Origin of the sequence: Ensifer sp. 4252 (assembly GCF_050434565.1) — a bacterium.
Taxonomy (GTDB): domain Bacteria; phylum Pseudomonadota; class Alphaproteobacteria; order Rhizobiales; family Rhizobiaceae; genus Ensifer.
In genome coordinates, this window is the sequence record NZ_JBNDIU010000018.1 from 1 (window position 1) to 57,237 (window position 57,237).

Below are 57,237 nucleotides of genomic sequence, written 5' to 3' on the forward strand. Positions count from 1 at the left end.
GCCATGGTCAGGCAACACCAACAGCCTGCCTAGAACTTCAGATAATCACACCAACCTCACCGCGCACGCCCTCCCGCGAAGCGGGTTCGTGCATGAGGGCGCAAAGCGGACGTTGCGCCAAAAAAATCGCCATCGATTGGAGACATTTTCCGGGCACTGAAAGGTGCCCGGAACCGACAATGTGACTTGCCAAACTATCTCGGCGACAGAACCAGCCAAAATGACAAAGTTTACGTCAAAAGGGCAAAGTTCATGTCATCCTACATCAAACGATGCGTGCAGGTATCAGCTGCAGCCGCTGGTGGCGCCGCAAGTGTCGCACTTCTCGCAGGTGCCGTTGCGCACCATGGTGAAGTTCTGGCACTCGGAGCACATGTTGCCGGTGTAGCCCTGCATGATCGAGCGGGCGCGGCGTTCGGCTTCGAGCTTCTTGGCGTCCGACTTGGCCGATGCCGCTTCGGCGGCCGCCTTGTCGGAGAAGAGAGCCGTCACTTCCGTGACCGTCTCGACTGTTTCCTCGGCGATCTCTTCGGCAAGTTCCGCCGCGCGCTCCTCGTAGTCGCGCTTGAAAGCGACGATTTCGGAGGTTGCGATCGACGTCGTCTGCTCCAGCTTGCGGACCGTGTTGCCGGCAATCGAAGTTACCGTTGCACCGGAAGATGCGCGGGCAGGGGCTGCCGTCGCCGAGCCCTTGGGTTCACCGCTGCGATCGGCCGTGCCGCCGACGATGGTCGGCTTGTAGCCGCGGGTCCAGCCGGTGGAGATCAGGTTGGTCTTGCCTTCCTGGATACCCTTGCCGAGCGCCGTGTTGCTGAAGTCCGATGTGTCGACATGCGCAAGATCGTGACGGCCGAGGTAGGACACGGCCAGTTCGCGGAAGACGTAGTCTAGGATCGACGTCGCGTTCTTGATCGCGTCGTTGCCCTGTACCATGCCGGCCGGCTCGAACTTGGTGAAGGTGAAGGCCTCCACATATTCTTCCAGCGGCACGCCGTATTGCAGGCCGAGCGAGATGGCGATGGCAAAGTTGTTCATCATCGCCCGGAAGGCGGCACCTTCCTTGTGCATGTCGATGAAGATCTCGCCGATGCGGCCATCACCGAATTCGCCGGTGCGCAGGTAGACCTTGTGGCCGCCGACGACAGCCTTCTGGGTGTAACCCTGGCGGCGGTTCGGCAGCTTTTCGCGGGCACGGATCACCTTCTCGATGACGCGCTCGACGATCTTTTCCGTGATGGTCACCGCCTGGGCAGCGGCCGGCGCCTGGATCAGATCCTCCAGCGCATCCTCGTCATTCTCGTCTTCGATCAGCGAGGCATTCAGCGGCTGAGACAGCTTGGAACCATCGCGATAGAGCGCGTTGGCCTTCAGCGCCAGCTTCCAGGACAGCATGTAGGCGTTCTTGCAATCCTCGACGGTCGCCTCGTTCGGCATGTTGATCGTCTTGGAGATCGCGCCCGAGATGAACGGCTGGGCGGCAGCCATCATGCGGATGTGGCTTTCGACCGAGAGATAGCGCTTGCCGATCTTGCCGCACGGGTTGGCGCAATCGAAGACGGGCAGGTGTTCGTTCTTGAGGAACGGTGCGCCTTCAAGCGTCATCGCACCGCAAACGTGGATGTTGGCCGCTTCGATGTCCTTCTTCGAGAAGCCCATGTGCTCCAGGAGGTTGAAGTCCATCTGGGCGAGCTGCTCGTCGGTGACCTTCAGAGCGCCCTTCAGGAAGTCCGCACCGAGCGTCCACTGGTTGAAAACGAACTTGATATCGAAGGCCGACTTCAAGGCAGCGTTGACGGCCTCGACCTTCTCGTCGGTGAAGCCCTTGGCCTTCAGCGTCGAGGGGTTGATGGCAGGCGCCTGGTTGAGGTTGCCATGGCCCACGGCATAGGCTTCCATCTCGGCAAGCTGGCTCTCGGAGTAGCCGAGCGAACGCAGAGCCTCGGGAACGGCGCGGTTGATGATCTTGAAGTAGCCGCCACCGGCGAGCTTCTTGAACTTGACGAGGGCGAAATCAGGCTCGATGCCGGTCGTGTCGCAGTCCATCACAAGACCGATCGTGCCGGTCGGCGCGATGACGGTAGCCTGGGCATTGCGGTAGCCGTGCTTCTCGCCCAGTTCCAGCGCCTTGTCCCACGCGCTCATGGCATGGATGACCAGGTCCTGGTCGGGATTCTCGCTGTGGATCAGCGCGACCGGATTGACCGAGAGGCCCTCATAGCCCGTCGTCTCGCCGTAAGCGGCGCGGCGATGGTTGCGGATGACGCGCAACATGTTGTCGCGGTTCGGCGCAAAGCCCGGGAACGGACCAAGCTTCGCCGCCATCTCCGCCGAGGTGGCATAGGAAACGCCGGTCATGATCGCCGTCAGCGCGCCGGCAATGGCGCGGCCTTCGGTCGAGTCATAGGGAATGCCCGAGGACATCAAGAGGCCGCCGATATTGGCATAGCCAAGGCCAAGCGTGCGGTATTCGTAGGACAGTTCGGCAATCTCGCGGGATGGGAACTGCGCCATCATCACCGAGACTTCGAGAACGACGGTCCAAAGACGCACGGCGTGCTCGTAGTCTGCAATGTTGATGCGCTTCGTCGCCGCATCCTTGAACATCATCAGGTTCAGCGAGGCGAGGTTGCAGGCGGTGTCGTCGAGGAACATGTATTCCGAGCACGGGTTCGACGCGCGGATCGGGCCGGCAGCGGGGCTGGTGTGCCAGTCGTTCATCGTCGTGTTGAAGTGCAGGCCCGGATCGGCCGACGCCCAGGCGGCGTAGGAGATCGATTCCCACAGGTCGCGTGCCTTCAGCGTCTTCATCACGCGGCCGTCCTTGCGGGCGGTCAGGTGCCAGTCGCCATCGGCTTCGACGGCGCGCAGGAAGTCATCCTTGATCGAGACGGAGTTGTTCGAGTTCTGGCCCGAAACCGTGAGATAGGCTTCCGAATCCCAGTCGGTGTCGTAGGTCTTGAACTCGAGGTCCTTGTAGCCCTGTTTGGCGAACTGGATAACGCGCTGGACGTAGTTTTCAGGCACCAGCGACTGCTTGGCAGCGCGGATCTCGCGCTTGAGCGCCGGGTTCTGCTTGGGATCGTAGCAGGCGTCATCGGTGCCGTCGCAATTGACGCAGGCCTTCATGATCGCCTTCAGATGCTTGGCGACGACCTTCGAGCCGGTGACGAGCGCTGCAACCTTCTGCTCTTCCTTGACCTTCCAGTTGATGTATTCCTCGATATCCGGGTGGTCGATATCGACAACGACCATCTTGGCGGCGCGACGAGTGGTACCGCCTGATTTGATGGCGCCGGCTGCGCGGTCGCCGATCTTCAGGAAGGACATCAGGCCCGACGACTTGCCGCCGCCGGAAAGCTTCTCGCCTTCGCTGCGCAGATGCGAGAAGTTGGAGCCGGTGCCGGAGCCGTACTTGAACAGGCGCGCTTCACGCACCCACAGGTCCATGATGCCGCCCTCGTTGACGAGGTCATCGGCAACCGACTGGATGAAGCAGGCGTGCGGCTGCGGGTGTTCGTAGGCCGACTTGGACTTGGTCAGCTTGCCGGTGAAGGGGTCGACATAGAAGTGGCCCTGGCCGGGGCCGTCGATGCCATAGGCCCAATGCAGGCCGGTGTTGAACCATTGCGGGGAGTTCGGCGCAACGCGCTGGGTGGCGAGCATATAGGCAAGTTCGTCACGGAAGGCGGACGCGTCTTCTTCGCTGGCGAAGTAGCCGCCCTTCCAGCCCCAATAGGCCCATGTGCCGGCCAGGCGATCGAAAACCTGACGGGCATCGGTTTCGGAACCGTACTGTTCATCCTTCGGCAGCGCCTTCAGCGCCTCCGTGTCGGGAACCGAGCGCCAGAGGAAGGAGGGGACATCATTCTCCTCGACGCGCTTCAGCTTGGCAGGCACGCCGGCCTTGCGGAAATACTTCTGGGCGAGAATGTCGGCGGCAACCTGGCTGAACTGGGCCGGCACGTCGATATCGGCCAGACGGAAGACAATCGAGCCGTCCGGATTCTTGATTTCACTCGTAGCCTTGCGGAATTCTATCTCCGCATAGGCGGATTGCCCGGCCTTGGTGAAACGACGTTCGATCAGCATTGTCCCGTGTCCTTCGTGTTGAAATGCGCCCGCCACAGGCGCAAGTGTCCCCGCCTGGTCGCGGAGGCATTCCGCAGCCAGTCTCAGCTTCCATCCTTGAAGGGAAACCCAGATCTGGGTGACCCTGTATCTTGTGAGATAGGCTGCCTGCAAACACTAAATATAGTATCAACAGCTTCTTTATGCCAGCCAAAACTTGCTCAAGCGGGCTCGAAAAAGCGCACAGGATTCCTCACTGCGGCTCAAGCGGAGAACCCGCATTTGCCGCATGTCAGAACCGACGATTTCGTGAAATGAACCGGGCTCAAAACATTCCGGTCCGCCGCCGTCGCAACGTAAAATCCATTAACCGTGAATCGACCCGGGGCGTCAAGGGGTGGTTTGTGACGGAAGTTTGAGCGCTAGATGTTGTGTGGATTGACTGTGGAAAACGGGGACAGCGGCCAATGCCTTGAAAATCAGGCACTTCCGCAGGTTGTCTATGACACTGCCGCAGCGGCAGGCGAAAAATCAAATTTTTGAAGGGTAAAAAAGCACATAAATGGCATCCCCAGGGGCAAGCGCGATTGCACAACCAACGCCAATATGGGCGGCGCGGCAAATTGATTCGTTTTCAGGTTCTGGAGGCGACCGCACAGGCCCATATGGGGAGGCGCAGGTGTATCACCCGCGCCCGAACTTGGCGTCAATCAACCCGCTTTTGCAGCTCACGCGCACCGTTCGGCGCATTCACCTTGCCCTCGGTGATGAAGAAGGCAAAGACATCGCGTGGCTCCTTGTTCGCCTTGCGATCGGGCGCGCTCTTGGCGAGGTCACCCGGCTCCCCGCCGGCTGCAAAGGTCTTGGCGCGGTTCGCCCAGAGATCAAGCTGGTCGCTCGCATAGCAGGTCTTGATGTCGTCGCTGCCCTTCTGCAGGCGCAGATAGACGAAATCGGCAGTGACATCGGCGATCATCGGATAGTCCGCATGCTCTGCCAGAACGACGGCCACCTTGTATTTTTCAAGCAGGTCGACGAAATCGGGCGCCTGGAACGTCGGATTGCGCACCTCGACGACGTGGCGCAGAGGCAGACCGTCCTGCTTCTCCGGAAGGAGCTTGAGGAAACCTTCGAAATCCTCCGGCTCGAACTTCTTTGTCGGTGCGAACTGCCACAGGATCGGCCCGAGATGGGCCCCGAGTTCCGTCAGCCCCTGGGTCAGAAATTTCTGCATGGATTCACCGGCTTCGGCCAGAATCTTGCGATTGGTGACGAACCGGCTGGCCTTCAGCGAGAAGATGAAATCCTCCGGCACTTCGGCTGCCCATCTGGCGAAGGTTTCCGGCTTCTGCGACGAATAATAGGTGCCGTTAACCTCGATCGCCCGCAATTCCTTGCCGGCAAATTCGAGCTGGCGCTTCTTCGACAGGGTGTCGGGATAGAACGTGCCCTCCCACGGCTCAAAGGTCCAACCGCCGATACCAACGCGGATCTTTCCGGATTTCGTCATCCCATCCTCCTCATCGCGGCAAGTTCAAGTCGCATCTCGTTTTATTCGGACGCCATCTGCCTCGCGGGCTTGGCCATATCCACCAGTGTCCACCCTGGCCTATAGGGGTTCGGGCAGCGACCCGTTCCTTGAAAACCATAGGCGCGGTAAAGCGCGATGTTTCGCGCTATCCGCGCATTGGTGTAGAGCCGCACCTCCGCCACGCCCCATTCGGCTGCCCGCGCATCCAGAAACCGCAACAGCTCGATCCCGCGTCCCTGTCGCTGGAAGGAAGGCGCGACGGCAATACTGAAAATCAAAAGGTGATCCGCGTGCCGTTCGAAAGCGGCAAGCGCAGAAATCGCGTCGCCTTCGTCACGGAGCCAGACCTCTTCTCGCGCAATGCGAGGCACATAATCCTCGGTAACGGGCAAGGGCGGCCCGCCAAGCAGGGCAGTGTACGGCGCGTAAGCTGCAGCGGTAATGTCCTGAACGGCCGGCAGGTCGCTCACCGTCGCCGGCCGCATCATCGCGAAACCGGCCGCGGTACCGCTTCTTCCGTTGGCCGCAACGCTCACTCGGCCGCCTCGACCTTTTTCATCGAACGACGCTCCAAGAGCTCCTTCAGGAATTGCCCGGTGTAGGAGCGCGGTTCCTTGACCACGTCCTCCGGCGTTCCCTTGGCGATGACTTCACCGCCGCCGTCGCCGCCTTCTGGGCCGAAGTCGATGACCCAGTCGGCTGTCTTGATGACCTCGAGATTGTGTTCGATGACAACGACGGAATTGCCCTGGTTGACCAATTCATGCAGAACTTCAAGAAGCTTCGCCACGTCGTGGAAATGCAAGCCCGTCGTCGGTTCGTCGAGGATATAGAGCGTGCGTCCGGTCGACCGCTTCGACAGCTCCTTGGCGAGCTTGACGCGCTGCGCTTCGCCGCCCGACAGCGTGTTTGCCTGCTGGCCGACCTTGATATAGCCGAGCCCCACCTGGTTCAGCGTTACCAGCTTGTCGCGCACGGCCGGAACGGCCGCAAAGAACTCCACGCCTTCCTCAACGGTCATGTCGAGCACGTCGGCGATGGACTTGCCCTTGAAGTGCACGTCCAGCGTTTCGCGGTTGTAGCGCTTGCCGTGGCAGACGTCGCAGGTGACGTAGACATCCGGCAGGAAGTGCATCTCGATCTTGATGACGCCGTCGCCCTGGCAGGCTTCGCAGCGTCCGCCCTTGACGTTGAACGAGAAGCGACCGGGCTGGTAACCGCGGGCTTTCGCTTCCGGCAATCCGGCAAACCAGTCGCGGATCGGGGTGAAGGCACCGGTGTAGGTTGCCGGGTTGGACCGGGGTGTGCGGCCAATCGGCGACTGATCGATGTCGATCACCTTGTCGATGTGCTCGAAGCCGTCGATGCGGTCATGCTCGGCCGGGTTTTCGCGCGCGCCCATGATGCGGCGAGCGGCCGCCTTGTAGAGCGTCTCGATCAGGAAGGTGGATTTGCCGCCACCGGACACGCCGGTCACCGCCGTGAAGATGCCAAGCGGAATGGACGCCGTGACATTCTTCAGGTTGTTCGCCCGTGCACCGACGACGGTGATTTCCTTTTTCTTCTTCGGCTTGCGGCGCTCGCTCGGGACAGCAACCGATAACTCGCCGGAGAGATATTTTCCGGTCAGCGACTTCGGATTGGACATCACGTCGGCGGGCGATCCTTGCGCGATGACCTCGCCGCCATGGATGCCGGCGGCCGGGCCGATGTCGACGACATAGTCGGCCGTCAAGATGGCGTCCTCGTCATGTTCAACGACAATAACCGTGTTGCCGATGTCGCGCAGGTGGCGCAGCGTATCGAGCAGGCGAGCGTTGTCGCGCTGGTGCAGGCCGATCGACGGCTCGTCCAGCACGTAGAGCACGCCCGTCAGACCAGAGCCGATCTGCGATGCGAGACGGATGCGCTGGCTTTCACCACCCGACAGGGTGCCGGAATTGCGCGAAAGACTGAGATATTCGAGGCCGACGTCGTTGAGGAAGCGAAGGCGGTCACGAATCTCCTTGAGGATGCGAACGGCAATCTCGTTCTGCTTGGTGTTGAGATGGGCAGGCAGAGCCTCGAACCAGTCGCGGGCGACACGGATCGACATTTCGGTGACCTGGCCGATATGCAGCGTGTCGATCTTGACGGCGAGCGCCTCCGGCTTCAGGCGGAAGCCGGCGCAGGCCGGGCAGGGTGCCGCCGACATGTAGCGCTCGATCTCCTCGCGCGCCCAGGCACTGTCGGTTTCCTTCCAGCGGCGCTCCAGGTTGGGCACGATGCCCTCGAAACTCTTGGTGGTGTTGTAGGAGCGGGCGCCGTCTTCATAGTGAAAGACGATCTTCTCTTCCGTGCCGTGCAAGATCGCTTTCTGCGCATCGGCGGGCAGCTCGCTCCAGCGATTGCCGAGCTTGAAGCCGAAAACCTTGCCGAGCGCTTCCAGCGTCTGGTTGTAATAGGGCGACGACGATTTAGCCCAGGGCGCGATCGCGCCATCGCGCAGCGTCCTGTTGTGTTCGGGCACGATCAGCGCCTCGTCGATCTTCTGCTGGCTGCCGAGACCATCGCAGGTCGGACAGGCGCCGAAGGGATTGTTGAACGAAAACAGGCGCGGCTCGATCTCGGAAATCGTGAAGCCGGAGACCGGGCAGGCGAACTTTTCCGAAAACAGCACGCGCTCATGGGTTTCGTTGAGCGACTTGTTGGCTGAGCCGCCGGCAGCGGTTTCTTCCGGCGGCAGCGGCTTGTCGGCGAACTCGGCGACGGCGAGACCATCGGCCAGCGTCAGGCATGTTTCCAAGCTGTCGGCAAGCCGCGAGGCAAGGTCGGGCCGCACAACGACGCGGTCGACGACGACATCGATGTCATGCTTGTACTTTTTGTCCAGCGCCGGAGCCTCGGCGATTTCGTAGAAGGTGCCGTCGACCTTGACGCGCTGAAACCCCTTCTTCATCAGCTCGGCGAGTTCCTTCTTGTACTCGCCCTTGCGGCCACGCACGAGCGGCGCAAGAATATAAAGACGCGTACCTTCGCCAAAGGCGAGAACGCGGTCGACCATCTGGCTGACCGTCTGGCTTTCAATCGGCAAACCGGTCGCCGGCGAATAAGGCACACCGACGCGCGCAAAAAACAGACGCATGTAGTCGTAGATCTCGGTCACGGTGCCGACGGTCGAGCGCGGGTTGCGCGAGGTCGTCTTCTGCTCGATCGAGATTGCCGGCGACAGGCCGTCGATCTGGTCGACATCCGGCTTCTGCATCATCTCGAGGAACTGGCGCGCATAGGCCGACAGGCTCTCGACATAGCGGCGCTGGCCTTCGGCATAGATCGTATCGAAGGCGAGTGACGACTTGCCGGAGCCGGAAAGCCCGGTCATCACGATCAGCTTGTTGCGCGGCAGATCGAGATCGATGCCCTTGAGATTGTGCTCGCGCGCGCCACGAATGGAGATGGTCTTGAGTTCGCTCATCGGAAGCCAGCTTTGCATGTCGGTTGAAAGCCCCCTATGTAATGACGCTAACGCCCATGTCGAGGCGCAATCGGCAAAACTGGTGGCCATTTCGATTCGGTTGACAGGATCATAGGGAAATATTAGAACAAAGAAAGAACAAACAACGGGCAAATCGACTAAATCTGTTGTGGATTATGCATGATGCGGGGCGTATCCGCGGCAGCGGACCGCTAAGATGCGCGTTCTTGAAATTCGAAAGCCGTGCCGGCGGCGCGGCAAAACCACGGGAAAAGCAATATGGCTGGTAGCGTCAACAAGGTGATCTTGGTCGGAAACGTCGGGGCGGACCCGGAAATCCGGCGCACGCAGGACGGCCGGCCGATCGCCAACCTGCGCATCGCCACATCGGAGACCTGGCGCGACCGCAACAGCGGCGAACGTCGCGAGAAGACCGAATGGCACACTGTCGTCGTCTTCAACGAGGGCCTGTGCAAGGTCGTCGAGCAATATGTCAAGAAGGGCGCCAAGCTCTATATCGAAGGCGCGCTGCAGACCCGCAAATGGCAGGACCAGACCGGCAACGATCGCTATTCGACAGAAATCGTGCTGCAGGGCTTCAACTCGACGCTGACCATGCTTGACGGTCGCGGCGAGGGCGGCGGCTCCGGCGCCAGCCGTGGCGGTTCGAGCGACTTCGGTGGTTACGACGACTACGAACAGCAGCCGCGCCAGTCCTCCGGCGGCGGTCGCTCCGGCGGCGGCCAGGGTGGTCAGGGTGGTCAGGCCGGCGGCAACTTCTCGCGCGACCTGGACGACGACATCCCGTTCTGAGCCACGCCTCAACTGCTGCGCTCTCCAGTAGCAGACGCCCCTTGGCAGCCAGCTGGATGGCGGCGCAAACGCTGCGCTGCAATATCGTGACATTGAAGAAGGGCCGGGTAACCGGCCCTTCTTGCGTTCAAACGAAAGCTTCGTCAGTTGGCCTCCTGCTGACCTCAGATCGCCATTGCCGATTTCACGCCATCGACGACGAACTGAACCGCAAGCGCCGCAAGAATGACGCCGAGCAGGCGCGTGAGGATTGCCCGGCCGGTGACACCGAGAAAGCGGTCGATGCGTTCGGCGATGACCAGAGCAAGGAAGAGGCTGACCATGGACAGTGCAATGACGATTAGCAGTTGCGTGCGCTCGACCGCGGTCGGGAACGAGCCGGCGAGCAGGATCGTCGCGGAGATCGCGCCCGGCCCGGCAATCAGCGGCAGGGCCAGCGGGAAGACGGCGATGTTGTGGATGTGGTCCTTGATCGTCGCGTTTTCGCCGGTCTTTTCCTTCCGTTCCTGACGCTTCTCGAAGATCATCTCGAAGGAAATCCAGAACAACAAGAGGCCGCCCGCGATGCGGAACGCACCGATGGAGATGCCGAGCAGACCGAGAATGCTGTTACCGAAGATAGCAAAGGCAGCAAGGATGAAGAAGGCGATCAGCGAGCCGCGTGTCGCGACCTGAAACCGCTCCTGCCGGCTGAGGCCAACCGTGAGGCTCAGGAAGATCGGAGCAAGCCCCGGCGGATCGAGCGTGACGAGTAGGGTGGTGAGTGCGTTGACCAGGAGGTCGACATTGAACATCCGTTTCCCCTTCCGGATTGTCGCGTGCGTGCACGCGCGCCCCGAGTTTTCCCGGTGGCAGATCGGCATTGTTAGGCAAGCGGAGAGGGCTTGGGAAGGGGTCGGTGGCCAAAGCTTGAGCAATAGCTTAATGAGGGTTTGACGGAACCTTCTCACAGCCGTTCAGGTCGGGCAGCAGACTTTGTCGTCAGCACTTCCGATTTCCGCTCCGATGCCCTAGAAAAGCCTGCTCCGACGGCAAAAGACTGTTCACAACCACGGGCCAAAATTGGCGCTTCCAGGCGCATTCGGCTATAAATATCCGACTGATTCTGAACAAAGATCGTGATCACAATTGACTGAGCAAAGCACTCCCGGCGGCGGAAAGACTCCGCCAGGCATCGAGCCGATTTCCATCATCGAGGAAATGCAGCGGTCCTATCTCGATTACGCCATGAGCGTCATCGTCAGCCGCGCGCTTCCAGACGTGCGTGACGGCCTGAAACCCGTTCATCGCCGAATCCTTTACGGGATGAGCGAACTCGGCATCGACTGGAACAAGAAGTACGTCAAATGCGCCCGTGTCACCGGGGACGTGATGGGTAAATACCACCCGCACGGCAACTCGGCGATCTACGATGCGCTGGCACGTATGGCCCAGGATTGGTCGCTGCGGCTGCCGCTGATCGACGGTCAGGGCAACTTCGGCTCGGTCGACGGCGACCCGCCGGCGGCAGAGCGCTACACCGAATGCCGCCTGCAGAAGGCCGCGCATTCGCTGCTCGACGACCTCGACAAGGAAACGGTCGATTTCCGCGACAACTACGACGGCACGATGAGTGAGCCGGTGGTGGTGCCCGCGAAGTTCCCGAACCTGCTCGTCAACGGCGCCGGCGGCATCGCGGTCGGCATGGCGACCAACATTCCGCCGCACAACCTCGTCGAAGTCATCAACGGCTGCATGGCGCTGATCGACAACCCGGCGATCGAATTGCCGGAACTGATGGAAATCATCCCCGGTCCGGACTTTCCGACCGGCGCGCTCATTCTCGGCCGCTCGGGCATCCGCTCGGCCTACGAGACCGGCCGCGGTTCGGTCATCATGCGCGGCCGTGCCCATATCGAGCCGATGCGCGGCGACCGCGAGCAGATCATCATCACCGAGATCCCCTTTCAGGTGAACAAGGCGACGATGATCGAGAAGATGGCCGAACTGGTGCGGGACAAACGCATCGAAGGCATCTCCGATCTGCGCGACGAGTCGGACCGTCAGGGCTACCGCGTCGTCGTCGAACTCAAGCGCGACGCCAATGCCGACGTCATCCTGAACCAGCTTTACCGTTACACGCCACTGCAGTCGTCCTTCGGCTGCAACATGGTGGCGCTCAACGGTGGCAAGCCGGAGCAGATGACACTGCTCGACATGCTGCGGGCCTTCGTCTCGTTTCGCGAGGAAGTCGTTAGCCGGAGAACGAAATACCTGCTGCGCAAGGCGCGCGATCGTGCCCACGTCCTGGTCGGTCTTGCTATCGCGGTTGCCAACATCGACGAAGTGATCAAACTGATCCGGCATGCGCCCGATCCGCAGACCGCACGCGAACAGTTGATGGAACGCCGCTGGCCGGCGCATGACGTAGACAGCCTCATCCGGCTGATCGACGATCCGCGTCACCGGATCAACGAAGACAACACCTACAACCTGTCGGAAGAGCAGGCGCGCGCCATTCTCGACCTTCGCCTGCAGCGCCTGACCGCGCTCGGTCGCGACGAAATCGGCGACGAACTCAACAAGATCGGCGAAGAAATCAAGGATTACCTCGATATCCTGTCGTCGCGCCTTCGCATCATGACCATCGTCAAGGACGAACTCACCGCCGTTCGCGAGGAGTTCGGCACGCCGCGTCGAAGCGAGATCGCCGAAGGCGGTCCCGATATGGACGACGAGGACCTGATCGCCCGTGAAGACATGGTCGTAACCGTCTCGCATCTCGGCTACATCAAGCGCGTGCCGCTGACGACCTATCGGGCGCAGCGCCGCGGCGGCAAGGGCCGATCCGGCATGGCAACCAGGGACGAAGATTTCGTTACCCGGCTATTCGTTGCCAACACCCATACGCCGGTTCTGTTCTTCTCCTCCCGTGGCATCGTCTACAAGGAGAAGGTCTGGCGCCTGCCGATCGGCACGCCGCAGTCGCGCGGCAAGGCGCTGATCAACATGCTGCCGCTTGAACCCGGCGAACGCATCACCACGATCATGCCGCTGCCCGAGGACGAAACGACCTGGGAAAACCTCGACGTCATGTTCTCGACGACGCGCGGCACGGTTCGCCGTAACAAGCTGTCCGACTTCGTCCAGGTCAACCGCAACGGCAAGATCGCGATGAAACTGGACGAGGATGGCGACGAGATCCTCTCGGTCGACACCTGCACCGAACATGACGACGTCATGCTGACGACGGCGCTCGGCCAGTGCATCCGCTTCCCCGTCGACGACGTGCGCGTCTTTGCCGGCCGCAACTCGATCGGCGTCCGCGGCATCAATCTTGGCGATGGCGACCGCATCATCTCGATGGCGATCCTCGGCCATGTCGATGCGGAGCCATGGGAGCGGGCGGCCTATCTGAAGCGTGCAGCCGCCGAGCGGCGCACGACGAACGGCGAGGAAGAGGAAATCGCCCTGGTCGGCGAGGAAGTCACCGAAGGCGGCGAACTCACCAACGAGCGCTACGAAGAGCTGAAGGCACGCGAACAGTTCGTTCTGACGGTCTCGGAGAAGGGCTTCGGCAAGCGTTCGTCGTCCTACGATTTCCGCACCTCCGGTCGCGGCGGCAAGGGCATCCGCGCCACCGACACCTCGAAGACGACGGAAATCGGCGTGCTCGTCGCGGCCTTCCCGATCGAAGACAACGACCAGATCATGCTCGTCTCCGATGGTGGCCAGCTGATCCGCGTGCCGATCAATGGCGTCCGGCTTGCCAGCCGCGCCACCAAGGGCGTGACGATCTTCTCGACGGCCAAGGACGAAAAGGTCGTCTCGGTCGAGCGCATCAGCGAACCGGAAGGTGACGAAGAGGGCGAGGACCTGACGGCGGAAAACGGCGCACCGGAAACGCCTGAAGCCGAAGCCTGATAGACCGCCTCAACAGACTGAAAAGCCCGCCGATCGGCGGGCTTTTCTATTGAGACACCACCTCGGTCTGGCGAATGTAGGTTCTCAGGCCCTTGGCCAGCGCATCGAAGACCACACGGCAACGCGGCGCAGCCTTCAGGTTTTCATGCATCACGAGCCACGTCTCGAGCTTCATTGCGAACCCGTCAGCCAACACCGGAAGAATATCAGGATCCCGGGCAGCAAGCGCATTCTGGCAGATACCGATGCCGAAACCGGCGCGAATGGCGGCAAGCTGCGCCAGGTTGCTGTCAGCCTTCAGCGCAAAACGCACCTCCGGCAGTTCAGGTGTGCGGGCGGTGATTGCCCGGATCGCCGCCGTCTCGCGGTCGTAGCCGATCAGGCTGTGTCGGGTCAGATCGGCGAGCGTGGCCGGGGTACCGCGCCGGTCGAGGTATCGGCGGTGAGCGTGAAAACCGAGCGGCACCGCACCGATGTGAAGCGCCACCAGCGCATCCTGGCTGGGCACCGCCATACGCACGGCAATGTCTGCCTCCTGCCGCAGGATGTCCTCGATCGCATCGGAAGCCGACAGCTCGATGGTCAGATCCGGATATCGCTCATGCAGCTCGGCAAGTATCGGCGGCAACACCTCGATACCGATCACTTCGCTGGCACTGATGCGCACGGTTCCGCTGACCGTATCCTGCTGGCCGGAGGCCGCGCGAAGCAGTGCCGCTGATGTTGCTTCCAGCGTTTCGGCATAGGGCCGCAGCGCGCGCGCTGCATCGGTCGGCAGAAGGCCCTGCGGCGAGCGGGTGAAGAGCGGAAACCCAAGCATTTCTTCCATGGCATCGACATGGCGGCCGACCGTCGGTTGCGTCAGGCCGAGCTCACGCGCTGCCGCCGACAGTGAGCCTTCGTTCAGCACCTTCAGGAAAGTCCGGTAGTAGTCCCAGCTCGGCTCGATCTTGCTCATACATAAAAGTATAGCGATGAAACAGAAAACAGCAATTCCGTTTATCATCGGATTGCATGACACTGTCTCCATCAGAACCAATGGAGCAGGCGTGATGACCGACAATCTGGAAAAGGCAAGAACAGTCCTGGTATTGGGTGCGACCGGCGGTATCGGTGGTGCCGTTGCCCGCGGCCTCAGCCAGCGGGGATGGAAAGTGCGCGCACTCAATCGCAATATCGCCAAGGCCGCGCAGAAGGCGCCCGCGTACGAATGGGTGGAGGGCGATGCGATGAAGCAGCTGGACGTTCGCGCCGCTGCAGAAGGCGTCCAGCTGATCGTTCATGCCGTCAATCCGCCCGGTTACCGCAATTGGGGCAAGCTGGTACTGCCGATGCTCGACAACACCATTGCCGCCGCGAAAGCGGAAGGCGCGCGCATTCTTCTGCCGGGCACGATCTACAATTTCGGTCCGGATGCCTTCCCGCTTCTGACCGAGGACAGCCCGCAGAACCCGCATACGGACAAGGGCATGATCCGCAAGGAGATGGAACTCCGGTTGAAAGCAGCGTCAAACGCCGGTGTCGGCGTGATCATCCTGCGGGCAGGAGATTTCTTCGGCCCCGATGCCGCCAACAACTGGTTTTCGCAAGGGCTGGTCAAGCCGGGCAAGCCGCTGACCGCCATCAGCTATCCCGGAAAGAAGGGCATCGCCCACCAATGGGCCTATCTGCCCGATGTGGCCGAGGCGATGATCCGTCTGGTCGAGCGCGCCGAGGATCTACCGGCCTTTGCCGTCTACCATATGCGCGGCTTCGTCGATGATGACGGCACGAAGATGATCGCGGCCATCCGGCGCGCAGCGGGACAGCAAAGGCTTCCGGCAGGTGCCTTTCCGTGGTGGCTGGTGACGCTGGCTTCCCCCTTCGTGCCGCTCTTTCGGGAGCTGCGCAAGATGCGCTACCTCTGGCGCCAACCGCTGCGGATGCCGAACGATCGATTGCGGGACTTGCTTGGCGAGGAGCCGCACACACCGATCGATGAAGCGGTGGCCAAAACCCTGGACGCGCTCGGCTGCCTGCCGCAGAGTGCCGGACAAATCGGCGCCGGCGAGGGACTCCCCCCTGCAAAAATGGCCGTCAGTTCCTGAAGACCAGGCAAGCGCCACCATGTTTCCGAATGGTGGCGCAAAGCGCATTGGCTTCCGCCTGGCTATCGCGGCCGATGCGGGCGGCATAGCGAATGCGTCGGCCGAAGCTGGCATTGCGTTCGCGCAGGAGCAACGCCTTCTCGCTGCGGATCGGGGCCGGCAACCGTTTGGCCGCGTTGACGAACAGCCGCTGCGCTACCGATTTCTGAAAATGCGCCGCAAGCTGTACGCCCCAGGGGGCCCACTCCGCCTCATCGATCACGTCGATCTCGCGCAACTGGCGCGTGCTGGCCAGCGCCACGCATCCATCGAGAAAATTCTTGTTCTTGTCGAGCGTCAGATCGAGTGTCTTGGGTGGATTGTCCCGCCAGTCCTCAACGCTGTAGGCGGTGATTGCCAACACATAGTTGCGCGTCTCTGCAGGCAGCCAGTCCACTTCGAGGAAACGCTCCAGCCCATTTTCGCCGGCGTTGTAGGCGGCAGCCGCAAAACCGAGATTGCCGTAGCGCGTCTTCAGCTCGCCGAGATATTCGGCCGATTTTCCCAGAGCGGCAACGACGTCGAAACTGTTGGAAAGGCCGCGCAGTTTCGCCGTTCCCGGCATGAACTGCGCGATGCCTTCCGCTCCTTTCGGGCTGACCGCCTTGGGTCGAAATAGGCTTTCGCGCCAGATAAGGCGTGCAAAAAAAGCTGAAGGCAGGTCATTGGCCGCGGCATAGTGGTCTATGACACTGCAGACGTCGCGTTCGAAGCTTTCCTTGCTGATGCACAGCGATTTAGCGGGGTCCATCACCGACCGGCCGACATAGATGCACTTGGCGCGCAGCGGCAGCTCGTCGATGCGAGCTTGGGCAGTATCCGACAACCCCATACTCACGGCCAGCAAAAGCGCGAACAGCCATCTGGCAGCAAACGCAAGACACTTTAAGCTGCCGTTCCCCATGCCGTACCGCCCGCAATGCCTCATCGAAACAGACCGGCATGATACATAGCATCTCGCGCGGCCGGGAAAAACAGGTCCTTCAGGCGGGTGAGCCGGTGGAAAGCACCAGTTGCATGAAAGTCAGGTCGAGCCAGCGGCCGAACTTCGTCCCGACTTCGCGCATTCGACCGGTCTCTGTGAAACCCAGTTGCTGGTGAAGCCGGATCGAGGCGGCATTTTCCGACTCGATTCCAGCCACCATCACATGCTTGTCGAGCCGTTCGGCCTCGGCGATCAAGGCAACCATCAGCTTGCGGCCAATGCCACCGCCACGGCTGTTGCGGTGGACATATACGGAATGCTCGACCGTGTGCCGATAACCGTCAAACGCCCGCCAGTCGCCAAAGGAAGCGTAGCCGGCAATATCGCCGCTATCCGAAACGGCGACGAGGACCGGGTATCCCGCATCGCTTCGTGCCTTCAGCCAGGCAGAGCGATTGGCGATATCAACGATCGTCTCGTTCCAGATGGCGGTCGTATTGGCCACCGCGTCGTTGTAGATGTCGCAGATGACCGGCAGGTCATCTTCCGTAGCTTGCCTGATCAGCATGTTGCCTCGCATGTTCGTACACTATATGATTACGATATGGATACTAAAGTGCACAGCCTTGATCAACGCATCAGCGAGCGTATCCGCCTCGAGCGCGAAATTCGTGGCTGGTCGCTGAGTGAGCTTGCCGAGCGCTCCGGGGTCTCTCGCACAATGATCCATAAGATCGAGCGCGCAGTTAGCAGCCCGACGGCGACCTTGCTCGCCCGACTTTCGGGCGCTTTCGGCCTGACCATGTCGACACTGATCGCCCGCGCCGAAATTCAGGAAGGCCGCATGTCTCGGCGCGAGCATCAGCCGGCTTGGCGGGATCCGCAAAGCGGATATCTCAGGCGGCATGTCTCACCGAACACCGAGCTTCCGCTGGAACTGGTGGAGGTCGAACTGCCAGCGGGTGCGGACGTGCCCATGCCTGCCGCGGCCTACGCCATGCTTCGCCAGTTGATCTGGGTGAAGGAGGGCACTTTGACCTTCATTGAAGGCGAAGAGGAACATGTGCTGGCGACAGGCGATTGCCTCGAGCTCGGCCCACCCAAAGACTGCATCTTCCGCAACGCCGGCGATACTCTATGTGTCTACGCCGTCATCCTGATGAAGGGCCACTGAGGCTATTTATCGAGTTCGGCTGCAGCGATCCGCGCGATCAGCATCTCGCCTTCGATATCGAAATCGTCATCGTCCTCCAGGAACCAGGCAGCGGAGAGCCCGGCATAGGCGAGCACCCAGGAAAGGATCCGGCGCGGCGCCAGCCCCGTCGCCACGGCAACGATTGCAAGATGGCGTTGCAGGCGACCGGGCTCGGTGACTACAGCCAGTTCCGGATTGCAGAAGAGGTTGGCATAGTCGTAGCCGGGATCGCCATAGACCGGTTTCGGATCGATCGCCAACCAACCACGGGCGCCAAAATCAAGAATGTTGCCATGGTGAATATCGCCGTGCAGCACGACCGCCGGATAAGGATCGGAGAACAACGCCTCTGCCGCCGCAAGCGAATGCGCCAGAACGCCGCCATGGGTACGTGCCGCCGGTGCAAGCGCTGCAAACCAGCTTTCAAGCGGGATGAGATCGGGAACCGGCCTATCGCGAGGCGCATGGAGCGCAGCGACCGTCCTGCAGATGGTCTGCGTTGCAGCCTCGTCACTTCCGGTCATCGCCATATGAAACAGCGATCGCCGGCTGACGCTGCGCTCCACGAGAAGTGCATCGTCGGCGGCGGCATAGACCTCGGCCGCGCCCCGACCGGCCCACCACCCCATCGACAAGTGGCCACGCTTCTCTTCCTCTTCCCGCGCAACCTTCAGCATTGCCGGCAAACCACGCCAGCGCACAGGCAGCAACAGACTAGATCGAGTGACGATCCGTTCGCCGTCCGGCTGCAGCGACCATTTTTCGAGGTAGGGAGCAAACATGCGAGGAGGGATGTTCCAGTAACGATCAAGCCCCGCCGATCGGCAGGGCTTGAGGAATGTGGTGGTATCAGGCGACCTGTTCAAGAGACGGGTAGTCGGTATAACCCTTTGCGCCGCCGCCATAGAACGTCGCCTGATCCGGCGCATTCAACGGTGCGTTCTCCTGCAGCCGTTCGACAAGGTCAGGATTGGCAATGAACGGCTTACCGAAGGCGACCAGATCGGCCTCGCCATTTTTGACAGTCTTTGCCGCCAGATCGCGATCATAGCCGTTGTTCGTCATCCAGGCGGCCTTGCCGCCGGCTGCGACATAAACGGCGCGCAGCGCGTGGTAATCGAACGGACGTTCGCCCTGCTGGTGATCGCGAGGACCGCCGGTCGCTCCCTCGATGATGTGGATGTAGGCGAGGGAGTAACGCGCGAGGTTCTTCACCACATAGCTGAACAGCGGCTGCGGTTCCGGATCGAAAGCGTCGTTGGCGGGCGTCACCGGCGAAAGACGGATGCCGACGCGACCGGCGCCAATCTCATTGGTGATGGCGTCGACCACCTGGAAGAGCAAGCGGGCCCGGTTCTCGATCGAACCGCCATAGGCGTCGGTGCGCTCGTTCGAGCCGGAGCGCAGGAACTGGTCGATGAGATAGCCATTGGCGGCGTGGATCTCGACACCGTCGAAGCCGGCATCGATCGCGGCACGGGCGGCCTTGCGATAGTCCTCGACGATCCCGTCGAGCTCGCTGATGTCGAGCGCACGCGGCTCGGAGGTTTCGGCGAACGAGCCGGTGCCATCGGGGTTGATCAGATAGGTCTTCGACTTTGCCCTTATCGCCGAAGGTGCAACCGGCTTGCCGCCGTCCGGCTGCAGCGAATCATGCGAGATCCGGCCGACATGCCACATCTGCACGACGATCCGGCCACCCTTGGCGTGCACCGCATCCGTGACCTTGCGCCAACCATCAAGGGCTTCCGGCGTATAAAGCCCCGGCACGTCGGCATAGCCTTGGCCCTGCTGGGTGATCGCAGTTGCCTCGGTGATCAACAGGCCGGCCGAAGCGCGCTGTTCGTAATAGGTGGCGTTGAGAGTGTTCGGCACGGCTTTCGGCGAACGATTGCGTGTCAGCGGCGCCATGACGATGCGGTTCTTCAGCGCGATGTCGCCGATGGTGATGGGGTCGAAGAGGGTAGCCATTGCAGATCCTTCGGTTTCAGTTGGGTCTTTGGGAGGGGATAGTCACAGGCTGCCGATATCCTTCAGGAACGCGGCAATCGTCTCTTCGTTGCGCTTGTAGAAAACCCACTGGCCGAGACGCTTGGTCGTCACCAGGCCGGCGCGCTGAAGGATGGCAAGATGGGAGGAAACGGTCGATTGCGACAGGCCGCAGCGCTCGAACTGACCGGCGCAAACACCCATTTCAAACGGATGTTCCTGCGTCGGGAAGTGCGCCTGCGGCTCCTTCAGCCAGGCAAGAATGTTCACTCTTGCCGGATGCGCCAGGGCCTTGAAGATTTCGTCTCGATCCATCGTTTATCGCCATATCGTGTTTTATCGATAGATGTATCGCCGATATAAGATATACAAATCACAAGAACGTGAGGGCGAAATGGGCAAAAAAAGAGGGCCGCAAGAAAACTTGGGCCCTTGTAGTTGTGAAGGTAATTAGAACCTCCAGAGGGGAACAGCTGCTGCGGTGGCGGGGAGGAGAGAGCCACCAAGAATGCATCAGCTGCATTTTGATATGGGAAGCGAAGTACCGGCTTTCAATAGCCGGCTGTGAATTTCGTCACGGCTCGCCCGTGTCCAAACAGTAGACAAAAAAAGAGGGCCACAAGATGACTTGGGCCCTTATAGTTGTGAAGGTAATTAAACCTCCAGAGGGGAACAGCTGCTGCGGTGGCACTGGGAGGAGAAGCCACCAAAGATGCATCAGCTGAGGGTGGTATGCTGCTTTTTTGGGCGAGCAGCAATCATTTAATATGCATGTCAGCCATGTCATGTGCGCATCACTGCTCATTTTTGCATCGCACAAACAAAATGCGGCGCACAAAGTGCACCGCATTTTATAAATTTCATTTATAAAACAAAAACTTACCAGATCAGCCAGCAAATGCTCAGAAAACGAGCATCAGCCCTTTCGGCGTCAGAAGCTCCAGTTCCTGGCCTTGGCGACGATGTAGTCGCGGAAGACCTTGAGCTTGGCGGCATTCTTCATTTCGTCCGGATAGCAGAAATAGGTGTCGAACGAAGGGATGTCGGCGCTGATCGGAAGTTGTATCAGGCCCGGGTCGCGGCCGACGATATAGTCGGGCAGCATCGCTATGCCGATGCCGAGCAGGCACGCACGCTTGATCGAGGTCTGGCTGTTGATCTGCAAATGCGAGGTGCGCGGATTGTCGGAATCGCGACCGGCGATCTCGAGCCAGTTGACGTCGAGCAGGTAGTTTGGCGCAGGCTCACCGAAGGTGATGATGCGGTGATTGTCGAGATCGTCAAGCGACTGCGGTTCGCCGTGCTTGTTGATATAAGAGGGCGCCGCATAGACGTGCATATGCACGGTGAAGAGCTTGCGCTGGATCAGGTCGGATTGCTGCGGCTGGCGCAAACGAATGGCGCAGTCGGCATGCCGCATATTCACGTCGAGCTCCTCGTTGTCGAGGATCAGCTGCACCTGGACGTCCGGATGCAGCGACATGAATTCCTGGATCTTGTCGGTCAGCCAGCCCTGGCCAAGGCCGACAGTCGTCGTGATGCGCAGCTTGCCGCTCGGCTTGTCCGTCGTCTCGCTCAGCTGCACCTTGACGCTTTCGAGCTTCATCAGCACTTCGTGCGCGGTCCGGTAGAGGATCTCGCCCTGCTCCGTCAGGATCAGGCCGCGCGCGTGACGGTGAAACAGCTTGATGCCGACATCCTGCTCAAGCGAGCTCACCTGACGGCTGATCGCCGACTGAGAGAGATGGAGCTTGTCTGCCGCATGCGTGAACGACCCAGCCTCGGCCGCCGCGTGAAAAATGCGCAGTTTGTCCCAATCCAGCGACATGAAGTCCCCCATATGAAACCACCCCGGGGGACGGGATCATGTCCTCCGGGTGCGGCTGATGCATCTGTTCCCACACGGGACGGCTCCTTGCGGGGAGCCTCCCGATTCGCAGCTTCTATTCGGCTGCAATTGCGACGGGCATATGACCCGCCAGGTATTTCTCGGTCTCGAGCGCCGCCATGCAGCCCATGCCTGCAGCGGTCACGGCCTGACGGTAGATGTCGTCGGTGACGTCGCCTGCGGCAAAAACGCCGGGTACATCGGTCGCGGTCGAATCGGCGGCCGTCCAGAGATAGCCGTTCGACTTCTGCCGAAGCTTGCCCTTGAACAGTTCGACGGCCGGCGCATGGCCGATCGCGACGAAGACGCCGTCGGTCACCATGTCGCTCACTTCGCCCGTCTTGGTGTTGCGCAGCTTCACGCCATTGACCGACGCCGGCATCGGCGGCTTGGGAGCCGTGCCCAGATATTCGACAACCTCGTGATCCCAGATAATCTTGACGTTGGGCTTGGCGAACAGGCGCTCCTGCAGGATCTTTTCGGCGCGGAACGAATCGCGGCGATGAACGACAGTGACGGTCTTTGCGAGATTGGAGAGGTAAAGAGCCTCTTCAACGGCCGAATTGCCGCCGCCGACGACGATCACGTCCTTGTTGCGATAGAAGAACCCGTCGCAGGTCGCGCATGCCGAAACGCCGAAGCCCATGAAGGTCGGCTCGGTTTCGATCCCGAGCCACTTGGCCTTGGCGCCGGTGGCGATGATCAAGGCATCGGCCGTCCAGTCGTTGCCGCTGTCGGTCTTGACCCGGAAGGGACGAACGGAAAGGTCGACATCCGTCACCAGATCGTTGACGATCTCGGCACCGACATGCGTCGCCTGCTTCAGCATCTGTTCCATCATCCAGGGACCCTGGACCGGATCGGCATAGCCCGGATAGTTCTCCACATCGGTGGTGATCATCAACTGGCCACCCTGTTCCAGACCGGCGATCAGAACGGGTTCCAGCAGTGCGCGCGCCGTGTAGATGGCGGCAGTGTAGCCGGCCGGGCCGGAGCCGATGATCAGCACTTTTACATGGCGGGCAGTCATGGTCTTGTCCTTCGCTCACCGAATGCCCGAAGGGCCTTGTCCGGTTCCGTTACATCACAGGCAAATAGTGCCATACTTTAGGTATTCCCCCCGGGGACTTTCAAGGGCGGTCGCAGTGATACACACAAGTGCTTGAGCCCAAGCAGCCGATTTGACACCAGATCAGGCATTTTTGCACCGCTTGTGTCACGCTCATTCACGTTCACAAGCCCGTGATGACATGGCCAGAGAACCGGATCCGGCAATAGCGGCGTGAGATGGCGGCATCGCGGGCGACATGACATGGGCGGCCTGCATGCCTGACGGACGAACCGGGGCAGGCGCGAAGGCGTGGATCGCCACAGGTTTTTTCGATGTGCTCTCCCAAGGAACCGGCGTTAACCCGGCACGACCGCCTCTGAACGCCGGTTTTCCCGCGAATAGTAGGCGCAGATGCTTGTTGTCGGATCGGTTTGGCGATATTTCACGCGGATTCACTTTGCTGGAGAGGCATATGGGGTTGAATGCAAGCCGCGTTTGGCTCGACCGCGAACTCGCCGCGTTTGGCAATCCACGACCGGAGAATTGCCTCGCCTTCAATGCGGGAACCGGATCGCAAACATACGCCTCCACGCCTCCAAGATTGCGCCGCGATAACGTAAGGCTCACGCGCTACGAGCGAGAACTGCACACGCAGGGTCCGTGGCGACATGCAGGTCGAACGGACGGCCGACTGTCGATCAATCCTCTATGGCTAACCTGATAAAATCTGCCCGGTGACGACAACGTACCGGGCAATCCAAACAAAGATACTCCTGCTCGGCTTTGCCCTATGCGCCAAAGTCGCTTTGTGAAAAGGACAAACCTTCATGACGAAACAAGTCGAGCTCGACGCAATCGATCTCAAGATCCTTCGCGAGCTCCAGCGTGACGGCAGGATGACCAATGTGGACCTCGCCCAGCGTGTCGGCATCTCGGCGCCGCCCTGTCTGCGAAGGGTGCGCAAGCTTGAGGAAACCGGCGTCATCAAGGGCTACCACGCGTTACTGAACGCGCCGGCGCTCGGCTTTGATCTCGTGGCGTTCTGCATGGTTGGCCTCAAGCGACAGTCGGAGGCGGATCTCAAGGCGTTCGCCGCGGCAACAGCGGAATGGCAGATCGTGCGCCAGGCATGGACGGTCTCGGGCGAAAGCGACTTCCTGCTTCACTGCGTCGCCGAGAACCTGACGGCGTTTCAGGATTTTGTCATCGAGGTTTTGACCGCCAACGAGCGTGTCGATACGGTTCGCACGATGTTGACCATTCGTCAGGTCAAGGATATCGGGCTGGTCCAGATCTAGGATCCAGAAGACTTGAGGATCTGCAACGGCAGCGAGGCTCCCTTGGAGAACGCAGACACGACCGGAGTTGAGTGGCGTCATCCATGAGCAAACTTCCGCTTTCCGCCTTCATCATCTGTCAGAATGAAGAAGCCTATCTCGGCAACTGCATAGAGAGCCTTGAGCAGTGCGCCGAGATCCTCATCGTCGACTCAGGATCGACGGACGGCACTGCCGCGCTCGTGCAATCCTTCATCGATAAGGGGTGGCCGATCCGCTTCATGCACGAGCCATGGCGGGGCTATGCGGGCCAGAAGCAGTTCGCACTCGATCAATGCACACAGCCCTGGTGTCTCAACATCGACTCCGACGAGCGCCTCGATGAACCGCTCAGGGCGCTTTTACCATCGCTGATTGACGGACCGGCCGAGACGGTCGGCTGGCGCGTGGCGCGCCGCCCCTATCTGATCGGATACGGCTATACGCCGGAGTGCGTGCATGAGAGGCGAAATCTGCGCCTGATCCGCAAGGGCAGGGGCCGCTACGACCTCAATCAGAAGGTGCACGAGGGCATAGTACCGGACGGTCACGTTGGCGCGGCCAGCAAAGGCAGCCTGCTTCATTATCGTCCGCTGATCATCGACGAACAGATCCTGAAGGAAAACAAGTATTCCACGCTGAAGGCAGATCAGCAGGCAGCGGCCGGAAAACCACCGCGGCCGTACAAGATGCTGTTCAGCCCACCGCTTTACTTTTATCGTCTCTATTTCCGAAACGGGCTTTGGCGCTGCGGTTTTCCGGGCTTCATCGAAGCCATGACGGGCGCCATCTACGCATTCTTGACCGCCGCAAAAATCTATCAGAGGCACGCACTTAGCAAGCGTCCCAACAACGATGATGCCGCTCTGCATTGAAAGCATCCAGGTGATTCTATGAAAGTGATGCATATCCATTTTGGCAAGGACGGTGGAGCGGAACGGTTCTTCGTCAATCTCGTCAACGCTTTGCATGATAGAGGTGTCGAGCAGCGCATGCTGATCAGGCCCGACAGAAGCTGGCGTCAAGACCTGGAGCATTGCGGTACGATCTACGAAGGCGTCTTTCGCCGAATTTCGCTTTCGCGATTTGTCCTTCAGGCACGCATGCAGCTGATATTGCGGGAATTCCAACCCGACGTGATCATGGCCTGGCAACTTCGTGCAAGCCGTTTCATGCCTGCCTATAACAAGGCCTTCCGTATTTCCCGACTTGGCGATTATCCTGAGCACCTCGGTTACTACACGAATGTCGAAACCCTCGTCTGTATAACACCCGATATCGCCGACCGCGTCAGGAAGCTCGGCTGGAAGCGTGGGGTCGAGGTGATCGCCAACTTCACACGGGCGACGCCGGCGGCCGCGATAGAGCGCCGAGACCTCGAAACGCCAGAGGATGCCTTTGTCGTCGTCGGCATGGGGCGGTTCGTGCCGCGCAAGGGCTTCGATCATCTGCTGCGCGCCGTTGCCAAGGTCAAAGGCGCTTATCTTTGGCTGCTGGGCGATGGTCCCGAACGCGCCAACCTCGAACGGCTTGCAGAAGAACTCGGCATAAGAGACCGTGTGCGCTTTCCTGGCTGGAAAACGAACGCCTACGGCTACCTGTCGGCGAGCGATGCTTTCGCGATCACATCATTGCATGAACCATTGGGCAACGTCTGCTTCGAGGGGTGGGGTGCGGGAATTGCGACTATTGCTTCCCGCGCCGAGGGGCCTTCCTGGGTCATGACGGATGGCCAGGACGCACTGATGGTTGACTGTGCCGATGCGGAGGGCCTGGCAATCGCCATCGAGCGCCTGCGCGACGATCCGGCGCTTCGCACGCGCCTCCGCGAAGGTGGGCGTGATACGCTCGCCAAGCGTTTTTCGGAGCAGGCGATCTCAGAGACCTACCTCGAGCTGTTTGCCCGAGGATCGAAACAAACATGAAGCTCGTCCATTTCCACTTCGGCAAGGATGGTGGTGCCGAGCGTTTTTTCGTCCATCTCGTCAATGCTTTTGCTGAGCGCGGCGTTGAGCAGAAGGCGATCATTCGGCCGGATCGGATTTGGCGCAAGGACATCAGCCCTTCCGTCGGAATCAAAGAGAGCCATTTCCGGAACCTGTCGGTCGACCGCATCCTCCTTCCATGGAACACAGCACGGCTCGCCAAGAGGTGGAAGCCGGATGCTCTTATGGCGTGGGCGCCCCGTGCCAGCGAATTGATGCCGAACTACAAGGGTTGCATCAAGATCTCGCGGCTCGGCGATTACCCGCCGCGCCTGGACTATTTCCGCAACACCGACTGCCTCGTCTGCAACACACCTGGTATCGCCGCGCATGTGCGCGAGATCGGCTGGAAGCGCGATGTGGAGGTTATCTCCAATTTCACCACTACGGAACGCGTCGCTGCCGTCAGCCGCGCCACCCTGGATACGCCGAACGACGTGCCCGTCGTCATGTCGATGGGCCGCTTCGTTGAGCGCAAAGGCTTCCACACGCTGATCGAAGCGATCGCCAAAGTGCCGGACGCGTATCTCTGGCTTGTCGGTGATGGGGAAGAGCGCGAAAACCTGGAAAGGCTTGCCATCGATCTCGGCGTTTCGGGCCGGGTGCGGTTCGCCGGCTGGCAAAAGGACACCCGCGCGTTCCTGGCCGCCTCAGACATCTTCGTTATGGCATCAAGCCATGAACCGCTCGGCAACGTCATTCTCGAAGCCTGGGCGCAGGGCACCCCAGTCGTTTCCACCCGCTCAGAAGGGCCGCAATGGTTCATGCGTGACGGTGAAAACGGCCTGATGGTCGATATCGGCGATGCGGACGGCTTCGGCCGCGCCATCGAGCGGATAGCAAACGATCGGCAGCTCGGTTTGCGCTTGGCAGAACGCGGCCACGAAACGCTGATGAACCAGTTTTCCAAACAGGCCATCACCGACGCCTATCTGAAGCTGTTCACCTCAAACAAATAACGGTCCGATCACTACGGAGTTCAGCGCATCAGCCGTTCATACACGGCGTTGATGGCGTCGGCTTCGCCTTCGATCGCAAACGAGGTGGCCGTGCGTGCAAGGCCATTCGCACCCGCCGCGGTCCTCCGCCGCTCATCATCCATGAATGCGGCCGTCGCCTCGACCATGGCTTGAAGATCGTCGGCCGGGACGACCGCCCCCGTTTCGCCTGCGCCGCTCACAACCAGCTCGGAAAATGCACCGACATCGGCGGCCACGACGGGAACGCCCGTTGCCATGGCTTCGAGCGGTGTCAGACCAAACCCTTCCCAGCGCTGCGGCGCGACGAAAAGATCAAGCGCCTGGTACCAGTCGGGAATGTTGGTGTGTTCGCCGACAAAGAGGATTCGCTCGGCAAGCCCGGCTTTGGCGACGCGCTCCTTGAGCTCGTTTTCAAACACTACATGCGGACCGGTGGCGCGGCCGGCGACGATCGCGCTCCAACCTGGACGGCAGGGCAGGAGGGCAATCATGCTGTCAACGAAGAGATCGGTGCCCTTTTGACGACGGACCCGTCCGAAACAGCCGACGAATTTCTGGGCCGGATCGACGCCAAGTGCCGCTTTCGCCTGATGCTGATCGACTGGCGGCAGGAACCGCTTGGTGTCGATCCCGTGCAGGATGACGTCGTTCGGCACTTCGAGATAGGCGGCGGTCTTGCCGCTAGTGGCGATCACCGCATCCATCCGCCCGATCAGAAACTTGCTCCAGCCTGTGTGGCGGCGCTGCGATGCCGAGGTAAAGGCGATCTTCAACTTCATGCGCAGGAGATCGCGCAGGATGATCGCCGGGAACATCTCGACATTACGCCGCGCGTGCCAGACGCGGCAGCGCCTGCCGTCAGGGGCTTTCCAGAGATGCAGGAGATCGAGAAACCTGATCGAAGGCAGACTGTCGGGAAGACCCGGACCGAGCACCGCGACCTTCTGACCCAGCGCGCGCTGGATCGGAATCAATTGGATGATTGTGGAGGTAACGCCTGAGAGGCGCCGCTTGAAATTGGGAGCGATGACCTCGACGTCCCGGATGTCAGCCACGGAAGCTGTCTCCTTGCGCATGCGACAATCAATGTGTTGAAAGGCAGGGGGATTGGGGCGAAGCGGAACCGTCGCCCCAAAAGGGGCGATCAGCCCCAGTTTACCGCGAGGATTTCGTAGGCCTTGGAACCGCCGGGAGCGTTCACCTCGATGGAATCGCCGACTTCCTTGCCGATCAGCGCACGGGCGATCGGCGACGAGATCGAGATGCGTCCAGCCTTCACGTCCGCTTCCTGATCGCCGACAATCTGGTAGGTCTTTTCTTCCTCGGTGTCCTCGTCGACGAGCTTCACCTTGGCGCCGAACTTGATCTTGGAGCCGGACATCTTCGACAGGTCGATGACTTCGGCGCGCGCGATCAGATCCTCGAGTTCGCCAACGCGACCCTCGTTGTGGCTCTGGGCCTCCTTGGCCGCATGGTATTCGGCATTCTCCGACAAGTCGCCATGCGCGCGTGCTTCGGCGATGGCCTCGATGATTCGTGGTCGCTCTTCCTGCTGGCGCCAGCGCAGCTCCTCCTGCAGGTTGACGAATCCACCCTGTGTCATCGGCACTTTGTCGACCATTTCAATGTCCTTCATCAAGCACGAGGCGCCGCTTGGGGGCGGCGCCAACGCAAAAGAAAACGGTCTCCGGCGCGCAAGCACCGGAACCGTCCGAAATATCCGAACCGTTCTTATAGCAGAAAGGAAATAGCCAATGCCAGATTTTTCGGCATGATCCACCGCGTCCTTCACGCGGGGGCGCAACCTGCAGACGCTCCTAGAAAATAGACATCCTCAAGAAATGGGCTTTACCTCAACCGCAGTTGAGGTCGTAACAGTTCTGTTTCCCAAACGGCGAACAGACGGAAATGACAGGATGAGCATGACAAAAGACGGCCGCGACGCAGGAAAATCCGGCCCGCATTCAGAAGCGGAAGGGCGTTGGGGCGAGTTGTTGCAACCCAACCATCTGGCGGCGACCGTGACGCTTTGCCTCGGTGTCGCGCTCTTCGCCTTCAACGAGTTCTTCATCTCGACGGCATTGCCGACGGCTGTCGAGGAGTTTGGCGGAGCAGCACTGCTCTCCTGGGCCTTCACCCTCTATCTCGTGTTTGCGATCATCGGCGGCGCACTGGCTGCCAATCTCAAGGCGCGCTTCGGCGCCCGCAATGCGTTGATCGCAGCAGCGCTTGTCTTCGTCACCGGCACCGTGATTGCGACGCTGGCAACGAGCATGCCGCAGGTCCTGGTCGGAAGGCTGTTTCAAGGCTTGGGCGAGGGCGTCATCGCCGCCGTTTGTTATGCGCTGATCCCGGAGCTTTTCCCGCCTCGGCTCGTCCCGAAGGTCTTCGGTGCGGAGGCTATTGTCTGGGCGAGTGCTGCCTTTGCCGGCCCGCTCATATCAGGATTTCTCACCGAACACTGTTCATGGCGCGCGGCCTTCTTCGTCAATATTCCCGCTGCCGCCATCTTCATCGCGCTCGTCCTCGCCATCGTACCCCGGCAGTCGACGTCGGTGCACAGCGTGCAACCTATCCCGCTTCTTCGCCTGACGGCGTTTGGCCTGGGCATATTGCTGATTTCGGTTTCGAATATGCTCCAGAACGGATTTGCCATGGCGGCGCTCCTGGTCCTAGCAATCGCCGTTCTCGTCAACACTGTTCACCTCGACCGTCGCTCCAGGCATTCGATCCTGCCACTTGGCGCATTTGCGATCGGGCGTCCGCTCGGCACCGGCCTCTGGATCATTCTTCTGATGCCGTTGGCGCAGGCTTCCGGCTCCGTCTATCTCGTCTACGGCCTGCAGCACCTCTGGGATTTCGGCCCGACGGCGGCCGGCTTTTCCAGTGCGCTGATGGCGATGTCGTGGAGCTTGACAGCCATCTTGGTGGCAAGCCTGCGCTCGCATGATCTGCGTGTGCGGTTGATCTGGGTAGGGCCGCTGCTGCTTTGCCTCGGCCTCATCGGCTTGACGGTCGCGATCGCGACGGCGGAATTTCGGCTAATTTTCGCAGGTCAGATTGCCATTGGTGCCGGCTTCGGCGTTTGCTGGGGCACGCTCAGCCAGTTGCTGATGGATGTGTCGCCGGCTGCTGAGCGGGACAAGACATCGGCACTGCTGCCGACGCTGCAATCGGCCGGCTACGCAATCGGCGCGGCAGTCTTCGGGCTGACGGCCAATATGCGCGGTTTCGATGAAGGCGCCCGGGTAGCGGTCATGCGCCATGCGCTCCTGGCGGTGTTTGCCATCAGTTGCGTGATCTCGTTCGCGTCGTTGTTCTTCGGCATCAGAACGGTCCGGCTTGCGCGCAGTAGAAGATCGGCTCGCTCTGAGGTTCGGACACAGCGGCCGGTGGCGGTCGATTAACTACCAGGCGGTGGACAGGCCGTTGATGGCTTCGACGGGGCGGAGGAGTACGCCGAGCCTGTGGCGACCGATCAAAGCGTCCTGTTCACGGCCACGGCCATCGGACGGCGCAATCATCGCCAGAAGCTCGCCGTTGCCGGAGCGCACATGGACCCTCAGAGATCCGTAGTCGGCATCGCGGCCGATCTTGTCGGCAATTCTCTGGCCGTAGTACAAGGCAGAACCTTCGTCGAAGTGGCTGATGCCATCCTCGTCGACAAAGCGCTCGTCGCCCCAATACAAATCGAAGAAATAGACCTGCACGATGTTGCCCCATCCCATGCGCAGTGCCGGATCTTTCCGGCTTGGAAGCGCACGTGGGCATATAAACACCCGGCTGCCGAATGTAGGCTGAACCCGGCGTTCAACTGGCGTTCACAACTATGGAGAGATTACGCGGTCTCGGTGCACCGCGTCGGCCGGGGGCGCCTGCCTGAATGCGGCGTTTGCGCATGTGCAGGTCGATGCCAGTGTTAGTCGTTCTCGGGCAAAAGCCTGAGACTGTGAGCACCCAAGGATGATGATGAAGTTAATTTCACGGCCCACCCCGCTCGCGGTCCTCCTCGGGCTTGACCCGAGGGCCTAGTCCTGCCTCCACGGCTCAAGGTACTGGATGCTCGGGTCAAGCCCGAGCATGACGGAGTGAGTGGAAGCGCTGGCGATCCATTGCATCGAAGCAGCGTTCGTCAGCGGACGGACTGCGCGCGTCCGGGGATGCGCGCAGTCGTTGTTCGATCAGGCCTTGAAGTAGCTCTGGAGCGGACGAACCTCGAGGTTGCCGGCCTTGAGCGCCTTGATCGCACGGGCGGCGGCCTCTGCGCCGGCCATGGTGGTGTAGTAGGGGACCTTCTGCATCAATGTCGCGCGGCGAAGCGACTTGGAGTCCGAGATCGCCTTGTTGCCGTCCGTCGTGTTGATCACGAGCTGGACTTGGCGGTTGCGGATCGCGTCCTCGACATGCGGTCGGCCTTCCTGGACCTTGTTGACCTTGATCGCGGCAATGCCGTTTTCACCAAGGAAGCGGGCGGTGCCACCGGTCGCCATCACATTGAAGCCGATGTCGACGAGAATGCGGATCGCCGGCAGTACGCGGGTCTTGTCCTCGTCGCGGACCGATACGAACACCGTTCCATCGCGCGGCAGATCGACGCCGGCGCCGAGCTGCGACTTGGCGAAGGCAAGCGCATAGTCGGTATCAAGGCCGATGACTTCACCGGTCGAGCGCATTTCCGGGCCGAGCAGCGTATCGACACCGGGGAACCGGGCGAACGGGAACACGGCTTCCTTGACGGCGATGTGCTTCAGGTTGCGCGGGTCCGGCCTTTCGCCATAGGCGGCGATCGCCACGTCCAGCGTTTCACCGGCCATGACGCGGGCGGCGATCTTGGCGATCGGCGCGCCGATGGTCTTGGCAACGAACGGCACGGTGCGCGAGGCGCGCGGGTTGACTTCGAGCACGTAGATCGTGCCGTCCTTGATCGCGAACTGGACGTTCATCAGGCCGCCGACATTGAGCGCCTTGGCAAGCGCCGTCGTCTGGCGCTCCAGCTCGTCGACCATTGCGGTGTCGAGCGTGTGGACCGGCAGCGAGCAGGCGCTGTCACCGGAGTGAATGCCGGCTTCCTCGATGTGCTCCATGATACCCGAGACGAACACGTCCTTGCCGTCGCAGAGGCAATCGACGTCCACTTCCGTGGCGTTGGTCAGGTAGCTGTCGAACAGCAGCGGGTTCTTTCCCAGCAACGTGTTGATCTGGCCGGTCTTGTCGTTCGGGTAACGCTGCTTGATGTCTTCCGGAACGAGGCCCGGAACCGTATCGAGCAGGTAGGTCTGCAGCATGCTTTCCGAATGGATGATCTGCATGGCCCGGCCGCCGAGAACATAGGACGGACGCACGACCAACGGGAAGCCGATTTCGGCGGCAACCAGGCGTGACTGCTCGACCGAGTAGGCGATGCCGTTGTTCGGCTGATTGAGGTCGAGCTTCATCAACAGCTTCTGGAAGCGGTCGCGATCCTCGGCAAGGTCGATCATGTCAGGCGCTGTGCCGAGGATCGGGATGCCGTTCTTTTCCAGCGCTTCAGCCAGCTTCAGCGGCGTCTGGCCACCGAACTGCACGATGACGCCGACAAGCTCGCCCTTTTCCTGTTCGGCGCGCATGATCTCGATCACGTCTTCGGCTGTCAGCGGCTCGAAATAGAGACGGTCCGAGGTGTCGTAGTCGGTCGAAACGGTCTCGGGGTTGCAATTGATCATGATCGCTTCATAGCCGGCATCCTTCAGGGCGAAGGCGGCGTGGCAGCAGCAATAGTCGAACTCGATGCCCTGGCCGATGCGGTTCGGACCACCACCGAGGATGACGACCTTCTTGCGGTCGGAGACATCGGCTTCGGAACGGGCAGCGTCGACGAAGGGCGTCTCGTAGGTCGAGTACATGTAGGCAGTCGGCGAGGCGAACTCGGCCGCGCAGGTGTCGATGCGCTTGTAGACCGGGCGGACATTGAGTGCATTGCGCAGTTCCGCCACTTCCTTCGGGCGCTTGCCGCCAAGCGTCGCCAGCCGGGCATCGGAAAAGCCCATGGCCTTCAGCATGCGCAGGTTCTCGGCGTCCTGCGGCAGGCCGTGCTCGCGGATGCGGGATTCCATGTCGACGATCGCCTTGAACTGGGCGATGAACCAGGGGTCGATCTTGCTCGCCTCGTGAACCTCGACTTCGCTCATGCCGAGGCGCAGCGCCTGGGCGACCATGCGCAGGCGGTCCGGCGTCGGCGTGCCGATCGCGGCGCGGATCGCGTTGCGGCCATCGCCGTTCTCGTCCATGTCGGGGATTTCGATTTCATCGAGACCGGTCAGGCCGGTCTCGAGGCCACGCAGCGCCTTCTGCAGCGATTCGGCAAACGTGCGGCCGATCGCCATGACTTCGCCGACCGACTTCATCGCAGTGGTCAGGACCGGCGAGGCGCCTGGGAATTTCTCGAAGGCAAAGCGCGGGATCTTGGTGACGACGTAGTCGATCGACGGCTCGAAGGATGCCGGCGTCGCACCGCCGGTGATGTCGTTTTCAAGTTCGTCGAGCGTATAGCCGATCGCGAGCTTGGCCGCGATCTTGGCAATGGGGAAGCCGGTTGCCTTCGACGCGAGCGCCGAAGAGCGCGAAACGCGCGGGTTCATCTCGATGACGACGAGACGGCCATCCTTCGGATTGACGGCGAACTGCACGTTGGAGCCGCCGGTCTCAACGCCGATCTCGCGCAGCACCGCGATCGAGGCGTTGCGCATGATCTGGTATTCCTTGTCGGTCAGCGTCAGCGCCGGAGCAACAGTGATGGAATCGCCGGTGTGCACGCCCATCGGGTCGATGTTTTCGATCGAGCAGATGATGATGCAGTTGTCCGCCGTGTCGCGGACGACTTCCATCTCGTATTCCTTCCAGCCGAGTACCGATTCTTCGATCAGCACTTCGGTCGTCGGCGATGCGTCGAGACCGCTGCCGACGATGTCGAAGAATTCGGTGCGGTTGTAGGCGATGCCGCCCCCGGTGCCGCCGAGCGTAAAGGACGGGCGGATGATTGCCGGAAGGCCGACATCATCGAGCGCCTGCGCGCCGATCGCCATCGCATGATTTATGTAACGCTGCTTGCGGTCGCCTTCACCGAGGTTCCACTGGTTTTCCAGTTCGTCGAGCGCCTTGTCGAGCTCCGGCCCGGAAAGGCGGCCCTTCAGTTCGGCACGTTCGGCCTCATGAACCTTGCGGTCATGGTCCTTGATGTCGGTGGCGTTCGCCAGTCGCGACTTCGGCGTCTCGAGGCCGATCTTGCCCATCGCCTCGCGGAAGAGTGCGCGGTCTTCTGCCTTGTCAATCGCATCCGGCTTGGCACCGATCATCTCGACATTGTAGCGGTCGAGAACACCCATGCGGCGCAGCGACAATGCGGTGTTGAGCGCGGTCTGGCCGCCCATGGTCGGCAGCAGAGCGTCCGGGCGCTCCTTGGCGATGATCTTGGCAACGACCTCAGGCGTGATCGGCTCGACGTAGGTTGCGTCCGCCAGACCCGGGTCGGTCATGATCGTTGCCGGGTTGGAGTTGACGAGGATGACGCGGTAGCCTTCCTCCTTCAGCGCCTTACAGGCCTGGGTGCCGGAATAGTCGAATTCGCATGCCTGACCGATGACGATCGGCCCCGCGCCGATGATGAGGATCGATTTGATATCTTGGCGCTTCGGCATGGTCGGTCATCCGTTTCTAGCTGCGCGAAAAACCGGCCAAAGTGGGAGGTCACCGGCCGGGCACGCATTGATGGTCTTTTCAGGCTAGAAGCGGCTTATAGGCAAATGTATCTGCAAGCGAAACCCCGAAAATTCCGGAATCGACAGGAAAGCCGACATATTTGGGCATGCGCTTTTGCAACGTGCCGGTCGGCGGTCCGAATGCCGCATGCCGGCCGTCAAATGCCGCCCGGCATCACCATAATCTTGACCTCGCCGTCGGCAGGCGCATGGGTAATCACGGCGGCAGCTTCATCAAGCGAAGCGCGCCGCGAGATCAGCTTGTCGATCTCGATCGCACCAGAGGCGACGAGGTCCGCTGCGCGGCGATGAACGAACGGATTGATGAAGGATCCGAGCACGCGCAGGTCCGGCAAGAGAATGTCGAACGGTTCGATCTCTATTTTCTCTCCTTGCGGCATGACCCCGAGAATGACGACGGTGCCGCCCGATTTGGCGAGCCGCGTCGATTGCCGTACGGTCTCGGCGACACCCGCACATTCGATGGCGACATCGACGCCGCCGGGGGCGAGCCCTGCCGGACCGTAGTCAAGGACAACGGTCAACCCCAGCGCAGCCGCACGGCCGCGGCATAGGTGCGGCTGACCGGTACTTCGGTTCCATCGCCAAGCAAGAGCGTCATGCGGCCATTGTCACGGACCAGGCGCGCAACGTATGCGTCCGCTACCCAGTGGGAACGATGGACCTGCAGACCCGGCACCGGGCCGAGTTCACTGAGCGCATCGGCAAAGCGCAACAGGATGAGTTCGCGTCCGCCAGTGGTCGTGACTTCCGTGTAGTGATCGCTGACAGTCAGGTGCAGCGGCAAACCGCGATTGGCGGGTTTCAGGCGCAACAGCAACGGTATGCCGCCCGTATCTTTATTGGGAACCGGGTCGCCGGACGTCCGATTCCCGCTTTCGTCCGAGGCCGTTGCGGTGGCACCGGCGCCGTTCAACTCCAACATCGATTCCGTGTTCATCGTCATCCAGGTCAAGGCGCAGAACAAGAGCGACAGGAACAGACCGGTGGCGATGTCGGCCATGACGCCCGGCGCCGTTGGCGTTGCCGAAAAGGTCGCCGAGCCGATCGCGGTAGTCACGAGGCCGATCGGTAGGCTGGCAACCGCCGCACCGATCATCATGCGAACGAAGCCCGAGGCAACCCTCTCGCGTAGGAGACCATTGGCGAGCACAGCCGAAACGATCGCGATCGCCCAGGTGATGGCGTGCAGCACGAGCCAGAATCCAAGGCGGGGTACAACAGCCAGACGCTCGGCGGAGCCATAGGGGCCCGTGACCCAAAAGATCAGCACGACCGCTGCGAAGGTTGCCCAGAGGCGCGGCGCCTTAACGACAAGACGCAGTTCACGAAGCGTGGATTGCAGAAATGGGCGTTTCACGAAGTTTTCCGTCTGTTCCAGTCAAAGCATTTGAGCGCAGCCCGGAGACTGGCGCAAGTTCGGGGAAAATCAACGGCATAGAAATTCGTCATGACACTTGCACCTCTTCTCCATGCATCGTTCGCAGTCCAGTTGCATGTCGCCACCGTTATTCCGGCAGCAATCCTTGGCGCTTTTCTGCTGGCTCGACCGAAGGGTACGCGCGCCCATCGGCTGCTCGGCAAAATCTGGCTCGCGCTCATGGTGGTGACCGCATCTTCCACGCTCTTCATTCATGAAATCAAACTGATCGGCGATTTCAGCCCCATTCACCTGCTGTCGATCTATGTACTCTTCGGCAGCAGGCAGGCGATTGCGGCCGCCCGGCGGCACGACATCCCCGCGCATCGCGGTCATGTGGCAGGCATGTATCTCGGCGGCATTGTCGCTGCCGGCCTCTTCACCCTGCTGCCGGGACGGCTGATGCATGTCAGCCTGTTCTTAGAGCTTTCGATCTGGCAGGCAGCGGTGACGGCGGCTCTGCTGGCGGTGCTGCTCACTTCCGCGGCCGTCCTGGCAATCCGACAGGGTCGTCTCTTCGGTCGCGGCAAGTCCTCGAAAAGATTGGCATGATCGCAACCTCGCGGCCCCGATTGCGTTTTACAACGGCATTCGGCCCGGCATATAAAAGGTCTGACCGATATTTGCCTATCGACCCATGCCGGGAGGACAGATCATGGAATGGAAGGGCCGCCGCCAATCCGGAAACGTTGAGGACCAGCGCGGGGCGAGCCCCGGTGGCGGTCTGGGCGGCAATCCGTTCGGCCGTGGCGGCGGCTTCCGCATGCCCGGCGGTGGCGGAGGCATGCGCGGCGCCGGCGGCGGCATGAGCTTCGGCACCATCATCTTTCTGGTCGTGCTCTATTTCATCCTGAAGGCCATGGGCATCGACATGCTGCAGGTCCTGAACGGCGGCGGTGGTCCAGTGGCCCAACCGGGCTTCGAACAGAGCGACGGCTCGCCAGCGCCCCGCGGATCGGCGCAGGAGGAAGAGATGAAGGCCTTCATGGGGACGGTGCTTGCCGAAACCGAAGACACATGGAACGGCATCTTCCAGGCCAGCGGCGAACAATATCAGGAGCCGAAGATGGTGCTGTTCAGCGGCTCCGTGCGCTCCGCCTGCGGCTTTGCCTCGGCGGCATCAGGTCCGTTCTACTGCCCTGGTGACCGCAAGGTCTACCTCGACATGGGGTTCTTCGACGAGCTTGAACAGAAGTTCGGTGCATCTGGCGACTTCGCACAGGCCTATGTCGTTGCGCATGAAGTCGGCCACCATGTTCAGAACCTCATCGGCGTCCTGCCGAAGTTCAACCAGATGCGTCAGTCGATGAGCGAAGCCGAAGCCAATCAGATGTCGGTTCGCGTCGAACTGCAGGCCGATTGCTTCGCCGGCGTCTGGGGCAAGTATACCCAGCAGAAAGGCCTGTTGGAGCAGGGCGATCTGGAAGAGGCGCTAAATGCCGCCACCCAGATCGGCGACGACACACTGCAGAAGCGCATGCAGGGTTATGTTGTACCCGAAAGCTTCAACCATGGCACATCGGAGCAGCGCATGCGCTGGTTCAAGCGCGGCTTCGACAGCGGCAAGATGGCGGCCTGCGACACCTTCTCCGGTCAAGTCTGATCGCCAGACGGTACAGGCAAAGATTAAAAGGGGTCGGCGAGAACTGCCGGCCCCTTTCGTTATCCGGGATTGGAGCGTTTTTGGGTTAGACGAAGTCGCAGAAACACTCTGGCTTTTGTCCTCACGCATTTCCTGACGGAAAACCGCTTCGCGCTTTTCCTGGAAATGCTCTAATGGCGCTCGCTATCCATATGGACGAGTTGCGCCTCGGGATAGCGTGCACCGGCGGCCGCATCCCTCGGCACCGCCCGCTCGATGGCGGCCAGATCTTCCAGTGTCAGATGTACTGCTTGCGATGCCAGCGCTTCGGCCAGCCGGTCGCGCCGGCGTGCTCCGATGAGCGGCACGATATCCTGGCCCTGGGCCGCGACCCAGGCGATCGCAATCTGTGCCACGGTGGCACCCTTCGCATCCGCTACGCGCTTCAGCGCTTCGACAAGGGTCAGATTCCTGTCGACATTGCCCGCCTGAAAACGTGGGCTGGCCGCGCGGAAGTCGCCACGTGCGATTGCATCCTTCTGCCAATGACCACTGATCAGGCCACGCGACAGCACGCCGTACGCGGTGATGCCGATACCGAACGCACGGCACGTGGACAGGATATCGTCCTCGATGCCGCGCGAGATCAGCGAATATTCGATCTGCAGATCCGCGATAGGATGGACGGCCGCTGCCCTTCGGATGGTCTCGGATCCGACTTCCGAAAGCCCGATGTGCCTGACATAACCGGCCTTCACCAGGTCGGCGATCGCACCCACCGTCTCTTCGATCGGCACATCCGGGTCAAGGCGGGCAGGGCGATAGATGTCGATATGGTCGACGCCCAGCCGTTGCAGGGTATAGGCGAGAAAGTTGCGCACGGCCTTCGGTCGGCAATCATAGCCTACCCAGCTGCCACCAGCGTCTCTCAGCGCACCGAACTTCACGCTGAGAACGAGCCGGTCGCGGTCCTGCCCCTTCAGCGCTTCGCCGATAAGCATCTCGTTGTGGCCCATGCCGTAGAAGTCGCCGGTATCGATGAGCGTCATGCCGGAATCGAGCGCCGCATGGATGGTGGCAATGCTTTCCGCTCGATCGGATGGCCCATACATGCCCGACATGCCCATGCAACCAAGGCCGATGTTGGAAACCATCGGTCCGGCTCTTCCGAGTTTCACCTGATCCATTCTCGTTCTCCTTCGACGGCGCACGTTGCGCTCTTCTTCATCCCCATTGTTGCACCCGATCGCATCGTGCGATAATCCCGTATACTCAGAACAAGCCGTACTGAATTTCGCACAATGAACGATCTTCCCCTGGCCGACCTCGATGCCTTCACCGCTGTCGCGCGCGAGCGCAGCTTTCGAGCTGCCGCCAAGAAGCGGGGCGTTTCCGCTTCGTCGCTGAGCGAAGCGCTGAGGCGGCTCGAAGCCAAACTCGATGTGCGGCTCCTCAACCGCACGACCCGCAGCGTGACCCCGACGGAAGCCGGCATGCGGCTGCTCGAGCGCCTGCAGCCGGCGCTCGGGGAGATTGCCGGCGCGCTTGACCAGGTAAATGAACTGCGCGATAGCCCGGCAGGGACATTGAAACTGAACGTGCCTACAGTCGTCGCGCGTGTGATCCTGCCCTCGATCGTCGGGCGTTTCCTTAAGGCAAACCCGGCCATTTCGCTTGAGGTGACGGCAGACGACGGCTTCATCGACGTGCTGGCGGCCGGCTTCGACGCCGGCATCCGCTATGAGGAGCGGGTCGAGCGCGACATGATCGCCATCCCGATCGGACCTCGGCAGCAACGCTATATCACTGCCGCGTCGCCGGAGTATCTTGCGCGACGCGGCGTGCCGCAACACCCGCACGATCTTCTGGAGCATGCCTGCATCCGGCATCGCTTCGCCAGCGGCGTCAGCCTGGCCTGGGAGTTCGGTGACGGAGACGAAGCAATCTCGATCGCCCCTCCGGCTGTCGTCACCGCAAACTCGGTCGATCTTGAAATTGCGGCCGTGGTCGACGGTCTTGGTGTCATCCGAACGTTCGAGGAGTTCGTGGCACCGCATCTGAAATCCGGCGCCCTCGTCACGATCCTTGATCATTGGGTGACGACCTTTCCTGGGCCGTTTCTCTACTATGCCAGCCGCCGCCACATGCCGGCGCCGCTTAGAGCCTTCGTCGACTTTCTCAAGGCCGAGCAACGGTCAGGGCTGCGCTGAACGCGGCCATTTTTGGGGAGCAATGGATCAACAAACGCGATCGTTCTCATAAAAAACTTTGAGATGTTCACGTATTGTTTCGACTGAAATCATGCGTTACACCTAAATTGGTAACGTCGTTCACGTTCTGTCTCCGCGCTGGCGACGGATGGCGCAGGGAGAGTTTCATGCTCGACGAAAAGTTCGTGCGGCGCGGCCTGTTCCTCGTCTTTCTCATCCTGCTTCTCGACATCATCGGTATCGCCATCATCGTACCGGTGCTGCCCACCTATCTTGAAGAACTGACCGGCGCCAATGTCAGCGACGCGGCGATCGACGGCGGCTGGCTGCTGCTCGTCTATGCCGCGATGCAGTTCCTCTTCGCGCCCCTCATCGGCAACCTCAGCGACCGTTTCGGACGCCGGCCGATCCTGCTTGCCTCGGTGCTCACCTTCGCCATCGACAATCTGATCTGCGCCCTTGCGACCAGCTACTGGATGCTCTTCGTCGGCCGTGTGCTCGCCGGTATCAGCGGCGCCAGCTTTGGCACCGCCTCGGCCTATATCGCCGACATCAGCCATGACGGAAACCGGGCCAAAAATTTCGGTCTGATCGGCATCGCGTTCGGATCGGGCTTTGCTCTCGGGCCGGTCATTGGCGGGCTGCTAGGAGAACTCGGGCCGCGTGTGCCATTCTATGGCGCTGCGGCACTTTCCTTCATCAATTTCCTGCTCGGCGTTTTTCTGCTGCCGGAGACATTGGACAAGGCGCATCGCCGCCGCTTCGAATGGCAACGCGCCAATCCGCTCGGCGCGCTCAAGCAGATGCGCAACTACCCCGGCATAGGCTGGGTCGGTCTCGTCTTCTTCCTGTTCTGGATGGCGCATTCGGTCTATCCGTCCGTCTGGTCGTTCGTATCGTCTTACCGCTACGGCTGGAGCGAGGGAGAGATCGGCCTGTCGCTCGGCATCTTCGGCATCGGTGGTGCCCTCGTCATGGCGTTCGTGCTGCCGCGCGTCGTGCCGCGGCTTGGCGAGTGGCGGACGGCAGTCTTGGGGCTGACCTTCACGGCGCTCGGCGCGGCCGGCTACGCTGCCGCCTGGCAGGGCTGGATGATCTATGCCGTGATTATCGCGACCGCGCTCGAAAGCCTCGCCGATCCGCCGCTGCGCAGCATCGCCGCCGGCCATGTGCCGCCGTCGGCGCAGGGCGAGTTGCAGGGGGCGCTCACCAGCATCGGCAGCATCACGACGATTATCGGCCCGCTGATCTTCACCCAGATCTTCGGCTACTTCACAGCCCCGACGACCACGGTCTCCTTCTCGGGCGCCCCCTATGCGCTCGCGAGTTGCTTCGTCGTCGGCGCACTCGTGGTGTTCTGGTTCAAGGTGCCGAAACGGCTCGCGGTCGCAGCCGAAGATATCGAGCCTGAGGAGCCCATGGTCGAACCGCGCTACTCCGACCGCGGCGCCATGCACTGAAATTGATCAATATTCGTGATCGTTGGATGAAAAATTGAGCAGGCAGAGCTTTGTCACTGGTTCTTTTGCCGGCTCTGTTCTATTTCCGTCATCCTTCCCTTCGTTCTGACCGGCCGTATTTCGGCCGCGTCGACATCCAGGAATCCGTCATGCTGACCGCCAATGCGAGCCCGACCCCGGTGCAAACCGACAACTCATGGCGCAACCATTATCGTGCAAGCCTTTATCTCGGCGTGCCCTTCATTGGTGCGCAGCTGGCACAACTTGCGATCAATACGACCGACGTCTTGATGGTGGGCAAGCTCGGCGCGACGCAACTCGCGGCAATCATCCTGGCAACGCAGATGTACTTCACCATCTACATCTTCGGCAGCGGATTCGCCAACGCCGTCGTGCCGATGGCCGCGCAGGCCCAGGGTAGGGGTGACAAGGTCTCCGTGCGCCGCTCCGTGCGCATGGGTCTCTGGGTGGTGCTGTGCTATGGCGTGCTGACCGCGCCTGTGCTTTGGCTGGCGGAACCGATCCTGCTGCTCGCCGGCCAACAGCCGGAGGTCGCAGCACTCGCAGCCGAGTATCTGCACATTGCGCAATGGGCGATCTTCCCCGGTCTCATCTTCATGGTGCTGCGTGCGTTTCTGAGCGGTCTGGAGCGGGCCGGGATCATTCTCTATGTCACCCTGGCCACGCTGGTCCTCAATGCAGCCCTTTGCTACGTGCTGATCTACGGCCATTTCGGCTTCCCGAAGCTCGGTATCTTCGGCGCGGCCGTCGCCGCGCTTGGCGTGGCGGTGCTCGGCACAGCGCTGACCGTCGCTTATATCAGGAGCAAGCCGGAACTGAACCAGTATGAACTGTTCGTGCGTTTCTGGCGCCCGGATTGGCCGGCGTTCAGGGAAGTGGTCTATCTCGGCATACCGATCTCGCTGACCATTCTTGCCGAAGTCAGCCTGTTCACGGTCGCCTCGCTGCTGATGGGAACCATCGGCACGATCGAGCTTGCGGCCCACGGCATCGCGTTGCAGTTCGCCTCGCTCGCCTTCATGATCCCGCTCGGAATTGCCCAGGCAGCAACCGTGCGCGTTGGCCTTGCCTACGGCCGCGGCGACATGCTCGGCGTCCGGCGCGCCGCGATCTCGGCGCTCGCGCTCGGATCCGTCTTTGCAACCATCGGCAGCGCGATCTTCGCTCTCTTCCCGAGCCAACTCGCCGCCCTTTACCTCGATACCAACCGGCCGGATGCCGCGCAGGTGCTGGCCTTTGCCGCTCCGCTCATCGTGATTGCCGGAGCGTTCCAGCTGGTGGACGGCTTGCAGGCCATTGCTGCCGGTATGCTTCGCGGGCTCAAGGACACGAAAGTGCCGATGATCCTGGCGATGATCTCCTATTGGCCGATTGGATTCCTTTGCGCCTGGGCCTTCGCGTTCCCGATGAACTTCGGCGGTATCGGCGTCTGGTTCGGCTTCGTACTCGGTCTTGCTGCTGCAGCGCTTTTTCTGAACTGGCGGTTCTTCCGGATGATCCGCGCGCACAAGGTGGCAGCGGCTTGATGCATATCACCTGAAAGTGATCGCCGTTTCGGGACAACGACATGCATAGGAAAAGGATCCGAAACCGCATCGCGTCAGCGCTTGTGCGATACGGTTCAAACATCTGGGCTTAAGCCAAAGAAAAAGCCGGACGGGCAGGGATGCCGTCCGGCTTGCAAAGGCGACCACATCAGGGGACGAATGTCGGTCGCTTATTTCGAAACTCCTGGAGGAAGTTTCTCAAGGTCTCTAAACGTTGCACCCGCCGGTCTCATTGGAGCCCAGTTGATCGCGCTGGAGGTCGCGTATCGTGCGGGCAAAATCGACGAGAAAGACGAAACTGATTACCGCCGCGGCGGTCATGAAGACTGTCGCCATGACATGATACCTTTAGCCGAAGATCTTGCGGGTGCTTGAACGGTCACGTTGCTCACGGGACTCGTCGCGGAGTGCATGTATCGTCGCAAATATCATTGCGAAAAACATCGTCATCGAAAACAGAGCAAGTCCCATAGCCGTCATCCTTTCAGGTCGTAAACGGCAGTATCTTCAAAAAAGTTCCGTTCTTTGTTGCTTCACATTACCGTTTGCGATGTGAAACGCTCTTGAACATGGCATTCATCTAGCATTCATTTCTTAGGCGCTGCTGTTTCCCAGGGAACAGGCGTGCGCTCCTGCACAACTCTTGCGATCCTTCGCCGTCCGTGACAAAAGGCTTCACCAAACGGAAACAGGTGCGATGACGACGGCATTCTACCCCGGCTCCTTCGATCCGATGACGAACGGGCATCTCGACGTACTTGTTCAGGCGCTCAACGTGGCGCGCAAGGTCATCGTGGCGATCGGCATCCATCCGGGCAAGGCGCCGCTTTTCTCGTTCGACGAGCGCTCGGACCTCATTCGCCAGTCGCTGCTCGAGTTTCTGCCCGAGCGCGCGGCCGACATCGACGTCGTCTCCTTCGACAATCTCGTGGTCGACGCTGCACGGCAAAGCGGCGCAAAGCTGCTTGTGCGCGGCTTGCGCGATGGCACGGACCTCGATTACGAGATGCAGATGGCTGGCATGAACCGGCAGATGGCGCCGGATGTTCAGACCTTGTTTTTGCCGGCGGGCACGGCATCGCGGCCCATTACGGCCACATTGGTCCGCCAGATCGCGGCCATGGGCGGCGACGTCAGTGCCTTCGTGCCCAAGGCGGTTCACGCGGCGCTGCAAGCCAAACGCAAGGCCTGAGGCCGCCACACTCCATTCACCACTCAGGGAGAAACCATGAAAATCCTCCACCTCGCTTTCGCCGGTGCCCTCACGCTTGCGTCCTGGACGGGAACCGCGCTTGCGCAGTCGGCTGACAATTTCCTCACGATCACGCTGAAGGATGGCCCTGTTGTCGTCGAACTTCGCCCTGACATCGCGCCGAAGCACGTAGAGCAGATCAAGGCGCTGGCAACGGCCGGCGAATACGACAACGTCGCTTTCCACCGCGTCATCAAGGGCTTCATGGCCCAGACCGGCGACGTGCAGTACGGCGACATGGAAAATGATTTCCAGCCTCAGGCTGCAGGCACGGGTGGCTCGTCCAAGCCCGACCTGCCGGCCGAATTCTCTGACGTACCGTTCGAACGCGGTACGGTCGGCATGGCCCGTTCGCAGGACCCCAACAGCGCCAACTCGCAGTTCTTCATCATGTTTGCCCCGGGCGACTTCCTCAACGGCCAGTATACGGTCGTCGGCAAGGTCGTCTCCGGCATGGAGAACGTCGACAAGATCAAACTCGGCGATGACGCCAACAACGGCTCCGTCGCCAATCCCGACCGCATGATCAGCGTCAAGGTCGGCAAATAAAGTCAACAGAAGGAGAAAACCCATGGCCGAGATCAAAGATCCGGAAAACACGATCATCATGGAGACCACCAAGGGCAAGGTCATCATCGAGCTTATGCCTGATGTGGCTCCGGGTCATGTCGCGCGCATCAAGGAACTGGCACGCGAAGGCGCCTATGACGGCGTGGTGTTTCACCGCGTGATCGAGGACTTCATGGCACAGACCGGCGACGTCCAGTACGGCAAGACCGGCGGCGAGCACTTCAACCCGTCGCGTGCCGGCATGGGCGGCTCGTCCAAGCCGGATCTGAACGCTGAATTCTCGAACGTCAGCCACATTCGTGGCACGTGCTCGATGGCCCGCAGCCAGATGCCGAACTCGGCCAATTCGCAGTTCTTCATCTGCTTCACCGACGCTCCATGGCTGAACAAGCAATACTCGGTCTGGGGCCAGGTCATCGAAGGCATGGACAACATCGACAAGATCAAGCGCGGCGAGCCCGTGCGTGATCCCGACACCATCGTGTCCCTGCGGGTTGCCGCCGACGCCTGATTTGCGCTAATGCACAAACCCGCCCCGGTCGTGCCGAAAGGCCCCGGGGCGGGTTTGCTTTTTTCAGAAACGATCCATGCGCGTAGACCTGTTCGACTTCGACCTTCCGGAAACCTCGATTGCGCTGCGGCCCGTAAATCCGCGCGACAGCGCCCGCATGCTCGTCATCGACCCGCAGGCGCCGGACCTGCTGACGGATCATGGCGTTCTCGACCTGCCGTCCTTCCTGCGTCCCGGCGACGCACTGGTGTTCAACGACACCAAGGTCATCCCGGCGCAGCTCGAAGGTATTCGTCGACGCGGCGAGGAGATCACGACGCCGGTTTCGCTGACGCTGCACATGCGGATCGCTCCCGATCGCTGGAAGGCCTTCGCCCGGCCGGCACGCCGCCTCAAGGTCGGCGACCGCATCGCCTTTGGCCATGGCGGCAACAGCTGCATGCTCGGCACACTGGACGCGACCGTCGAGGAAAAGGGCGATGCCGGCGAGGTGACGCTGCGCTTCGATCTCTCAGGGCCGCTGCTCGACGAAGCGATCATGGCCGTCGGGCACATTCCATTGCCGCCATACATCGCCTCGAAACGCGCCGAGGATGCTCAGGACCGCGCGGACTACCAGACGGTCTACGCCCGGGAAGAGGGCGCCGTTGCCGCCCCGACCGCCGGCTTGCATTTCACCGAGCGGCTGTTTTCCAAATTGAACGAGCTCGGGATCGAGCGCCACTTCGTCACCCTGCACGTCGGCGCCGGGACCTTCCTGCCGGTCAAGGCCGACGATACCGACGACCACATGATGCACCAGGAAATCGGACATGTGGATGCCGCGACCGCCGAGCGGCTCAATGCCGTCAAGGCGAGGGGCGGCCGGATCGTCTGTGTCGGTACGACGTCGCTGCGGCTGATCGAAAGTGCAGCCGATGAACACGGCACCATCCATCCCTGGTCCGGCCCGACCGGCATCTTCATCACGCCCGGGTACCGCTTCCGCGCCGTCGACATGCTGATGACCAATTTCCACCTGCCGAAATCGACATTGTTCATGCTGGTTTCGGCCTTCTGCGGGCTGGAGACGATGCGTGCGGCCTATACCCACGCGATCGAGACCGGCTACCGCTTCTATTCCTATGGCGATTCCAGCCTGCTTTTCCGGAAAGACTAGATGACCGAAACCTTCCAGTTCAAGCTGCACGCAACCGACGGCAAGGCGCGCCTCGGTGAGGTTTCCATGCCGCGCGGCACCATTCGCACGCCCGCCTTCATGCCGGTCGGAACCGTCGGCACGGTCAAGGCGATGTATCTCGATCAGGTCAAGGATCTCGGCGCCGACATCATTCTCGGCAACACCTACCACCTGATGCTTCGGCCGGGCGCAGAACGTGTTGCGCGGCTCGGCGGCCTGCACAATCTCATCCGCTGGCAAGGCCCTATCCTGACCGACAGCGGCGGCTTCCAGGTGATGTCGCTTGCGGGGCTGCGCAAGCTCGACGAACAGGGCGTCACCTTCAAGAGCCATGTCGATGGCGCGCTCTTCCATATGTCGCCGGAACGGTCGATCGAAATTCAAGGGTTGCTCGGCAGCGATATCCAGATGCAGCTCGACGAGTGCGTGGCCTTGCCGGCAGAGCCCAAGGACATCGAACGGGCGATGGAAATGTCCCTGCGCTGGGCGGAACGCTGCAAGGTGGCCTTCGGCGATCAGCCGGGCAAGGCGATGTTCGGCATCGTCCAGGGCGGTGATATTCCGACGCTGCGTGTGCGCTCTGCCGAAGCCCTGAAGGACCTGGATCTCAAGGGCTATGCCGTCGGCGGGCTTGCGGTCGGCGAGCCGCAGGAAGTGATGCTCAGAATGCTAGACATCACATGCCCGGTGCTGCCCGAGGAAAAACCACGCTATCTCATGGGCGTCGGTACACCGGACGACATCCTCCGTTCCGTCGCACACGGCATCGACATGTTCGACTGCGTCATGCCGACCCGCTCCGGGCGTCACGGGCTGGCTTTCACCCGCTACGGCCGCATCAACCTGCGCAATGCCCGCCACGCCGAAGACATGCGGCCGCTCGACGAACAATCCTCATGCCCGGCGACGCGCGACTATTCGCGCGCCTACCTGCATCACCTGATCCGCTCGAACGAATCGCTCGGCGGCATGCTGCTCAGCTGGAACAACCTGGCCTATTATCAGGAGCTGATGGCCGGCATTCGCCTGGCGATCGAAGAAGGCCGCTTTGCCGACTTCATGGCCGAGACCCAGGAAATCTGGCGGCGAGGGGATCTGGCTCCGCTCTGAGGACCAGCCCTGTTCAGATCTCCGGACCTGGGGCCGACTGGAGCATCATTACGCCGTTGATCTTGTAGCTGCCGTCGGGCTGCTTCATCAGCTGATAGACCGCCGTCCAGTCCTTACCGTCAGGAGCCGAGATCAGCACCTCCTGAATGACCTGGTCGCCCACCACCTTGGAGCGGCCAAAGGCAAAATTGCCCGGCCGATAGACCGGCTGGTAGCCACGCCTGACCATGTCGAAGAAGGCCGTCTTGTCGGGAAACTTGCCGCGTATCGCCGGCGAAGCGAAGGAATAGGCGGCATCCGCATCGTCATTCAGGAAGGCTGTGATCTGATCCTGAATGATTGAGCGCGCCGTATCGACCGGTTCGTCAGCCCAACAAAAGCCCGCACCTGTGAGTTGCGCTGCGAAACCCAGGGCAATGGCAAATGTCCTGATCATCATCGATCTCCACCAGACGCGTTCTGCCGGTTCCTGAAAGCATAGGTCGTTTGCACGTTCTGGAAATGGCTCAGACAGCATCAGCGGTTTCTGAACATACGGAGAGAGTGACCAATATTGTTCATATTCAATGCATTACATGACATATCTAAATTACGACTTTAAACATCATAACTTAGTGATATTCGGAATCGTTGCCTGAGCACACCCTATCGGGATCCGGATCACCGTCGCTGCCGTGACATGAGGAGAAACCGGGGTATTCGCCATTCGTTAACGAATGCAAGTCATAGTTGCTTTCATTCCTGATTCCCGTGAAGGCATGACGCCATTCGCAACGAAGCGCATACGTCCGGATAGAGCGGTGCGGCTGCGCGGAGAAACAAGCGAATGACAACGATATCATCAGTCGGCACTGTTGCGGCCCTGCTGATCCTGCGCCGGCCCGAAGCCAACGGTACGGCAAATGCGGCCGATACGATCCTCAAGACAGCGAACAACGTATCGGCGGAGCCCGGCAAGGCAACGACACAAGCCACTGCAGCCGCGGCGAACGCGCTTCTCGACAAGCAGGCGAGGAGCGACGCTCTGGTCACGCTCGCCGTCGACTTCCTGGAATCCGACAAGTTCAAATCGAGCGATCCCGACGTCAAGGACACGCTGAAAGGCCTGGTCGAGAAAAACAGAGAGGCGCTTGCCGCCAAGATCGACGCCGAACGGGAGCGCGATCCGATGATGCCGCTTGAAACCGCGATCGCCCACGCGTTAACGGCGACCATTCGCGAGAACCGCAAGCAATTCGGAGAGGGTGAATTCGTCATCGGCTACGACACCAAGCTTGACGGCAAGATGCTGCACTACATCGCCGATGTGGAAGGCAAGAGCGGCGCGCAAATGTTGGCGGACAGTCACGAAGCCGCAAGGATCGCTTTTGACGAAGCCAGACAGGCACGCGCCGAGGCGACCGAAGCAAACTTGGACGCGACCTCACTTGCACTTCTGCAGGCGCAACGACGGTATGACAAGTCGTCACTCGCTATGAGGGAGTGGAACGATGTCTGGTACAAGCTGTTCGACTGGAAGGATTGACGGGGCGAGCGATGCCCGACGGTGCATTGCGTGCGAACGCAATGCACATGCGAGCGTGATATTCATCCATCTTTTTAATGCCCTAACCGACCAACCGTCGAAATACGTTGAGGCAAGCGGGCAGGCTGTCCGCTCTTACCGCAACCCTGCGATCCACTCTCGAAGAAGCGTAGGGCCGAGATGTCTCTTGTCCCAACCAGGACAGGCGGCATACGAGAACCGGGCAAGCTTGCGCAGCTTGGCGCGCCGTTCTCGATCCATGTCATTGGCCGTCACGCAGTAGTAGCCGTTGAGGTCCGGCATCTTCTCATCCACAAACGCATTGCGTCGGAGTTCGCGGAAAATGGTCGAGCGATGTCGGTGTAGTTTCTCGGCAATGACGTCAACGCTCATGCCAGCCGATCGCCTGGGCAATCTTGCGGCGTTCATCCATATCGATCTGGGAGTAGGTGCGCTTCATGTCGCGTTCCTTGCAGGTGACAACCCGTTGGTATCTATCGCAAGTCGCACTTCATCCTTGAACCCACCCGGCTACATGAAAAGATCAGATAAGATAGATTATGGAACTGCAGGATATGCCCGAATGCCGATTTCCGGGCACATTCCGCCTGCTCTTGGCTTGACCCAGCCGTTCGCGGCTGCTTATTCGTTCGCTACGAAACCTCCTTTTGCAAGGCCCGATGCGATGAGCGATTTGCGCGTTCTTTCAGATGCTTTCATTCCGGAACTGCCAAACCGCTACAATGGCAAAGTACGTGAAAACTATGATCTGCCCGGCGGCGAACGCATTATCATCGCGACCGACCGGCTGAGCGCCTTCGACATCATCCTGACGTCCATTCCGCACAAGGGTCATGTGCTGACGCAGACGGCGCGCTACTGGTTCGAGGAAACCGCAGACATCTGCCCGAACCATGTGATCAGCTATCCCGACCCGAATGTCGTCATCGGCAAACGCCTCGATATCCTGCCAGTCGAGATCGTCGTGCGCGGCTATCTCGCCGGCACCACCAGCACGTCGATCCTAACGAAGTATCGCAACGGCGAGCGCGACATGTACGGCATCCGTTTGCCTGACGGTCTGCGCGACAATCAGAAGCTTCCCCAAGCGATCATCACGCCGACCAGCAAGGCTTTCGACGGCGGCCACGACGAGCCGCTTTCGGCCGACGAAATTCTCGAGCAAGGCCTCCTGACGAGAGAGCAGCTCGATACCGTTTGGAGCTATGCGCTGGCGCTGTTTGCCCGCGGCCAGGCGCGCGCTGCCGAACGCGGCCTTATCCTCGTGGATACAAAGTACGAGTTCGGCACCGACAAGGATGGAACCATCATCCTTGCCGACGAAATCCACACGCCCGACAGCAGCCGGTACTGGATCGCCGACAGCTATCAGCAGAGCTTCGAAAACGGCGAACGGCCGAAGAGCTTCGACAAGGATTTCGTGCGCGCCTGGGTCACCGCGCGCTGCGATCCCTATAAGGACACGGTCCCGGAAATCCCGAGAGACCTCGTCGAACAGACGTCCGCCGTCTACATCGAAGCCTATGAGAAGATCACCGGGCGGACGTTCGTTCCGAACCTTTCAGGTGGCACCGTTCTGGAGCGTATCCGCAAGAACCTGGCCCCCTATTTCACGAAATAGGTCCGAATATTAGATATTTCGAACAGTGTGAAATTCAGGCGTCGCCGAGCACGGGAACATCGACCTCGAACTCGAGTCGCATAAGGTCGTATGCAGGCTCGACATGGTCGGGCGTTTCGCCCTGGACGGTGTCGTAATCGAGCGGCACATGCATATGCGTCAGCACCGCTCTCTTCGGGCGAAGCCGTTCGATCCAGCCGAGAGATTGGACCAGCGACAGATGGCTCGGGTGAAACTTGTACTGCAGCGTATCGAGTACCAGAAGATCGAGACCATCAAGTCTGCCGATCGTTTCCGGCGGAAAGTCGCTGACATCGCTGCAATAGGCGAAATCGCCGACGCGGAATCCGAGCGAATGGATATTGCCGTGAAACTGCATCAAGGGCTGGAAGGTGATCGGACCACCTGCCCCTGTTATGATCACCGATGAAAGATCCTCGGCGATGATATGTGCGTCGACGATGGGCGGATAGCCGCTTCCGGGCGGCGATTCCAGGCAGTAATGAAACCCTTCGCGAATCCGTCCCATCGTGAAGGAATCGGCCCAGATCGGTATGCGTTTCTTGTTTTCGATGACATAGCCGCGCAAGTCATCGATGCCATGCAGATGGTCCGCATGGGCATGCGTGTAGAGCACGGCGTCGATGTGGCGGACATTTGCCGCCACCATCTGCGCGCGAAAGTCCGGGCCGGTATCGATGACCACGGTCGTCTTGCCGCCGTCCGGCGCGATCTGCTCCACCAGCAAGGCGGCGCGCATGCGGCGGTTCTTTGGATTTTTCGGGTCACAGGCGCCCCAGTCACCGGTAATGCGCGGCACGCCAGGAGACGAACCGCAGCCGAGAATGGTGAAAGCGCGCCTGAATGCCACGTCAGAGTCTCGGCATCTTGGAGAAGATGCGGAAAGCATTTTGCGTCGTGAGCGTCGCAATCTCGTCCTTCGTCACCCCGATCGTATCGGCCAGAACGTCGGCCGTGTGCGCCACATAGGCAGGTTCGTTGCGCTTGCCGCGGAACGGCTTGGGCGCAAGATACGGTGCGTCGGTCTCGACGATCATCCGATCATGCGGAACCGTCTTGGCGATCTCGCGCAGTTCCTCCGATTTCGGAAAGGTCAGAATGCCGGAGAAAGAGACGTAGCCGCCGAGTTCGACGCCGATGCGCGCCAGCTCCGGCCCCGACGAAAAGCAATGCAGTAGGAAAGGGAAGGCGCCCTTCCCCATCTCCTCGGTCAGGATCGCCGCCATGTCGTCGTCGGCCGAGCGGCTGTGGATGACGAGCGGCAAGCCGGTTCCGCGCGCCGCCGCGATATGCCGGCGCAGACCTTCGACCTGCGCTTCGCGCGGCGCGTTGTCGTAAAAGTAGTCGAGACCCGCCTCGCCGATCGCCACCACCTTCGGGTGCGCCGAGAGCCGGATGAGATCGTCTACTGTGATATCGAGCTCTTCGTCCGCATTGTGCGGATGGGTGCCGACGGAACAGAAGACGTTCGGATAGGCTTCGGCGATCGCAAGAATCGCGTCGAACCGCTTCACGCGGGTCGAGATCGTGATCATCTGGCCGACGCCGGCTGCGCGCGCACGCTCGATGATAGCGTCGCGCTCAGCCTCGAAGTCGGGAAAATCCAAATGGCAATGCGTATCGATAAGCATGCTGATCGTGCCTTATTGCGCTTCCGGCGCGACGTAACGCGGGAAGACCGGCTTCGGCGCTTCAAGCGGCGTTCCGGAAACGAGCCGGCCCGCCTCGCCGAGTGCCGCAAAGTCGCGCTTGTCGGCGGGCGCTGCAACGAGGTCGAGCAGTTTTCCTGACGATTCCGGCATGAAGGGCTGCAACAGGATGGCGATCTGGCGAACGACCTCTGCGGTGACGTAGAGCACGGTTGCCATACGCGCCGGATCGGTCTTTTTCAGGGCCCAAGGCTCCTGGCCGGCAAAATACCGATCGGTCTCAGAAACGACCGCGATGATCGCCGCAAGCGCGCGGTGGATCATTTGCTTGCCCATCTCGTCGCGGGTGATCTCAAGCAGCGCGTCGGCAGCCGCCAGCATCGCCTTGTCTTCGTCGGTCAACGCACCGCAGACAGGGATCTGGCCGTCGCAATTCTTGACGATCATCGACAGCGAACGGCTCGCCAGGTTGCCGATGCCATTGGCAAGGTCGGAGTTGATGCGGGTTGCAATCCCTTCCTCGCTGTAGCTTCCGTCCTGGCCGAAGGAAACCTCGCGCAGGAAGAAGTAGCGGATCTGGTCGAGACCGAAATGCTCGACGAGGTTGAACGGATCGACGACGTTGCCGAGCGACTTCGACATCTTCTCGCCCTTGTTGAGCAGGAAGCCGTGGGCGAAAACGCGCTTCGGCAGCGGCAGGCCGGCCGACATCAGGAAGGCGGGCCAATAGACCGCGTGGAAGCGGATGATGTCCTTACCGATGATGTGAATGTTCGCCGGCCAGAATTTCGCGCGCGGTCCCTGCGGATTGTCGAGGTAGCCGGTCGCGGTGAGATAGTTGGTGAGCGCGTCGACCCAGACATACATAACGTGGCCAGGATCGTTCGGCACCTTGATGCCCCAATCGAAGGTGGTGCGTGAAACAGACAGGTCCTTGAGGCCAGACTTCACGAAGGAGATCACCTCATTGCGGCGCTCGGCCGGACCGATGAAGTCAGGGTTCTCTTCGTAGTGCTGCAGCAGCTTGTCCTGGTACTCCGACAGCTTGAAGAAGTAGCTCTGCTCCTCGACCCATTCGACCGGCGTGCCCTGCGGACCGTAACGCACACCGTCAGCGCGCAACTCGGTCTCGTTTTCCTGGTAGTAGGCTTCGTCGCGCACTGAGTACCAACCGGCATAGGAATCCTTGTAGAGGTCGCCCGCTTCGCCCATGCGGATCCAGATGTCCTGCGACGCCTGATGATGGCGCTTCTCGGTGGTGCGGATGAAGTCGTCATTCGATGCGTTCAGCAGCACCGCCATCTTCTGGAATTCCGAGGAGTTCCGGTCGGCGAGTTCCTGCGGCGTCACGCCTTCGCGGCGTGCCGTCTGCTGCATCTTCTGGCCGTGTTCGTCCGTGCCTGTCAGGAAGAATACGTCGCGTCCGTCCAGGCGCTGGTAGCGCGCCATTGCATCCGTTGCGATCAACTCATAGGCGTGGCCGATGTGTGGCTTGCCGTTCGGGTAGGAAATCGCGGTGGTGATGTAAAAGGGGGACGTGTCTCTCATAGGCGGATTCAATCTATCTCGGATGAAGCTACCGACGCTCTTAGCGCATACGCCGCGCAGAAGGAACCGGGAGATGGGAGAAAAGCCCGCACAGAAAGCATTGGCTGAACGCTGTGCCCGCTTGTGCCCGAGAGAACGAAACAATAGAACAAAACAGAAACAAACACAAAGGAATCGTCATGTTGCGCCAGCTTGAACGTCAATTCGAAGCGGCATCGGCCCGCTACGCAGAAGACAACGGCATCGAGCGGGATGCGGATTGGTCATGCTCAAGATGCAGGAGGAAATCGGCGAACTGACCCAGACCTGGAACAAGGCCACGGGGCGCGGCAGGCGGCACGGAAAATCACTGGACGATTTGCAGACCGACATGGCGGACGAGGCCGCCGATCTGCTTGGCCACGTGCTGCTTTTCGCCCACCAAAACGACCTGGACCTTGTCGCAGCGATCAAACGCAAATGGAAGTTTCAAGTCCAGCTATAGCGCCGCCTTGATGTCGTCCAGCAGCGAAAGAATGGTTTGCTTGCGGTCGAGATTATAGGCGTCGCTGACCGTGAGGCGTTCTCCAGTCGCGGCTGAAAGTCGGGCGAAACGCTCGGCACGCATGATATCGCCGGAAACGGCCGCATCGCGAGCTTCGCGCATCAGCCGGCCTGTCAGCAGTGAGGTGAAGAAATCGAAGACCGTTTCGCTGTCCTTGGCCGAAAGAACGTCGGCAAGCTTGTGCATGTCCTTGCGGATCGCCGGGCCCTGCCCCACGAGGATCGCCTCGAAGGTCGCGGCGATTTCCAGACCACCGTAATTGATGAGCTTCAGCGCCTCCGCCACGCTGCCATTGGCAGCGGCTAGGACGCGCGCAGCATTTTCGCTCTCGAGATCGAAACCAAGATGCCCGAGCGCCTGGCGCAGCGCCGGGGGCTCCAACGGCTTCAGCCGCAGCGGCAGGCAGCGCGAGCGGATGGTCGGCAACAGCTTACCCGGCGCGTGCGTCAGCACCAGGAACAGCGACCGGCGCGGCGGCTCCTCGAGAATTTTCAGGATGGCGTTAGCGGCGTTCCGGTTGAGATCGTCGGCCGGGTCGATGATGACGATGCGCCAGTTGCCGGTACCGGATGTCTGCGAGAAGAACTTGCCGGCTCGCCGCACCTCGTCGACGGTGATCGCACCCTTGACCCTGCCCGTCTTTTCGTCGACCGGCCGCGTCAGATGCAGAAGATTGTGCGATGCGCCGGAGGCCAGTTGCCGGCCGACGATCGATGCCGGGTCGGGATCCCCGAGCCTTTCGGGTGCAGTCACCGGGTCCGGGTGATTGAGGATGTGGCTGGCGAAGCGAAACGCAAGCGTCGCCTTACCGATGCCCTCCGGCCCTTCGATGAGAATGGCGTGGTGCCCTTTGCCCGACCGGTAGCTCTGCGCCAGAAACGCTTCCGCCTGCTCATGGCCAAACAGCCGATCATTCTGGACCGGCGCGATCGCCCCTTCAAGCACACCTGGCGCTTCCGTCGTCATAGTGCGGACCCCGCATTCGAAGGCCCGGATACTTCGCCGTTCGCAAGCAAGCTCTCTAGCAGGCCAAGCACCTCTGCGGCTATCGCCTCGGCAGATTGCGTCGCATCGATAACCCGGCACCTGTCCGGATCCGCCCTTGCAATATCGAGGAAGGCCTCGCGCCGCTTTTCATGCGTCTCCAGCTCTTCCTTCTCGAAACGATCCGGGCTGTCGTCGCCGGCGCGGCGTTGGGCGCGCTCAAGACCGATATTCGCCGGCAGGTCGAAAATCACCGTCCGGTTCGGGACGACGCCATTGATGGCAACCCGCTCCAGCGTCTCGACGAAGGGCGGCTCCAGATTGCCTGTGATGCCCTGGTATACGCGCGACGAGTCCATGAACCGGTCGCAAAGCACGATCGTTCCCTTGGCCAGCGCCGGCCGGATGACCTCTTCGACATGGTCACTGCGCGCCGCCGCAAACAGAATGGCTTCCATTCGGACGCCGAAGGCTTCGGCCGCTCCCGAAAGCAGCACATGGCGCACCGCCTCGGCCCCGACCGACCCGCCCGGCTCGCGCGTCGTCAACACCTCGTGGCCGAGCGCACGCAGAGAATCGGCGAGCAAGCGCAACTGGGTCGACTTGCCGGCCCCTTCCCCGCCCTCGAATGTTACAAACAGACCTTTTGCCAGCGGCACAGTGCTTTCCTATATCGGCATGCGATTTGGCCCTGTTTAGCCGATTGGTCCATCCGATGAAACCGCCGGGACCGGTTTTGTTACAGCCAGAAGAAGAGCAGTTCCTGAAGAGCGTCGAGCGCGCGGCTTGCCAGCGTGCCTTGGCCCACCGCCCCCGCCGTCTTGACCGGAACCTCGCGCAGCAACCGCTCGCCGTTCCAGAGCCGGACCACGCCGACTTCGGCGCCAGCCTCCACTGGAGCCCGCAGCGGCCATCTGTAAACGACACGGGCCGTCAGGCGTTCCGGGTTGTTGACCGGCAACAGCACATCGACTGGCCCACCGGCTACGAGCGCCACATGCGAGGTTGCACCACCGTAGATGCTCGCCTCGCCGATCGCCTCGCCATCGGCAAAGATCCGCCGCTTTTCGAACGCCGTCATCGCCCAATCGAGCACCTTGCGGCTTTCCTCGATCCGTTCCTTATCGGTCTCCAGTCCGCCCATCGCGAGATAGACGCGACGGCCTCCGCGCTGCATCGAAGCGGCCAGAGAGAATCCGTAGCCCTCGGCAAAGCCGGTGGCGAGACCATCGACCCCGACCTTGGCCGCGATCAACGGGTTCTTGTTGCGTTGGAGGATCTTGTTCCATTCAAACTCAGGCTGGGCGTAAAGCCTGTAAAGATCTGGATGCGCCTCATGCAGGTGACGGGTCAGCGTCACCAGTTCGCTCATGGTGATCCAGTTCTGCGGATCAGGCAGGCCGGTGGCATTGCGGAATGTGGCAATGGGCATGCCGAGTGCGCGGGCCCGCGCCGTCATCTTTTCGGCAAAGGCGGTTTCGCT

Annotated in this window: 48 protein-coding genes and 3 pseudogenes (1 of these 51 only partly in view); 22 read left to right on the forward strand and 29 right to left on the reverse strand. The window is 60.9% G+C overall.

Translation table 11 applies throughout. The annotated features are described in order from the left end of the window. Positions 1 to 285: 285 nt before the first annotated feature. The 4 genes from ABIE33_RS25990 to uvrA form a co-directional block, all read right to left on the reverse strand. Complete coding sequence (locus ABIE33_RS25990; RefSeq protein ID WP_429130691.1) at positions 286 to 4,089, reverse strand: vitamin B12-dependent ribonucleotide reductase; 3,804 nt, start codon at positions 4,087 to 4,089, stop codon at positions 286 to 288. A gap of 685 nt (positions 4,090 to 4,774) precedes the next feature. Beyond that, on the reverse strand, positions 4,775 to 5,578 hold the full coding sequence (locus ABIE33_RS25995) for a DUF72 domain-containing protein (protein ID WP_429130692.1): 804 nt from the start codon (positions 5,576 to 5,578) through the stop codon (positions 4,775 to 4,777). 41 nt (positions 5,579 to 5,619) lie between these two features. Then, positions 5,620 to 6,087, reverse strand: a complete 468-nt coding sequence (locus tag ABIE33_RS26000; RefSeq protein ID WP_429130802.1) for a GNAT family N-acetyltransferase — start codon at positions 6,085 to 6,087, stop codon at positions 5,620 to 5,622. A gap of 44 nt (positions 6,088 to 6,131) precedes the next feature. After that, positions 6,132 to 9,053: an excinuclease ABC subunit UvrA gene (gene uvrA, locus ABIE33_RS26005; protein ID WP_429130803.1), complete on the reverse strand. Its 2,922-nt coding sequence runs from the start codon at positions 9,051 to 9,053 to the stop codon at positions 6,132 to 6,134. Between the two features lie 279 nt (positions 9,054 to 9,332). On the opposite strand from uvrA, the gene ABIE33_RS26010 reads away from it, so the two are divergent. Then, the gene (locus ABIE33_RS26010) at positions 9,333 to 9,866 is read left to right on the forward strand and encodes a single-stranded DNA-binding protein (protein WP_429130693.1); all 534 of its coding nucleotides are present in this window, start codon (positions 9,333 to 9,335) and stop codon (positions 9,864 to 9,866) included. Between the two features lie 164 nt (positions 9,867 to 10,030). Here the strand turns inward: ABIE33_RS26010 and ABIE33_RS26015 are convergent, their stop codons facing one another. Next, positions 10,031 to 10,660 carry a MarC family protein gene (locus tag ABIE33_RS26015; RefSeq protein ID WP_429130694.1) on the reverse strand — a complete coding sequence of 210 codons (630 nt, stop codon included), beginning with the start codon at positions 10,658 to 10,660 and terminating at the stop codon, positions 10,031 to 10,033. 334 nt (positions 10,661 to 10,994) lie between these two features. On the opposite strand from ABIE33_RS26015, the gene gyrA reads away from it, so the two are divergent. After that, positions 10,995 to 13,769, forward strand: coding sequence for a DNA gyrase subunit A (gene gyrA / locus ABIE33_RS26020; RefSeq protein WP_429130695.1), 2,775 nt, complete (start codon positions 10,995 to 10,997; stop codon positions 13,767 to 13,769). Positions 13,770 to 13,815: 46 nt separating this feature from the next. On the opposite strand, the gene ABIE33_RS26025 is transcribed toward gyrA, so the two are convergent. Beyond that, on the reverse strand, positions 13,816 to 14,727 hold the full coding sequence (locus ABIE33_RS26025) for a LysR family transcriptional regulator (protein WP_429130696.1): 912 nt from the start codon (positions 14,725 to 14,727) through the stop codon (positions 13,816 to 13,818). 94 nt (positions 14,728 to 14,821) lie between these two features. On the opposite strand from ABIE33_RS26025, the gene ABIE33_RS26030 reads away from it, so the two are divergent. Continuing rightward, entirely contained in the window at positions 14,822 to 15,856 is a 1,035-nt protein-coding gene (locus ABIE33_RS26030) for an SDR family NAD(P)-dependent oxidoreductase (RefSeq protein WP_429130697.1), read from the forward strand. Here ABIE33_RS26030 and ABIE33_RS26035 read toward each other — a convergent pair. Then, complete coding sequence (locus tag ABIE33_RS26035; protein ID WP_429130698.1) at positions 15,846 to 16,727, reverse strand: lytic transglycosylase domain-containing protein; 882 nt, start codon at positions 16,725 to 16,727, stop codon at positions 15,846 to 15,848. The genes ABIE33_RS26030 and ABIE33_RS26035 overlap by 11 nt on opposite strands. 151 nt (positions 16,728 to 16,878) lie before the next feature. Further along, complete coding sequence (locus tag ABIE33_RS26040; protein WP_429130699.1) at positions 16,879 to 17,388, reverse strand: N-acetyltransferase family protein; 510 nt, start codon at positions 17,386 to 17,388, stop codon at positions 16,879 to 16,881. A gap of 36 nt (positions 17,389 to 17,424) precedes the next feature. On the opposite strand from ABIE33_RS26040, the gene ABIE33_RS26045 reads away from it, so the two are divergent. Continuing rightward, positions 17,425 to 17,994, forward strand: a complete 570-nt coding sequence (locus ABIE33_RS26045) for a helix-turn-helix domain-containing protein (protein WP_429130700.1) — start codon at positions 17,425 to 17,427, stop codon at positions 17,992 to 17,994. 2 nt (positions 17,995 to 17,996) lie between these two features. On the opposite strand, the gene ABIE33_RS26050 is transcribed toward ABIE33_RS26045, so the two are convergent. The 5 genes from ABIE33_RS26050 to trxB form a co-directional block, all read right to left on the reverse strand. After that, entirely contained in the window at positions 17,997 to 18,797 is an 801-nt protein-coding gene (locus tag ABIE33_RS26050) for an aminoglycoside phosphotransferase family protein (RefSeq protein WP_429130701.1), read from the reverse strand. A gap of 67 nt (positions 18,798 to 18,864) precedes the next feature. Further along, on the reverse strand, positions 18,865 to 19,986 hold the full coding sequence (locus ABIE33_RS26055; protein ID WP_429130702.1) for an alkene reductase: 1,122 nt from the start codon (positions 19,984 to 19,986) through the stop codon (positions 18,865 to 18,867). A gap of 42 nt (positions 19,987 to 20,028) precedes the next feature. After that, positions 20,029 to 20,319, reverse strand: a complete 291-nt coding sequence (locus ABIE33_RS26060; protein WP_077503560.1) for an ArsR/SmtB family transcription factor — start codon at positions 20,317 to 20,319, stop codon at positions 20,029 to 20,031. A 616-nt stretch (positions 20,320 to 20,935) separates the two neighbouring features. Continuing rightward, a complete protein-coding gene (locus tag ABIE33_RS26065) occupies positions 20,936 to 21,832 on the reverse strand; it encodes a LysR family transcriptional regulator VtlR (RefSeq protein WP_038577011.1) in 897 nt (298 codons plus the stop codon). Between the two features lie 115 nt (positions 21,833 to 21,947). Next, positions 21,948 to 22,922 carry a thioredoxin-disulfide reductase gene (trxB, locus tag ABIE33_RS26070; RefSeq protein WP_429130703.1) on the reverse strand — a complete coding sequence of 325 codons (975 nt, stop codon included), beginning with the start codon at positions 22,920 to 22,922 and terminating at the stop codon, positions 21,948 to 21,950. An 848-nt stretch (positions 22,923 to 23,770) separates the two neighbouring features. Here trxB and ABIE33_RS26075 point away from each other — a divergent pair. The 4 genes from ABIE33_RS26075 to ABIE33_RS26090 all read left to right on the forward strand — a co-directional run bounded on the left by ABIE33_RS26075 (position 23,771) and on the right by ABIE33_RS26090 (position 27,203). Beyond that, positions 23,771 to 24,241 (forward strand): Lrp/AsnC family transcriptional regulator, encoded by a 471-nt coding sequence (locus tag ABIE33_RS26075; protein ID WP_053247447.1) that lies wholly within the window; start codon positions 23,771 to 23,773, stop codon positions 24,239 to 24,241. Between the two features lie 83 nt (positions 24,242 to 24,324). Next, a complete protein-coding gene (locus ABIE33_RS26080; protein WP_429130704.1) occupies positions 24,325 to 25,134 on the forward strand; it encodes a glycosyltransferase family 2 protein in 810 nt (269 codons plus the stop codon). A gap of 18 nt (positions 25,135 to 25,152) precedes the next feature. Next, positions 25,153 to 26,184 carry a glycosyltransferase gene (locus ABIE33_RS26085; RefSeq protein ID WP_429130705.1) on the forward strand — a complete coding sequence of 344 codons (1,032 nt, stop codon included), beginning with the start codon at positions 25,153 to 25,155 and terminating at the stop codon, positions 26,182 to 26,184. Continuing rightward, a complete protein-coding gene (locus ABIE33_RS26090; RefSeq protein ID WP_429130706.1) occupies positions 26,181 to 27,203 on the forward strand; it encodes a glycosyltransferase in 1,023 nt (340 codons plus the stop codon). Before ABIE33_RS26085 ends, ABIE33_RS26090 begins: the two co-directional genes overlap by 4 nt. 20 nt (positions 27,204 to 27,223) lie before the next feature. Here ABIE33_RS26090 and ABIE33_RS26095 read toward each other — a convergent pair whose 3' ends face one another. Then, complete coding sequence (locus tag ABIE33_RS26095) at positions 27,224 to 28,279, reverse strand: glycosyltransferase family 4 protein (RefSeq protein ID WP_429130707.1); 1,056 nt, start codon at positions 28,277 to 28,279, stop codon at positions 27,224 to 27,226. A gap of 89 nt (positions 28,280 to 28,368) precedes the next feature. After that, positions 28,369 to 28,845 (reverse strand): transcription elongation factor GreA, encoded by a 477-nt coding sequence (gene greA / locus ABIE33_RS26100; RefSeq protein ID WP_025427081.1) that lies wholly within the window; start codon positions 28,843 to 28,845, stop codon positions 28,369 to 28,371. 295 nt (positions 28,846 to 29,140) lie between these two features. On the opposite strand from greA, the gene ABIE33_RS26105 reads away from it, so the two are divergent. Further along, positions 29,141 to 30,631, forward strand: coding sequence for an MFS transporter (locus ABIE33_RS26105; RefSeq protein WP_429130708.1), 1,491 nt, complete (start codon positions 29,141 to 29,143; stop codon positions 30,629 to 30,631). Here ABIE33_RS26105 and ABIE33_RS26110 read toward each other — a convergent pair whose 3' ends face one another. The 4 genes and pseudogenes from ABIE33_RS26110 to ABIE33_RS26125 form a co-directional block, all read right to left on the reverse strand. Further along, positions 30,632 to 30,952 (reverse strand): DUF6894 family protein, encoded by a 321-nt coding sequence (locus ABIE33_RS26110; protein ID WP_429130709.1) that lies wholly within the window; start codon positions 30,950 to 30,952, stop codon positions 30,632 to 30,634. Positions 30,953 to 31,405: 453 nt separating this feature from the next. After that, positions 31,406 to 34,897 (reverse strand): carbamoyl-phosphate synthase large subunit, encoded by a 3,492-nt coding sequence (gene carB / locus ABIE33_RS26115; protein ID WP_429130710.1) that lies wholly within the window; start codon positions 34,895 to 34,897, stop codon positions 31,406 to 31,408. A gap of 218 nt (positions 34,898 to 35,115) precedes the next feature. Next, positions 35,116 to 35,481, reverse strand: a pseudogene (locus tag ABIE33_RS26120) (zinc-binding dehydrogenase); the annotation flags it as partial. A 17-nt stretch (positions 35,482 to 35,498) separates the two neighbouring features. Next, positions 35,499 to 36,338 (reverse strand): LytTR family DNA-binding domain-containing protein, encoded by an 840-nt coding sequence (locus ABIE33_RS26125; RefSeq protein ID WP_429130711.1) that lies wholly within the window; start codon positions 36,336 to 36,338, stop codon positions 35,499 to 35,501. A 90-nt stretch (positions 36,339 to 36,428) separates the two neighbouring features. On the opposite strand from ABIE33_RS26125, the gene ABIE33_RS26130 reads away from it, so the two are divergent. Both ABIE33_RS26130 and ypfJ read left to right on the forward strand, forming a co-directional pair. Beyond that, positions 36,429 to 36,950, forward strand: a complete 522-nt coding sequence (locus ABIE33_RS26130; RefSeq protein ID WP_429130712.1) for a DUF2306 domain-containing protein — start codon at positions 36,429 to 36,431, stop codon at positions 36,948 to 36,950. A 103-nt stretch (positions 36,951 to 37,053) separates the two neighbouring features. Then, a complete protein-coding gene (gene ypfJ, locus ABIE33_RS26135) occupies positions 37,054 to 38,001 on the forward strand; it encodes a KPN_02809 family neutral zinc metallopeptidase (RefSeq protein ID WP_429130713.1) in 948 nt (315 codons plus the stop codon). A 170-nt stretch (positions 38,002 to 38,171) separates the two neighbouring features. On the opposite strand, the gene ABIE33_RS26140 is transcribed toward ypfJ, so the two are convergent. Next, positions 38,172 to 39,167, reverse strand: coding sequence for an aldo/keto reductase (locus ABIE33_RS26140; RefSeq protein WP_429130714.1), 996 nt, complete (start codon positions 39,165 to 39,167; stop codon positions 38,172 to 38,174). Between the two features lie 114 nt (positions 39,168 to 39,281). On the opposite strand from ABIE33_RS26140, the gene ABIE33_RS26145 reads away from it, so the two are divergent. The 3 genes from ABIE33_RS26145 (at position 39,282) to ABIE33_RS26155 (ending at position 43,197) form a co-directional block, all read left to right on the forward strand. Then, positions 39,282 to 40,190, forward strand: coding sequence for a LysR family transcriptional regulator (locus ABIE33_RS26145; RefSeq protein ID WP_429130715.1), 909 nt, complete (start codon positions 39,282 to 39,284; stop codon positions 40,188 to 40,190). A 167-nt stretch (positions 40,191 to 40,357) separates the two neighbouring features. Next, positions 40,358 to 41,650 carry a TCR/Tet family MFS transporter gene (locus ABIE33_RS26150; RefSeq protein WP_429130716.1) on the forward strand — a complete coding sequence of 431 codons (1,293 nt, stop codon included), beginning with the start codon at positions 40,358 to 40,360 and terminating at the stop codon, positions 41,648 to 41,650. 149 nt (positions 41,651 to 41,799) lie between these two features. Further along, positions 41,800 to 43,197, forward strand: coding sequence for an MATE family efflux transporter (locus tag ABIE33_RS26155; RefSeq protein WP_429130717.1), 1,398 nt, complete (start codon positions 41,800 to 41,802; stop codon positions 43,195 to 43,197). 228 nt (positions 43,198 to 43,425) lie between these two features. Here ABIE33_RS26155 and ABIE33_RS26160 read toward each other — a convergent pair whose 3' ends face one another. Further along, positions 43,426 to 43,554 carry a hypothetical protein gene (locus ABIE33_RS26160; RefSeq protein ID WP_429130718.1) on the reverse strand — a complete coding sequence of 43 codons (129 nt, stop codon included), beginning with the start codon at positions 43,552 to 43,554 and terminating at the stop codon, positions 43,426 to 43,428. A 361-nt stretch (positions 43,555 to 43,915) separates the two neighbouring features. On the opposite strand from ABIE33_RS26160, the gene coaD reads away from it, so the two are divergent. The 5 genes from coaD to tgt all read left to right on the forward strand — a co-directional run bounded on the left by coaD (position 43,916) and on the right by tgt (position 47,841). Further along, entirely contained in the window at positions 43,916 to 44,410 is a 495-nt protein-coding gene (coaD, locus tag ABIE33_RS26165; RefSeq protein ID WP_025427070.1) for a pantetheine-phosphate adenylyltransferase, read from the forward strand. A 36-nt stretch (positions 44,411 to 44,446) separates the two neighbouring features. Beyond that, entirely contained in the window at positions 44,447 to 45,019 is a 573-nt protein-coding gene (locus ABIE33_RS26170; protein WP_429130719.1) for a peptidylprolyl isomerase, read from the forward strand. 22 nt (positions 45,020 to 45,041) lie between these two features. After that, a complete protein-coding gene (locus ABIE33_RS26175; RefSeq protein WP_429130720.1) occupies positions 45,042 to 45,551 on the forward strand; it encodes a peptidylprolyl isomerase in 510 nt (169 codons plus the stop codon). A 76-nt stretch (positions 45,552 to 45,627) separates the two neighbouring features. Then, positions 45,628 to 46,710 (forward strand): tRNA preQ1(34) S-adenosylmethionine ribosyltransferase-isomerase QueA, encoded by a 1,083-nt coding sequence (gene queA / locus ABIE33_RS26180; RefSeq protein ID WP_429130721.1) that lies wholly within the window; start codon positions 45,628 to 45,630, stop codon positions 46,708 to 46,710. Further along, positions 46,711 to 47,841: a tRNA guanosine(34) transglycosylase Tgt gene (gene tgt, locus ABIE33_RS26185; RefSeq protein ID WP_429130722.1), complete on the forward strand. Its 1,131-nt coding sequence runs from the start codon at positions 46,711 to 46,713 to the stop codon at positions 47,839 to 47,841. Positions 47,842 to 47,854: 13 nt separating this feature from the next. On the opposite strand, the gene ABIE33_RS26190 is transcribed toward tgt, so the two are convergent. Then, positions 47,855 to 48,277: a DUF4864 domain-containing protein gene (locus ABIE33_RS26190; protein WP_429130723.1), complete on the reverse strand. Its 423-nt coding sequence runs from the start codon at positions 48,275 to 48,277 to the stop codon at positions 47,855 to 47,857. 390 nt (positions 48,278 to 48,667) lie between these two features. Between ABIE33_RS26190 and ABIE33_RS26195 the strand changes: the two genes are divergently transcribed. Then, entirely contained in the window at positions 48,668 to 49,366 is a 699-nt protein-coding gene (locus tag ABIE33_RS26195) for a hypothetical protein (RefSeq protein WP_429130724.1), read from the forward strand. A gap of 213 nt (positions 49,367 to 49,579) precedes the next feature. Here ABIE33_RS26195 and ABIE33_RS26200 read toward each other — a convergent pair. Beyond that, positions 49,580 to 49,826 (reverse strand): annotated as a pseudogene (locus tag ABIE33_RS26200) (helix-turn-helix domain-containing protein); the annotation flags it as partial. 234 nt (positions 49,827 to 50,060) lie between these two features. Between ABIE33_RS26200 and ABIE33_RS26205 the strand changes: the two are divergent. Then, entirely contained in the window at positions 50,061 to 51,008 is a 948-nt protein-coding gene (locus ABIE33_RS26205) for a phosphoribosylaminoimidazolesuccinocarboxamide synthase (RefSeq protein WP_429130804.1), read from the forward strand. Positions 51,009 to 51,042: 34 nt separating this feature from the next. Here the strand turns inward: ABIE33_RS26205 and ABIE33_RS26210 are convergent, their stop codons facing one another. From ABIE33_RS26210 to metG, 3 genes are read right to left on the reverse strand one after another with little or no spacing between them, the layout of a single operon-like run. Continuing rightward, a complete protein-coding gene (locus tag ABIE33_RS26210) occupies positions 51,043 to 51,879 on the reverse strand; it encodes an MBL fold metallo-hydrolase (RefSeq protein ID WP_429130725.1) in 837 nt (278 codons plus the stop codon). A gap of 1 nt (position 51,880) precedes the next feature. Continuing rightward, positions 51,881 to 52,660 carry a TatD family hydrolase gene (locus ABIE33_RS26215; RefSeq protein ID WP_429130726.1) on the reverse strand — a complete coding sequence of 260 codons (780 nt, stop codon included), beginning with the start codon at positions 52,658 to 52,660 and terminating at the stop codon, positions 51,881 to 51,883. Between the two features lie 12 nt (positions 52,661 to 52,672). Continuing rightward, positions 52,673 to 54,226, reverse strand: coding sequence for a methionine--tRNA ligase (metG, locus tag ABIE33_RS26220; protein ID WP_429130727.1), 1,554 nt, complete (start codon positions 54,224 to 54,226; stop codon positions 52,673 to 52,675). A 179-nt stretch (positions 54,227 to 54,405) separates the two neighbouring features. Here metG and ABIE33_RS26225 point away from each other — a divergent pair. Continuing rightward, positions 54,406 to 54,710, forward strand: a pseudogene (locus ABIE33_RS26225) (pyrophosphatase). Here ABIE33_RS26225 and ABIE33_RS26230 read toward each other — a convergent pair. From ABIE33_RS26230 to ABIE33_RS26240, 3 genes are all read right to left on the reverse strand, one after another. Next, the gene (locus tag ABIE33_RS26230) at positions 54,705 to 55,736 is read right to left on the reverse strand and encodes a DNA polymerase III subunit delta' (RefSeq protein WP_429130728.1); all 1,032 of its coding nucleotides are present in this window, start codon (positions 55,734 to 55,736) and stop codon (positions 54,705 to 54,707) included. The pseudogene ABIE33_RS26225 and the gene ABIE33_RS26230 overlap by 6 nt on opposite strands. Then, the gene (gene tmk, locus ABIE33_RS26235; RefSeq protein ID WP_429130729.1) at positions 55,733 to 56,413 is read right to left on the reverse strand and encodes a dTMP kinase; all 681 of its coding nucleotides are present in this window, start codon (positions 56,411 to 56,413) and stop codon (positions 55,733 to 55,735) included. Before tmk ends, ABIE33_RS26230 begins: the two co-directional genes overlap by 4 nt. An 80-nt stretch (positions 56,414 to 56,493) precedes the next feature. After that, positions 56,494 to 57,237: the 3' portion of a D-alanyl-D-alanine carboxypeptidase family protein gene (locus tag ABIE33_RS26240; RefSeq protein WP_429130730.1), read on the reverse strand. Its footprint extends 417 nt past the window's final position; only the last 744 of its 1,161 coding nucleotides appear in the window; the start codon falls outside the window, past its right edge — the gene reads right to left on this strand; the stop codon is at positions 56,494 to 56,496.

Excerpts from the sequence above, each read along its gene's own strand:
- ABIE33_RS25990 (WP_429130691.1), bottom strand. The coding sequence starts at position 4,089 with ATGCTGATCGAACGTCGTTTCACCAAGGCCGGGCAATCCGCCTATGCG.
- ABIE33_RS25995 (WP_429130692.1), bottom strand. The coding sequence starts at position 5,578 with ATGACGAAATCCGGAAAGATCCGCGTTGGTATCGGCGGTTGGACCTTT.
- ABIE33_RS26000 (WP_429130802.1), bottom strand. The coding sequence starts at position 6,087 with ATGATGCGGCCGGCGACGGTGAGCGACCTGCCGGCCGTTCAGGACATT.
- uvrA (WP_429130803.1), bottom strand. The coding sequence starts at position 9,053 with ATGAGCGAACTCAAGACCATCTCCATTCGTGGCGCGCGCGAGCACAAT.
- ABIE33_RS26010 (WP_429130693.1), top strand. The coding sequence starts at position 9,333 with ATGGCTGGTAGCGTCAACAAGGTGATCTTGGTCGGAAACGTCGGGGCG.
- ABIE33_RS26015 (WP_429130694.1), bottom strand. The coding sequence starts at position 10,660 with ATGTTCAATGTCGACCTCCTGGTCAACGCACTCACCACCCTACTCGTC.
- ABIE33_RS26025 (WP_429130696.1), bottom strand. The coding sequence starts at position 14,727 with ATGAGCAAGATCGAGCCGAGCTGGGACTACTACCGGACTTTCCTGAAG.
- ABIE33_RS26030 (WP_429130697.1), top strand. The coding sequence starts at position 14,822 with ATGACCGACAATCTGGAAAAGGCAAGAACAGTCCTGGTATTGGGTGCG.
- ABIE33_RS26035 (WP_429130698.1), bottom strand. The coding sequence starts at position 16,727 with ATGGGGTTGTCGGATACTGCCCAAGCTCGCATCGACGAGCTGCCGCTG.
- ABIE33_RS26040 (WP_429130699.1), bottom strand. The coding sequence starts at position 17,388 with ATGCTGATCAGGCAAGCTACGGAAGATGACCTGCCGGTCATCTGCGAC.
- ABIE33_RS26045 (WP_429130700.1), top strand. The coding sequence starts at position 17,425 with ATGGATACTAAAGTGCACAGCCTTGATCAACGCATCAGCGAGCGTATC.
- ABIE33_RS26050 (WP_429130701.1), bottom strand. The coding sequence starts at position 18,797 with ATGTTTGCTCCCTACCTCGAAAAATGGTCGCTGCAGCCGGACGGCGAA.
- ABIE33_RS26055 (WP_429130702.1), bottom strand. The coding sequence starts at position 19,986 with ATGGCTACCCTCTTCGACCCCATCACCATCGGCGACATCGCGCTGAAG.
- ABIE33_RS26060 (WP_077503560.1), bottom strand. The coding sequence starts at position 20,319 with ATGGATCGAGACGAAATCTTCAAGGCCCTGGCGCATCCGGCAAGAGTG.
- ABIE33_RS26065 (WP_038577011.1), bottom strand. The coding sequence starts at position 21,832 with ATGTCGCTGGATTGGGACAAACTGCGCATTTTTCACGCGGCGGCCGAG.
- trxB (WP_429130703.1), bottom strand. The coding sequence starts at position 22,922 with ATGACTGCCCGCCATGTAAAAGTGCTGATCATCGGCTCCGGCCCGGCC.
- ABIE33_RS26075 (WP_053247447.1), top strand. The coding sequence starts at position 23,771 with ATGACGAAACAAGTCGAGCTCGACGCAATCGATCTCAAGATCCTTCGC.
- ABIE33_RS26080 (WP_429130704.1), top strand. The coding sequence starts at position 24,325 with ATGAGCAAACTTCCGCTTTCCGCCTTCATCATCTGTCAGAATGAAGAA.
- ABIE33_RS26085 (WP_429130705.1), top strand. The coding sequence starts at position 25,153 with ATGAAAGTGATGCATATCCATTTTGGCAAGGACGGTGGAGCGGAACGG.
- ABIE33_RS26090 (WP_429130706.1), top strand. The coding sequence starts at position 26,181 with ATGAAGCTCGTCCATTTCCACTTCGGCAAGGATGGTGGTGCCGAGCGT.
- greA (WP_025427081.1), bottom strand. The coding sequence starts at position 28,845 with ATGGTCGACAAAGTGCCGATGACACAGGGTGGATTCGTCAACCTGCAG.
- ABIE33_RS26105 (WP_429130708.1), top strand. The coding sequence starts at position 29,141 with ATGAGCATGACAAAAGACGGCCGCGACGCAGGAAAATCCGGCCCGCAT.
- ABIE33_RS26110 (WP_429130709.1), bottom strand. The coding sequence starts at position 30,952 with ATGGGATGGGGCAACATCGTGCAGGTCTATTTCTTCGATTTGTATTGG.
- carB (WP_429130710.1), bottom strand. The coding sequence starts at position 34,897 with ATGCCGAAGCGCCAAGATATCAAATCGATCCTCATCATCGGCGCGGGG.
- ABIE33_RS26130 (WP_429130712.1), top strand. The coding sequence starts at position 36,429 with ATGACACTTGCACCTCTTCTCCATGCATCGTTCGCAGTCCAGTTGCAT.
- ypfJ (WP_429130713.1), top strand. The coding sequence starts at position 37,054 with ATGGAATGGAAGGGCCGCCGCCAATCCGGAAACGTTGAGGACCAGCGC.
- ABIE33_RS26140 (WP_429130714.1), bottom strand. The coding sequence starts at position 39,167 with ATGGATCAGGTGAAACTCGGAAGAGCCGGACCGATGGTTTCCAACATC.
- ABIE33_RS26145 (WP_429130715.1), top strand. The coding sequence starts at position 39,282 with ATGAACGATCTTCCCCTGGCCGACCTCGATGCCTTCACCGCTGTCGCG.
- ABIE33_RS26150 (WP_429130716.1), top strand. The coding sequence starts at position 40,358 with ATGCTCGACGAAAAGTTCGTGCGGCGCGGCCTGTTCCTCGTCTTTCTC.
- ABIE33_RS26155 (WP_429130717.1), top strand. The coding sequence starts at position 41,800 with ATGCTGACCGCCAATGCGAGCCCGACCCCGGTGCAAACCGACAACTCA.
- ABIE33_RS26160 (WP_429130718.1), bottom strand. The coding sequence starts at position 43,554 with ATGGCGACAGTCTTCATGACCGCCGCGGCGGTAATCAGTTTCGTCTTT.
- coaD (WP_025427070.1), top strand. The coding sequence starts at position 43,916 with ATGACGACGGCATTCTACCCCGGCTCCTTCGATCCGATGACGAACGGG.
- ABIE33_RS26170 (WP_429130719.1), top strand. The coding sequence starts at position 44,447 with ATGAAAATCCTCCACCTCGCTTTCGCCGGTGCCCTCACGCTTGCGTCC.
- ABIE33_RS26175 (WP_429130720.1), top strand. The coding sequence starts at position 45,042 with ATGGCCGAGATCAAAGATCCGGAAAACACGATCATCATGGAGACCACC.
- queA (WP_429130721.1), top strand. The coding sequence starts at position 45,628 with ATGCGCGTAGACCTGTTCGACTTCGACCTTCCGGAAACCTCGATTGCG.
- tgt (WP_429130722.1), top strand. The coding sequence starts at position 46,711 with ATGACCGAAACCTTCCAGTTCAAGCTGCACGCAACCGACGGCAAGGCG.
- ABIE33_RS26190 (WP_429130723.1), bottom strand. The coding sequence starts at position 48,277 with ATGATCAGGACATTTGCCATTGCCCTGGGTTTCGCAGCGCAACTCACA.
- ABIE33_RS26195 (WP_429130724.1), top strand. The coding sequence starts at position 48,668 with ATGACAACGATATCATCAGTCGGCACTGTTGCGGCCCTGCTGATCCTG.
- ABIE33_RS26215 (WP_429130726.1), bottom strand. The coding sequence starts at position 52,660 with ATGCTTATCGATACGCATTGCCATTTGGATTTTCCCGACTTCGAGGCT.
- metG (WP_429130727.1), bottom strand. The coding sequence starts at position 54,226 with ATGAGAGACACGTCCCCCTTTTACATCACCACCGCGATTTCCTACCCG.
- ABIE33_RS26230 (WP_429130728.1), bottom strand. The coding sequence starts at position 55,736 with ATGACGACGGAAGCGCCAGGTGTGCTTGAAGGGGCGATCGCGCCGGTC.